At 70.4% G+C, this 57,105-nt stretch carries 52 protein-coding genes and 1 tRNA gene (2 of these 53 cut by a window edge); 39 read left to right on the top strand and 14 right to left on the bottom strand.

The window, feature by feature from the left end:
* Nucleotides 1-2,154, top strand: partial view of a phosphoketolase family protein gene (locus AAME72_RS17975; protein ID WP_348787896.1) — the 3' portion only. 291 nt of this gene lie to the left of the window's left edge; 2,154 of the gene's 2,445 nt are visible here — the last part of the coding sequence; its start codon lies off the left edge, out of view; its stop codon occupies nt 2,152-2,154.
* A gap of 22 nt (nt 2,155-2,176) precedes the next feature.
* Here the strand turns inward: AAME72_RS17975 and AAME72_RS17970 are convergent, their stop codons facing one another.
* Nucleotides 2,177-2,956, bottom strand: coding sequence for an SGNH/GDSL hydrolase family protein (locus AAME72_RS17970; RefSeq protein WP_348787895.1), 780 nt, complete (start codon nt 2,954-2,956; stop codon nt 2,177-2,179).
* 36 nt (nt 2,957-2,992) lie between these two features.
* Here AAME72_RS17970 and AAME72_RS17965 point away from each other — a divergent pair, with 36 nt between their 5' ends.
* Nucleotides 2,993-3,469, top strand: coding sequence for a VOC family protein (locus AAME72_RS17965; protein WP_348787894.1), 477 nt, complete (start codon nt 2,993-2,995; stop codon nt 3,467-3,469).
* A gap of 12 nt (nt 3,470-3,481) precedes the next feature.
* Here the strand turns inward: AAME72_RS17965 and AAME72_RS17960 are convergent, their stop codons facing one another.
* From AAME72_RS17960 to AAME72_RS17950, 3 genes are all read right to left on the bottom strand, one after another.
* Nucleotides 3,482-4,402: a hypothetical protein gene (locus tag AAME72_RS17960; protein ID WP_348787893.1), complete on the bottom strand. Its 921-nt coding sequence runs from the start codon at nt 4,400-4,402 to the stop codon at nt 3,482-3,484.
* A gap of 171 nt (nt 4,403-4,573) precedes the next feature.
* Nucleotides 4,574-5,593 carry an LLM class flavin-dependent oxidoreductase gene (locus AAME72_RS17955; RefSeq protein ID WP_348787892.1) on the bottom strand — a complete coding sequence of 340 codons (1,020 nt, stop codon included), beginning with the start codon at nt 5,591-5,593 and terminating at the stop codon, nt 4,574-4,576.
* Nucleotides 5,594-5,633: 40 nt separating this feature from the next.
* A complete protein-coding gene (locus tag AAME72_RS17950) occupies nt 5,634-6,434 on the bottom strand; it encodes an alpha/beta hydrolase (RefSeq protein ID WP_348787891.1) in 801 nt (266 codons plus the stop codon).
* Between the two features lie 47 nt (nt 6,435-6,481).
* Between AAME72_RS17950 and AAME72_RS17945 the strand changes: the two genes are divergently transcribed.
* Nucleotides 6,482-7,306, top strand: coding sequence for a hydrolase (locus tag AAME72_RS17945; protein ID WP_348787890.1), 825 nt, complete (start codon nt 6,482-6,484; stop codon nt 7,304-7,306).
* Nucleotides 7,307-7,324: 18 nt separating this feature from the next.
* Here AAME72_RS17945 and AAME72_RS17940 read toward each other — a convergent pair whose 3' ends face one another.
* Nucleotides 7,325-7,654: a thioredoxin domain-containing protein gene (locus AAME72_RS17940; protein WP_348787889.1), complete on the bottom strand. Its 330-nt coding sequence runs from the start codon at nt 7,652-7,654 to the stop codon at nt 7,325-7,327.
* A 73-nt stretch (nt 7,655-7,727) separates the two neighbouring features.
* On the opposite strand from AAME72_RS17940, the gene AAME72_RS17935 reads away from it, so the two are divergent.
* Genes AAME72_RS17935 through AAME72_RS17925 form a run of 3 tightly spaced genes read left to right on the top strand, consistent with a single transcriptional unit; the run spans nt 7,728 to nt 10,131 of the window.
* Nucleotides 7,728-8,228, top strand: coding sequence for an FBP domain-containing protein (locus AAME72_RS17935; protein ID WP_348787888.1), 501 nt, complete (start codon nt 7,728-7,730; stop codon nt 8,226-8,228).
* Nucleotides 8,229-8,239: 11 nt separating this feature from the next.
* A complete protein-coding gene (locus AAME72_RS17930) occupies nt 8,240-8,908 on the top strand; it encodes a response regulator transcription factor (RefSeq protein ID WP_348787887.1) in 669 nt (222 codons plus the stop codon).
* Nucleotides 8,905-10,131 carry an ATP-binding protein gene (locus AAME72_RS17925; protein ID WP_348787886.1) on the top strand — a complete coding sequence of 409 codons (1,227 nt, stop codon included), beginning with the start codon at nt 8,905-8,907 and terminating at the stop codon, nt 10,129-10,131. The genes AAME72_RS17930 and AAME72_RS17925 overlap by 4 nt, the downstream gene beginning before the upstream one ends.
* A gap of 35 nt (nt 10,132-10,166) precedes the next feature.
* Here the strand turns inward: AAME72_RS17925 and AAME72_RS17920 are convergent.
* Nucleotides 10,167-10,249, bottom strand: a tRNA-Leu gene (locus tag AAME72_RS17920).
* 38 nt (nt 10,250-10,287) lie between these two features.
* On the opposite strand from AAME72_RS17920, the gene AAME72_RS17915 reads away from it, so the two are divergent.
* Nucleotides 10,288-10,893, top strand: coding sequence for a response regulator (locus tag AAME72_RS17915; RefSeq protein ID WP_348787885.1), 606 nt, complete (start codon nt 10,288-10,290; stop codon nt 10,891-10,893).
* Between the two features lie 87 nt (nt 10,894-10,980).
* Here the strand turns inward: AAME72_RS17915 and AAME72_RS17910 are convergent, their stop codons facing one another.
* Nucleotides 10,981-11,385, bottom strand: a complete 405-nt coding sequence (locus tag AAME72_RS17910) for a hotdog fold thioesterase (protein ID WP_348787884.1) — start codon at nt 11,383-11,385, stop codon at nt 10,981-10,983.
* Nucleotides 11,386-11,451: 66 nt separating this feature from the next.
* On the opposite strand from AAME72_RS17910, the gene polA reads away from it, so the two are divergent.
* From polA to AAME72_RS17780, 26 genes are all read left to right on the top strand, one after another.
* On the top strand, nt 11,452-14,121 hold the full coding sequence (polA, locus tag AAME72_RS17905; protein WP_348787883.1) for a DNA polymerase I: 2,670 nt from the start codon (nt 11,452-11,454) through the stop codon (nt 14,119-14,121).
* Between the two features lie 118 nt (nt 14,122-14,239).
* Nucleotides 14,240-15,913: a DUF885 domain-containing protein gene (locus AAME72_RS17900; RefSeq protein ID WP_348787882.1), complete on the top strand. Its 1,674-nt coding sequence runs from the start codon at nt 14,240-14,242 to the stop codon at nt 15,911-15,913.
* A gap of 13 nt (nt 15,914-15,926) precedes the next feature.
* On the top strand, nt 15,927-16,544 hold the full coding sequence (locus tag AAME72_RS17895; protein ID WP_348787881.1) for a DUF4166 domain-containing protein: 618 nt from the start codon (nt 15,927-15,929) through the stop codon (nt 16,542-16,544).
* Entirely contained in the window at nt 16,545-17,528 is a 984-nt protein-coding gene (locus AAME72_RS17890) for a DUF1731 domain-containing protein (RefSeq protein WP_348787880.1), read from the top strand. It abuts the gene before it with no gap.
* A 107-nt stretch (nt 17,529-17,635) separates the two neighbouring features.
* A complete protein-coding gene (rpsA, locus tag AAME72_RS17885) occupies nt 17,636-19,078 on the top strand; it encodes a 30S ribosomal protein S1 (protein ID WP_314148901.1) in 1,443 nt (480 codons plus the stop codon).
* Between the two features lie 99 nt (nt 19,079-19,177).
* Nucleotides 19,178-19,780, top strand: a complete 603-nt coding sequence (gene coaE, locus AAME72_RS17880; protein ID WP_348787879.1) for a dephospho-CoA kinase — start codon at nt 19,178-19,180, stop codon at nt 19,778-19,780.
* Nucleotides 19,781-19,937: 157 nt separating this feature from the next.
* Nucleotides 19,938-22,004 (top strand): excinuclease ABC subunit UvrB, encoded by a 2,067-nt coding sequence (gene uvrB, locus AAME72_RS17875; protein ID WP_348787878.1) that lies wholly within the window; start codon nt 19,938-19,940, stop codon nt 22,002-22,004.
* Between the two features lie 65 nt (nt 22,005-22,069).
* Complete coding sequence (locus tag AAME72_RS17870; protein WP_348787877.1) at nt 22,070-22,816, top strand: DUF4129 domain-containing protein; 747 nt, start codon at nt 22,070-22,072, stop codon at nt 22,814-22,816.
* On the top strand, nt 22,813-23,352 hold the full coding sequence (locus AAME72_RS17865; protein WP_348787876.1) for a hypothetical protein: 540 nt from the start codon (nt 22,813-22,815) through the stop codon (nt 23,350-23,352). The genes AAME72_RS17870 and AAME72_RS17865 overlap by 4 nt, the downstream gene beginning before the upstream one ends.
* 26 nt (nt 23,353-23,378) lie before the next feature.
* The gene (locus AAME72_RS17860) at nt 23,379-24,464 is read left to right on the top strand and encodes a MoxR family ATPase (protein WP_348787875.1); all 1,086 of its coding nucleotides are present in this window, start codon (nt 23,379-23,381) and stop codon (nt 24,462-24,464) included.
* Nucleotides 24,461-25,765 (top strand): DUF58 domain-containing protein, encoded by a 1,305-nt coding sequence (locus AAME72_RS17855; RefSeq protein ID WP_348787874.1) that lies wholly within the window; start codon nt 24,461-24,463, stop codon nt 25,763-25,765. The genes AAME72_RS17860 and AAME72_RS17855 overlap by 4 nt, the downstream gene beginning before the upstream one ends.
* Nucleotides 25,762-26,298 carry a hypothetical protein gene (locus AAME72_RS17850; RefSeq protein ID WP_348787873.1) on the top strand — a complete coding sequence of 179 codons (537 nt, stop codon included), beginning with the start codon at nt 25,762-25,764 and terminating at the stop codon, nt 26,296-26,298. Before AAME72_RS17855 ends, AAME72_RS17850 begins: the two co-directional genes overlap by 4 nt.
* Before the next feature lie 190 nt (nt 26,299-26,488).
* Complete coding sequence (gene uvrA / locus AAME72_RS17845; protein ID WP_348790170.1) at nt 26,489-29,368, top strand: excinuclease ABC subunit UvrA; 2,880 nt, start codon at nt 26,489-26,491, stop codon at nt 29,366-29,368.
* A 9-nt stretch (nt 29,369-29,377) separates the two neighbouring features.
* Entirely contained in the window at nt 29,378-31,408 is a 2,031-nt protein-coding gene (gene uvrC / locus AAME72_RS17840; RefSeq protein WP_348787872.1) for an excinuclease ABC subunit UvrC, read from the top strand.
* Between the two features lie 81 nt (nt 31,409-31,489).
* Complete coding sequence (locus tag AAME72_RS17835) at nt 31,490-32,176, top strand: VTT domain-containing protein (RefSeq protein ID WP_348787871.1); 687 nt, start codon at nt 31,490-31,492, stop codon at nt 32,174-32,176.
* On the top strand, nt 32,173-33,396 hold the full coding sequence (locus tag AAME72_RS17830) for a sensor histidine kinase (RefSeq protein WP_348787870.1): 1,224 nt from the start codon (nt 32,173-32,175) through the stop codon (nt 33,394-33,396). Before AAME72_RS17835 ends, AAME72_RS17830 begins: the two co-directional genes overlap by 4 nt.
* A complete protein-coding gene (locus AAME72_RS17825; RefSeq protein WP_348787869.1) occupies nt 33,393-34,064 on the top strand; it encodes a response regulator transcription factor in 672 nt (223 codons plus the stop codon). The genes AAME72_RS17830 and AAME72_RS17825 overlap by 4 nt, the downstream gene beginning before the upstream one ends.
* 222 nt (nt 34,065-34,286) lie before the next feature.
* A complete protein-coding gene (locus tag AAME72_RS17820) occupies nt 34,287-35,636 on the top strand; it encodes an acyltransferase (RefSeq protein WP_348787868.1) in 1,350 nt (449 codons plus the stop codon).
* 11 nt (nt 35,637-35,647) lie between these two features.
* Nucleotides 35,648-36,478 carry an RNase adapter RapZ gene (rapZ, locus tag AAME72_RS17815; protein WP_348790169.1) on the top strand — a complete coding sequence of 277 codons (831 nt, stop codon included), beginning with the start codon at nt 35,648-35,650 and terminating at the stop codon, nt 36,476-36,478.
* A 58-nt stretch (nt 36,479-36,536) separates the two neighbouring features.
* On the top strand, nt 36,537-37,517 hold the full coding sequence (gene whiA, locus AAME72_RS17810) for a DNA-binding protein WhiA (protein WP_348787867.1): 981 nt from the start codon (nt 36,537-36,539) through the stop codon (nt 37,515-37,517).
* Between the two features lie 97 nt (nt 37,518-37,614).
* Complete coding sequence (locus AAME72_RS17805) at nt 37,615-38,241, top strand: superoxide dismutase (RefSeq protein ID WP_348787866.1); 627 nt, start codon at nt 37,615-37,617, stop codon at nt 38,239-38,241.
* Between the two features lie 103 nt (nt 38,242-38,344).
* Nucleotides 38,345-39,349: a type I glyceraldehyde-3-phosphate dehydrogenase gene (gap, locus tag AAME72_RS17800; RefSeq protein WP_348787865.1), complete on the top strand. Its 1,005-nt coding sequence runs from the start codon at nt 38,345-38,347 to the stop codon at nt 39,347-39,349.
* Between the two features lie 16 nt (nt 39,350-39,365).
* Nucleotides 39,366-40,583: a phosphoglycerate kinase gene (locus AAME72_RS17795; RefSeq protein WP_348787864.1), complete on the top strand. Its 1,218-nt coding sequence runs from the start codon at nt 39,366-39,368 to the stop codon at nt 40,581-40,583.
* Nucleotides 40,571-41,374, top strand: a complete 804-nt coding sequence (gene tpiA / locus AAME72_RS17790) for a triose-phosphate isomerase (RefSeq protein ID WP_348787863.1) — start codon at nt 40,571-40,573, stop codon at nt 41,372-41,374. The genes AAME72_RS17795 and tpiA overlap by 13 nt, the downstream gene beginning before the upstream one ends.
* A gap of 79 nt (nt 41,375-41,453) precedes the next feature.
* Nucleotides 41,454-41,699, top strand: a complete 246-nt coding sequence (secG, locus tag AAME72_RS17785; protein WP_314146954.1) for a preprotein translocase subunit SecG — start codon at nt 41,454-41,456, stop codon at nt 41,697-41,699.
* Between the two features lie 24 nt (nt 41,700-41,723).
* Nucleotides 41,724-42,089, top strand: coding sequence for an RNA polymerase-binding protein RbpA (locus AAME72_RS17780; protein WP_348787862.1), 366 nt, complete (start codon nt 41,724-41,726; stop codon nt 42,087-42,089).
* An 80-nt stretch (nt 42,090-42,169) separates the two neighbouring features.
* Here the strand turns inward: AAME72_RS17780 and pgl are convergent, their stop codons facing one another.
* Genes pgl through tkt form a run of 6 tightly spaced genes read right to left on the bottom strand, consistent with a single transcriptional unit; the run spans nt 42,170 to nt 50,313 of the window.
* Nucleotides 42,170-42,940: a 6-phosphogluconolactonase gene (gene pgl / locus AAME72_RS17775; protein ID WP_348787861.1), complete on the bottom strand. Its 771-nt coding sequence runs from the start codon at nt 42,938-42,940 to the stop codon at nt 42,170-42,172.
* Nucleotides 42,937-43,899 (bottom strand): glucose-6-phosphate dehydrogenase assembly protein OpcA, encoded by a 963-nt coding sequence (locus tag AAME72_RS17770; protein ID WP_348787860.1) that lies wholly within the window; start codon nt 43,897-43,899, stop codon nt 42,937-42,939. Before AAME72_RS17770 ends, pgl begins: the two co-directional genes overlap by 4 nt.
* Nucleotides 43,896-45,437 carry a glucose-6-phosphate dehydrogenase gene (gene zwf, locus AAME72_RS17765; RefSeq protein WP_348787859.1) on the bottom strand — a complete coding sequence of 514 codons (1,542 nt, stop codon included), beginning with the start codon at nt 45,435-45,437 and terminating at the stop codon, nt 43,896-43,898. Before zwf ends, AAME72_RS17770 begins: the two co-directional genes overlap by 4 nt.
* A gap of 12 nt (nt 45,438-45,449) precedes the next feature.
* Entirely contained in the window at nt 45,450-47,060 is a 1,611-nt protein-coding gene (locus AAME72_RS17760; protein ID WP_348787858.1) for a glucose-6-phosphate isomerase, read from the bottom strand.
* Entirely contained in the window at nt 47,057-48,184 is a 1,128-nt protein-coding gene (tal, locus tag AAME72_RS17755; protein ID WP_348787857.1) for a transaldolase, read from the bottom strand. Before tal ends, AAME72_RS17760 begins: the two co-directional genes overlap by 4 nt.
* Nucleotides 48,185-48,219: 35 nt before the next feature.
* The gene (gene tkt / locus AAME72_RS17750; protein WP_348787856.1) at nt 48,220-50,313 is read right to left on the bottom strand and encodes a transketolase; all 2,094 of its coding nucleotides are present in this window, start codon (nt 50,311-50,313) and stop codon (nt 48,220-48,222) included.
* Nucleotides 50,314-50,633: 320 nt separating this feature from the next.
* On the opposite strand from tkt, the gene AAME72_RS17745 reads away from it, so the two are divergent.
* A complete protein-coding gene (locus AAME72_RS17745; RefSeq protein ID WP_348787855.1) occupies nt 50,634-51,557 on the top strand; it encodes a heme o synthase in 924 nt (307 codons plus the stop codon).
* A 57-nt stretch (nt 51,558-51,614) separates the two neighbouring features.
* Nucleotides 51,615-52,157, top strand: coding sequence for a GNAT family N-acetyltransferase (locus tag AAME72_RS17740; protein WP_348787854.1), 543 nt, complete (start codon nt 51,615-51,617; stop codon nt 52,155-52,157).
* Here the strand turns inward: AAME72_RS17740 and AAME72_RS17735 are convergent.
* Nucleotides 52,131-53,072: a COX15/CtaA family protein gene (locus AAME72_RS17735; RefSeq protein ID WP_348787853.1), complete on the bottom strand. Its 942-nt coding sequence runs from the start codon at nt 53,070-53,072 to the stop codon at nt 52,131-52,133. The two genes, AAME72_RS17740 and AAME72_RS17735, sit on opposite strands and share 27 nt — an antisense overlap.
* 311 nt (nt 53,073-53,383) lie before the next feature.
* Here AAME72_RS17735 and sufB point away from each other — a divergent pair, with 311 nt between their 5' ends.
* The 4 genes in view from sufB to sufC are tightly spaced (at most 4 nt apart) and all read left to right on the top strand, a layout consistent with a single transcriptional unit that may run on beyond the window.
* Entirely contained in the window at nt 53,384-54,802 is a 1,419-nt protein-coding gene (gene sufB, locus AAME72_RS17730) for a Fe-S cluster assembly protein SufB (protein ID WP_348787852.1), read from the top strand.
* Nucleotide 54,803: 1 nt separating this feature from the next.
* Entirely contained in the window at nt 54,804-55,991 is a 1,188-nt protein-coding gene (sufD, locus tag AAME72_RS17725; RefSeq protein WP_348787851.1) for a Fe-S cluster assembly protein SufD, read from the top strand.
* A complete protein-coding gene (locus tag AAME72_RS17720; protein ID WP_348787850.1) occupies nt 55,991-56,320 on the top strand; it encodes a non-heme iron oxygenase ferredoxin subunit in 330 nt (109 codons plus the stop codon). The genes sufD and AAME72_RS17720 overlap by 1 nt, the downstream gene beginning before the upstream one ends.
* Nucleotides 56,321-56,324: 4 nt before the next feature.
* Nucleotides 56,325-57,105 carry the 5' portion of a Fe-S cluster assembly ATPase SufC gene (sufC, locus tag AAME72_RS17715; RefSeq protein WP_348787849.1) on the top strand. It continues 14 nt past the right edge of the window, so only the first 781 of its 795 coding nucleotides appear in the window; the start codon lies at nt 56,325-56,327; its stop codon lies off the right edge, out of view.

Raw genomic sequence — 57,105 nt, 5'->3', positions numbered from 1 at the left:
GTGGTCGCGGGTGCCTACCTGGACGGCACGTACAGCGAGATCTACAGCGGCATCGACCAGAGCGAGGAGGGGCTGCGCCGGCTGTTCCGGCAGTTCTCCTTCCCCGGCGGCATCCCCTCGCACGCTGCGCCCGAGACGCCCGGCAGCATCCACGAGGGCGGCGAGCTCGGCTACGCGCTTTCGCACGCCTACGGGGCGGCGTTCGACAACCCGGACCTGTTGGTCGCCGCGGTGGTCGGGGACGGCGAGGCCGAGACCGGTCCCCTCGCGACGGCGTGGCACTCGAACAAGTTCCTGAACCCGGTGACCGACGGCGTCGTGCTGCCGATCCTGCATCTGAACGGGTACAAGATCGCGAACCCGACGGTGCTGGCGCGCATCCCAGAGGAGGAGCTCTTCGAGCTGATGCGCGGCTACGGCTACACGCCGCACCTGGTCTCGGGCGGCTTCGACGGCGAGGATCCTCGCGCGGTGCACGAACGGATGGCCGCCGAGCTCGAGATCATCCTGGACGAGATCGCCGGCATCAAGAAGGCCGCGGCGGCGGGCGAGCTCACCGAGCGGCCGCGCTGGCCGATGCTGATCCTGAGGACACCGAAGGGCTGGACGTGCCCCGCGGAGATCGACGGTCATCCCGCCGAGGACAACTGGCGCTCGCACCAGGTGCCGCTCGCGGACGCCCGCGACACGGAGGCGCACACCCGGCTGCTGGAGAGCTGGCTGAGCTCGTACCGGCCGGAGGAGCTGTTCGACGAGGACGGTGCGCCGGTCGACCTCGTCCGCGGGCTCGCGCCGGCCGGTGAGCGCCGGATGAGTGCGAACCCGGTGGCGAACGGCGGCCTTCTGCGCAAGGACCTGCGGCTGCCCGACTTCCGCGACTACGCGGTCGACGTGCCCTCGCCCGGGGAGACGGTGGCCGAGGCGAGCAAGGTGCTGGGGGAGTGGCTGCGGGATGTGATGCGCGACAACCCCGACGACTTCCGGCTGTTCGCGCCGGATGAGACCGCATCCAATCGGCTGCAGGCGGTGTACGACGTGACCGGCAAGCAGTGGAACGCCGAGTACTGGCCGATCGACTCCGACAACCACCTGGTGCCGAGCGGCCGGGTGATGGAGATGCTGAGCGAGCACCAGTGCCAAGGGTGGCTGGAGGGCTACCTCCTGAGCGGGCGGCACGGCGTCATCACCTCGTACGAGGCGTTCATCCACATCGTCGACTCGATGTTCAACCAACACGCCAAGTGGCTGAAGACGTCCCGGCGGATCCCATGGCGTCGCCCGGTGGCCTCGCTGAACTACCTGCTGAGCTCGCACGTGTGGCGCCAGGACCACAACGGCGCCTCCCACCAGGACCCCGGCTTCATCGACCACGTCGTCAACAAGAAGGCCGACGTCGTCCGGGTCTACCTGCCGTTCGACGCCAACACCCTGCTCTCCACCTACGACCACTGCCTGCGGTCGGTGGACTACGTGAACGTCGTGGTCGCCGGGAAGCAGCCGGCGCCGAACTGGCTGACGATGGAGGAGGCGATCGCGCACTGCACGCGCGGCATCGGCATCTTCGACTGGGCGGGCACCGAGCGGGACGGCGAGGAGCCGGACGTCGTGCTCGCGTGCGCTGGCGACATCCCGACCCTCGAGGTGCTTGCGGCGGCGGGCATCCTGCGCGACCGGCTGCCGGACCTGAAGGTGCGGGTCGTCAACGTGGTGGACCTCATGCGGCTGCAGAGCGAGGGCGAGCACCCGCACGGGATGAACGACCGCGAGTACGACGCCCTGTTCACGGTAGACAAGCCGGTGATCTTCGCGTACCACGGCTACCCGTGGCTCATCCATCGGCTCACCTATCGCCGCGCCGGCCACGGCAACCTGCACGTGCGCGGCTACAAGGAGGAGGGTACGACGACGACGCCGTTCGACATGGTGATGCTGAACGACCTCGATCGGTACCACCTGGTGATGGACGTGCTCGACCGGGTCCCCGGGCTCGCCGCCCGCGAGGCGCGGTTCCGGCAGGAGATGCAGGATGCGCGGCTGCGCGCCCGGCAGTACACGCGCGAGCGCGGCGAGGACATCCCCGAGGTCGCCGAGTGGAAGTGGGGAGGCGGCGCCCGCACCACCCGCATCGACACCACCGGCGGCGACAACGACTGACGGCCGCGAGGCCGCGGGAGGGTCAGAGCGGGTGGGCCGAGGCGGGGTCGACCGGAGTGAGCTCGGCGATCTTGGCAGCGCGGCCGTCGCCGGAGGAGCGGCCGGTGAGACGGCGGCCGATCCACGGCAGCACGAAGCGGCGGTAGTAGTCCGCGGTCCGGCGGGTCGCCTCGCCCCGGGGCGCCGCGGCGACCTCCTCGACGCCCCACTCGGCGGGGACGGGCACGTCGAACGCGGTCAGGACGTTGCTCGCCACCCGCGCGTGGCCCAGCGCATTCAGGTGCAGCCGGTCCTCCGACCAGTAGCGGATGTCCTCGAGCGATTCGTCGGCCCAGTTGTCGACGAAGACCATCCCGTCGCGCGGCAGCATCGCACGGACGGCGACCGCCAGCTCGTTGCCGCGGCGCCGGATCAGCCCGCCCATCGGGAGGTGCCTGCTCGGATTGGCGCCGCTCAGCAGCAGCATGGTGCTCCCCGCGGCGGTCACCCGGTCGGCGGCGGCCACGAGCGCCTCGGCCACCCCCTCGATCGAGACGCGCGGGCGCATGATGTCGTTGCCGCCGCCGTTCAGGCTGACGAGCTCGGGATGCTGCGCGAGCGCCGGCTCCACCTGCTCCTGGATGATCGGACCGAGCTTGCGGCCGCGCACCGCGAGGTTCGCGTAGCGGACGGTCGACGGCGAGGCCTGCGCGAGTCCGAGGGCGACGAAGTCCGCCCAGCCGCGCACGCGGCCGTCCGGGAGGTCGTCGCCGACCCCCTCCGTGAAGCTGTCTCCGATGGCGATGTAGCTGCTGAACAACACCTCCCAACGCTACAACCGCCGCGTAGCATGTGCCGCATGCAGAAGGTGACGACATTCCTCTGGTACGACGACCAGGCCGAGCAGGCGGCGGAGCTGTACGTGTCGCTGCTCCCGAACTCCCGGATCGTGCACGTCGACCGGTTCGGCGCCGACGACGCGGATCCGTCCGCCGGGACCGTCGTGGTGACGTTCGAGCTGGACGGGATCGAGTACCAGGCGATGAACGCCGGACCGATGTTCTCGTTCACCGAGGCCGTCTCGATCTCGGTGCTCTGCGAGGATCAGGCGGAGGTGGACCGGCTGTGGGAGGCGCTCACGGCCGACGGCGGGGAGCCGAGCAGGTGCGGCTGGCTGAAGGACCGCTGGGGCCTCAGCTGGCAGATCGTGCCGAAGGCCCTGATCGAGCTCCAGAAGGACACCGACCCGGCCCGCGCCCGCCGCGTCAACGAGGCGATGATGATGATGGGCAAGATCGACGTCGCCGCGCTGTACGCGGCGGCCGACGCCGGCTGAAGGTCCGCCGGCTCAGCGCGCCACGAGCGCCTGCCACGACAGCAGGTGCTCGACCGTGACGCCGCGGTACCCGTTCAGGCCGGCGAGCCGGGAGCGGACGATGGCCGTCTCCGCTTCCAGCTCCGCTTCCGTGTCGTCGCCGAAGGTGGCGCCGGGGCCGCCTGCCACCTGCGGTGTGTCCGTCTCGACACCGATGCTGAACGGGACGCCGGCGGCGCTCGCCGCGGTCGCGGCGGGCCCGGCGAGTGCGACGATGCCGTCGTCCCCGCTCGCGTGATCGGAGAACGCGACGATCGCCACCGACGCGAGGTGCGGGAGCAGCGTCTCGAAGAGGGTGGTGGTCGTCCCGGGCTGCGTCTTCGCTTGCAGCCACCAGGGCAGATCGGCTCCGACCGGGACCGTGCCCGCCGCCTCTGCCGCGGTGTCGTACATCGTGCCGAGCTGGGCGACGATGCCGGGCAGCTGATCGTCGGTCGCGCCGACCCACGGCTCGACGTCGAACTGGACGGCGTCGAACGGCGCCGTCGCGAGCGCCGCCCGCGTCCAGGTCGCCGCGAGGTCGGGCTGGCTCGCCCACGCCGGGTCGCCGCCGAGCGCGGCCACGGTCGTGACGCCCGCGCCGTGCAGCGCGGAGACCGCGGCAGGGAGCCAGGTGCGGAACTCGCCCTGATCGGCTGCCCACGGCACCGAGAGGTAGACCGTCTGCAACCGGTGGGCGGCCGCGAACGCCGCCATCGCCTCCGGTTCGAACGCCGCCTCCCCGCGGCCGCGCGCGTCGACGGCCGGGTCGATCGGGTTGCCCCACGCCCACATCCCGGTCAGCGCCGACGGCGTCGACGCGTCGGTCAGCGTCACGGCCGTCGCCGGAGCGGCGGAGAGACCGGTCGTCGCGGTGAGAGCGGTGAGTCCGAGAGCGGTTGCGAGTGCGGCCATCGAAACCGCCGTCGTGCGTCGTCCAGTACGCAAGGCACACCCCTTCCATGGGACCGGACGCGATCGTCGCGGCCTGTGCTGCGGCCGATTCGGGTGTGCCGCGCGTCCATCATCCCAGGATCCCCGGAATCGGCCGACCCACCCGTTCGGGGGAGGCGGCGGCGCGTGCGGTCAGTCGCGCCAGCCCAGCTCGCGGCCGATCGCGACGATGTCCGAGAGCAGATGCGCGTTGAAGTCGACGCCGAGCTGGTTCGGCACCGTCACGAGCACGGTGTCCGCCATCCGCAGCGCCTCGTCCTCCGCGAGCTCTGCGACGAGCTTCTGCGGTTCGCCGATGTACGACCGGCCGAACCGGGCGAGACCGCCGTCCAGGTGCCCGACCTGGTCGCGTCCCTCCACCTGCGCGCGGGCGCCGAAGTACCGGTGCGACTGCTCGTCGGTGATCGGGATGATGCTGCGGCTCACGCTCACCCGCGGCTCCCGCTCCCAGCCCATCTCGGACCAGGTCTCGCGGAACCGGGTGATCTGCTCCGCCTGGAGCTGATCGAACGGCACCCCGGTGTCCTCGGTGAGGAGCGTCGACGACATCAGGTTCATGCCCTGCTCCGCCGTCCACTCCGCCGTGGCGCGTGTGCCTGCGCCCCACCAGATGCGGTCGGGGAGCGTGGTCGAGCGCGGCTCGATGGCGAAGCCGCCGGTGCTGCCCGTCATCTGAGGATTCGCGTTCGCCATCGCCTCGCCGGCGATCGCCGCGCGGAACAACGTCGTGTGCCTGCGGGCCATGTCCGCGTCGGTCTCGCCATCGCCCGGCACGTAGCCGAACGACTCGTAGCCCGCCAGCGCTGCCTCGGGTGACCCACGGCTCACGCCGAGCTGCAGGCGCTCGCCGCTGATCAGGTCGGCCGCGGCCGCCTCCTCCGCCATGTAGAGCGGGTTCTGGTAGCGCATGTCGATCACGCCGGTCCCGATCTCGATGCGCTTCGTGCGCGCGCCGATCGCGGCGAGCAGCGGGAACGGGGAGGCGAGCTGCGGTGCGAAGTGGTGGACGCGGACGAAGGCGCCGTCCGCGCCGACCTCCTCCGCCGCCTCCGCGAGCTCGATGGTCTGCAGGAGCGCGTCCGCCGCCGTGCGGACGACGGAGCCGGGGACGGCCTGGTAGTGGCCGAAGCTGAGGAAGCCGATGCGTTTCACGGTGAGGTGCAAGCCGCCGGGCCGGCCGGGTATTCCGGCATCAGTCGCGCAGGCCCTGCTGTTCGAGCCAGACCAGCACCTCGGTCGCGACCTCGCGCCAGCCGTGGTCGATCACGAGGGAGTGACCGCGGTCGCGGAAGGTGATCAGCTCGGTGACGGCGTTGGAGTCGCGGTACTGCTTGAGCGTCGCGTCCGTCGTCACCTCCGGCGCCGTGTTGTCCTCGCCGCCCGCGATGAGCAGCAGCGGGCCCCTGTCCTCGTTCTTCGTGTCGACCGCCGTCTCCGAGTGCATACGGAAATTCGCCGCGGCGGCCTGGAAGATCGGGCGGACGGTGGAGGGGATGGTCCAGCGTTCGTACAGCTCCGTCGCCTCCGCCTCCGGCAGCTGGTTCGCGAAGCCGTACGCGAACTGGTCACGGGTGAGCGAGATCGGCTTGTGGATGTTCGCCGGGTTGCTCAGCACGGGGAACGACGCGCGCAGCTGGCGGAACGGGAGCGGCAGCACGCCCTTGATCTGGGCCGGATCGATCGCGACGCCCGCGTTGCCGTAGCCCTCGCCGATCAGCTTCTCGGTGATGAGGCCGCCGAACGAGTGGCCGATGATGACGGGAGGCACCTCCATCGCCTCGATGATCGTCGCGAAGTGCTTGGTCACCTCGTCGATGCCCTTGTCGGCGACGTCGTCGGGGTTGTCGCGGGTGGCGGCGACCGTGTCGCGCTCGCCGGGCCACAGGGGTGCGACGGGAGCGTAGCCCTCCGCCGTGAAGAGCTCGATCCAGGGCTGCCAGCTGCTCGCGTGCAACCAGAGGCCGTGGATGAAGAGAACGGGTTGGTTCGCCATGCCGCAGAGGGTATTGGGTCGCGGGGTCGCACGGCTAGAGTCGCGGCATGGCGGATTGGCTGTGCGCGACCTGCGCTGTGGAGACGACACCGGTCGAGACCCCGAACGGCGAGGAGCCGCCGGCGTCCTGCCCGATCTGCGAGGACGAACGGCAGTACGTCCCGCCGACCGGGCAGGTGTGGACGACGCTGCAGCGGTTGCAGCGCGAGGGCGAGCACGTCGTCATCACCGAGCTGGAGCCCGACCTGTACGGTCTGAGCAGCGTCCCCAAGGTCGGCATCGGCCAGCGCGCGATGCTGCTGCGCACCCCGGAGGGCAACCTGCTCTGGGACCCGACCGGCTACGTGGACGAGGCGGCGGCGACCGCCGTGCAGGATCTCGGCGGCGTCGCCGTGATCGCCACGAGCCACCCGCACATGTTCGGCGCCCAGACCAGCTGGTCGCGCATGCTCGGCGACCCTCCGGTGCTTGTCAACGAGGCCGACCGGCACTGGGTGCAGCGCGAGAGCCCGGCGATCCGCACCTGGAGCGGCGAGGAGGAGGTGCTCCCCGGGGTGATGCTGCGGACCATCGGCGGTCACTTCCCCGGCAGCGCCGTCGTGCACTGGGACCGCGGCGTCGTGCTGAGCGGCGACACCGTCTTCCCCGGTCCGTCGCAGCGCTGGGTGACGTTCCAGCGCAGCTTCCCGAACGACATCCCGCTGTCGGCGGCGGTGGTCAGGCGGGTCGCCGACCGCGTCTGCGAGCATCCCTTCGAGCGGATGTACGGCAACCTCGGCAACGTGATCCCCGAGGACGCCCGCGGCGCCGTCCTCCGCTCGGCCGAGCGCTACATCGGCTGGGTGAGCGGGGCCTTCGACCACCTCACCTGACCGCGCCGCGCGCGGCGCTCACGGCTGAAGGTACGGCGCCAGCTCGAACTCCAGCGCCGGCTTCGGCTTGGCGCCGACGATGGTCTTCACGACCTCCCCGTCGCGGAACACCTTCATCACCGGCAGCGCCAGAGCCTTGTACTCGGCCGAGCTGCGCGGGTTTTCGTCGGCGTTGATCTTGACGATGCGGATGCAATCGGCGTGCTCACCTGCGATCGACTCCAGGATGGGGGAGAGGGCGCGGCACGGTCCGCACCAAGGCGCCCAGAACTCCACGAGGGTGGTGCCGGGGGCGGCGAGGACGTCGGTGGCGAAGCTGGCGTCGGTGACGCTGTCGAGAGTGTTCATGCCGGAACCGTAAGCCCTGACCCCGGAGGCAAGGTCAAGAACCTGTGCGAGCATGGGACGGGAGGAGGTGCACATGGAGAGCCTGACCCCGCAGCAGATTCGCGAGTCGTTCGTCAACTGCTCCCGCGCCGACGCGGAGGAGCTGCCGCTGCCGCCTGGGATGCACGAGGTGGACTGGTCGCGCCGCGAGTACCTCGGCTGGCGCGATCCGCGCCTTCCGCAGCGCGGCTACGTCGTCGTGCCGACCGCGGACGGACCCGTCGGGATCGTGCTGAAGGCGTCGGAGGCGTCGATGCGCTCGCACGCGCCGTCCATGTGCGGCTGGTGCCAGGACGTGCACTTCACCCGCGACGTCTACTTCTGGTCGGCGCGCAGGGCCGGCCAGGCCGGCCGCAACGGCGACACCGTCGGGACGCTGGTCTGCGGCGGCTTCGAGTGCAGCGAGAACGTGCGGCGCACCCCGCCGCCGCAGTACGTCGGCTTCGACCCGGACCGGGTGGTGGAGGACCGCATCGCCGGCCTCGCCGAGCGGGCCGGACGCTTCGCCGCGACCGTCGTCGGCGCCCGGATCTGAGCGGCCAGGGTGTGGAGTCGCGCCCGCGCATCCTGGTGGTCGAGGACGACCCGCGCCTCGCCGCGATGCTCGGCGAGCTGCTCGGCTCCGAGGGCTATGACGTCGTCACCGCGCACGACGGCCAGCGCGGGCTGCACCTCGGCCTGACCGAGGCGTTCGACGTCGCCGTGCTCGATCGCGGCCTCCCGGTGGTCGACGGGATGGGCGTGCTCTCGGGCTGGCGGGACGCCGGCGTGCTCACCCCGGTCCTGATCCTCTCCGCCCTCGGCACGGCGACCGACCGGGTCGAGGGGCTGGACGGCGGGGCGGAGGACTACCTGGTCAAGCCGTTCGACATCGACGAGCTGCTGGCTCGGCTGCGGGTGCTGCGCAGGCGGCTCAGCGCCACGGTGCCGGTCGTGCGCTTCCCCGGCGGGCGCCTCGACGCGGACGGGCGGACGGTCACGCTGGACGGCGGCGCCGACATCCCGCTGTCCGAGCGCGAGTCCGCGCTCCTCGAACGCCTCGCCCGGCGCCCCGAGCAGGTGTTCTCCCGCGACGACCTGCTGGCGACGGTGTTCGCCGCGGCGGACGACCCGGGCGTGGTCGACACGTACGTGCACCACCTGCGCCGGAAGCTCGGCAGGGGCGCGGTGGATACGGTGCGCGGAGTCGGCTACCGGCTGGGACGCGGGTCGTGAGCGCGCGAGGCGCGGACGGCCGTGGAGGCGACCGGGAGCTGCGCCGTGCCTCCACGCGGCTCGCCGTGCAGTTCGGTGTGCTCATCCTGGTGCTGTTCGCCGCGCTCGGCGGCGTCGTGTACGCGATCGTCGCCGGGTCGCAGGCCGAAGCGGCCCGGCGCGCTGTGGACGACACGTCCCGCATCGACTCCCCGCACGACGCACCGCCGGGGATGTTCGTCACCATCACCGGCGGCCGCGGCACCCTGTCCTCGCCGGACATCCCGGACGGGCTGCCGCTCGAGGCGGCGTTCGAGGCGGTCCGTGCGAGCGGGCAGCCGGACGAGCGGACCGTCACGGCGGACGGCCAGGACTACCTCGTCCGCACGACCCGGCAGGGCGACCACTGGATCCAGGTCGCCTACCCGCTGAGGGAGCAGCAGGAGGAGCTCGCCCGGCTCGCCACCGCGCTCATCGTCTCCGGAGTGATCGCGGCGCTCGCCGCGGCCGGGATCAGCGTGCTGATGGCGCGGAGGGCGATGCGGCCGCTCGCGGACGCGCTGCGGATGCAGCGCCGGTTCGTCGCCGACGCCGGTCACGAGCTGCGCACGCCGCTGACGCTGCTGAGCACGCGCGCGCAGCTCGTGCGGAGGCGGCTGACCGAGCACGACGACCCGGCGGTGGTCGCCGGGGTGGGCGAGATCGTGGACGACTCGCGCGCGCTGACGGAGATCGTCGCCGACCTGCTGCTCGCGGCGGATCCGGGCGAGACGGCCGCGCGCGAGCCGGTCGACCTCGCCGAGCTGGCGGCGGCGGCCGTGCGCTCGGTGGCGCCCAAATCGGAGGAGCGCGGTGTCGAGGTGCGCGTGGACGTGCCGGGACCGGTCGTCGTCTCCGGTGCGGCGGTGTCGCTGCGCAGGCTCGTGATCGCCCTGCTCGACAATGCGACAGACCATGCCGCGTCCCTGGTGACCGTCCAGGTGCGGCGCGCGGGGCGGTGCGCCCTGCTCGTCGTCGCGGACGACGGCGCCGGCTTCCCCCAGGACGACCCGGGCACCGCCTTCGAGCGGTTCGCCTCCACGCGGTCGGGTGAGGCGCCCGCAGCGGTGTCCCGGCATTACGGCCTCGGACTCGCCCTCGTCGCCGAAGTGGCGGCGAGGCACGGCGGCGCAGTGCACGCCGGCAACACGGGGCCGGGAGGCGGTGCGAGCGTCACCGTCGAGCTGCCCGTCGCCGATTCGTGAGCCGGGGACGGCTTAGACCGGCCGGATCGGGGTTGTGCCGCTGGTGGGACTCGAACCCACACGCCCTTTCGGACAAAGCATTTTGAGTGCTCCGCGTCTGCCATTCCGCCACAGCGGCGCACAACAACACTGGAACAATACCGTAGGCTTTTGTCCGTGACTGACCAGGAAACCACCCCCACCGCACCCCGCCGCGTCGTCGTCGCAGAGGATGAGTCGCTCATCCGTCTCGACATCGTCGAGATCCTGCGTGACAACGGTTTCGAGGTCGTCGGCGAGGCCGGCGACGGCGAGACCGCCGTCGCGCTCGCGACCGAGCTGCGCCCCGACCTGGTGATCATGGACGTCAAGATGCCGCAGCTGGATGGCATCTCCGCCGCCGAGCGGCTCTCCAAGAACCACATCGCTCCGGTCGTGCTGCTGACCGCCTTCAGCCAGAAGGAGCTCGTCGAGCGCGCGACCGAGGCCGGCGCCCTGGCCTACGTGGTCAAGCCGTTCACCCCGAACGACCTGCTGCCGGCGATCGAGATCGCCCTTGCCCGCTACCAGCAGATCATCGCCCTCGAGGCCGAGGTCGGCGACATGGTCCAGCGCTTCGAGACCCGCAAGCTGGTCGACCGCGCGAAGGGCCTCCTCAACGAGAAGATGGGCCTGTCCGAGCCGGAGGCGTTCCGCTGGATCCAGAAGGCGTCGATGGATCGCCGCCTCACCATGCACGACGTCGCTCAGGCGATCATCGAGCAGCTCGCGCCCAAGAAGTAGGCCCCACGGGCCCGCGATTCGTCGCGAACGGTCGCCGTTCGTGACGAATGCCGACCATCCGTGACGAATCACGGTTGGGGCAGCGCCTCACAGGTCCTTGATCAGGTTTGTGATGCGGATCGTGGAGCAGCGCCGGCCGCGGTCGTCCGTCACCGCGATCTCGTGCGTCGTCAGCGTACGGCCGAGGTGGATGGGCGTGCAGACGCCGGTCACGTAGCCGCTGGTCGCGGAGCGCGTGTGCGAGGCGTTGATCTCGATGCCGACCGCGAGGCGTCCCTCGCCCGCGTAGAGGTTCGCCGACATCGAGCCGAGCGACTCGCCGAGGACGACGTACGCGCCGCCGTGCAGGAGGTCGGCGGGCTGCGTGTTGCCCTCGACGGGCATCCGGGCGACCGCTCGTTCGACGGTGAACTCGACGATCTCGATGCCCATCTTCTCGGCCAGTGCGCCGAGCCCCCTCTGCTGCACGTACGCGAGCGCGTCCTCGGTCATCCGAACCCTTTCGTCACCGTCGTCGGTCCCGTCTGCAGTGTCACCGGCGGCTTGTAGGCTGTCCTGGTGTCAGACTCCGAAAAGCCTACCCTTCTGATCATCGACGGCCATTCGCTGGCTTTCCGGGCCTTCTACGCCCTCCCTGTCGACAGTTTCGTCAACCGCGAGGGCCAGCACACCAACGGCATCCACGGCTTCATCGCGATGCTCATCAACCTGCTGCAGCAGCAGAAGCCGACGCACATCGCCGTGGCGTTCGACATCTCCCGCTACTCCTTCCGCACCCGCGAGTACCCGGAGTACAAGGGCACCCGCGGCGAGACGCCTCCCGAGTTCGCCGGCCAGGTGCCGCTGCTCCAGGAGGCGCTGAAGGCGATGAACATCACCACCATCGCCAAGGAGGACTTCGAAGCGGATGACATCCTCGCGACGCTCGCCAGGCAGGGTGCAGAGCAGGGCTACCGCGTGCTGCTCGTCTCCGGCGACCGGGACACCATCCAGCTCGTCAACGACGACGTCACGCTGCTCTACCCGAACGTCCGCGGCGTCTCCGAGCTGAAGGTCTACGACCCCGCCGCGGTCCGGGAGCGCTACGGCATCGAGCCGCACCAGTACCCCGAGATCGCGGCGCTCGTCGGCGAGACCAGCGACAACCTGATCGGCATCGACAAGGTCGGCGAGAAGACCGCGGTCAAGTGGGTGCAGCAGTACGGCACCGTGGAGGAGATCGTCGCGCACGCCGACGAGATCAAGGGCGTGGTCGGCCAGAACCTGCGCGACCAGAAGGAGAACGCCCTCCGCAACCGCCGGCTCAACAAGCTGCTCGACGACGTGGAGCTGCCGGTCGGCCCCGCCGACCTCGAGCGCCGCGCGATCGACGAGAACGCGGTGCGCGACATCTTCGCGCGGCTGCAGTTCAAGACCCTGCTCGACCGGTTGCTCAAGACGGCGGCGGAGGACGGGATGCTCGACGGCGCCGCGTCCGTGGAAGCCGACCGCGTCGGCGCGGTCAGCGCTCCCGCCGTGCACACGCTCGTGGACGAGGAGCTTGCCAACTGGCTGACCAAGGCCTCCGCCGACGGCGCGGCCGTCGCCGTCCAGCTGGAGACGGGCCCGGCCGGCATCACGGGCTTCGGGCTGGCATCGGCGGACGAGTCTGTCTACGTGCCGTGGACGGCCGGACGCAAGGACTACGAGGCCCTCGAGGAGTGGCTGGCGAGCGCAGCGCCCAAGTACTTCTTCCACGCGAAGCCGCAGTTCAAGGCGCTGAGCCGCGCGGGCTTCGTCGTCGACGGACTCGCCTTCGACACCAGGATCGCCTCGTGGCTGGTGCGTCCGGGGGCGGCGCCGCAGTCGCTCGCCGAGCAGGTGTACGAGGTGCTCGGCGAGACGCTGCCGGTCTCGGACCCCAACCAGCTCGTCCCGATCAACGACGCCGTGAGCCCGGCGACCGAGGCCTGGTACATCCGCCGCGTCGCGGAGGGCCAGGCGATCGCCCTGGACGACGGCACCCGCGCCGTCCTGGACGACATCGAGCTCCCGCTCGTCGCCGTGCTCGCCGAGATGGAGCTGAACGGCGTCGCGATCGACGGCGAGGTGCTCGCGCGCCTGCGCAGTCAGCTCACCGACAAGGCCAACGACTTCGCCGCTCGCGCCTACGCCGAGATCGGCCACGAGATCAACCTCGGCTCGCCGAAGCAGCTGCAGCAGGTGCTCTTCGAGGAGCTGCAGATGCCGAAGACCCGCGCCACCAAGACGGGCTTCTCGACCGACGCCGCGTCGCTGGCGGACCTGCAGGAGAAGAGCCCGCACCCGTTCCTCGGCCTGCTGCTGCAGCACAGGGACGCGACCAAGCTCAAGCAGATCGTGGAGACGCTCGAGCGGTCGGTGAACGGCGACGGCCGCATCCACACCACGTACGACCAGACCGGCACCAGCACCGGCCGCATCTCGTCCAACGACCCGAACCTGCAGAACATCCCGATCCGCACCGAGGAGGGCCGCGAGATCCGCGCCTCCTTCGTCAGCGGCGAGGGCTACGAGACCCTGCTGACCGCCGACTACTCGCAGATCGAGATGCGGATCATGGCGCACCTCTCCGAGGACCCGGGGCTCATCGAGGCGTTCAACGCCGGCGAGGACCTGCACCGTTTTGTCGGCGCGCGCGTCTTCGGCGTGGAACCGGAGGACGTGACCCCGCTCATGCGCACCAAGGTCAAGGCGATGTCCTACGGTCTCGCCTACGGCCTCAGCGCGTTCGGCCTGTCCAAGCAGCTCCGCATCGAGACGTCGGAGGCGCGTGGGCTGATGACCGGCTACTTCGAGCGCTTCGGCGCGGTACGCGACTACCTGCGGAACGTCGTGGAGCAGGCGCGCGTCGACGGCTACACCGAGACGATCTTCGGGCGCCGTCGTCCGTTCGCGGACCTCACTTCGACCAACAGGGTGATGCGTGAGAACGCGGAGCGCCAGGCGTTGAACGCGCCCATCCAGGGTTCGGCGGCCGACATCATGAAGATCGCGATGCTCGGTATCGCGGGCGATCTGATCGACCAGAAGCTCAACTCGAGGATGCTGCTGCAGGTGCACGACGAACTCATCTTCGAGGTCGCGCCGGGGGAGTGGGACGCGCTGGAGGCGGTCGTCCGCACCCGGATGGCCGGCGCCGCCGAGCTGCGGGTCCCGCTCGACGTCCAGATCGGCCGCGGCCCCAACTGGGACGCCGCCGCCCACTGACCTCTTCCTGAACCACCGACCCACGCAGGCCGCCGAGCACAGGGAAAGTGTCGCGAATCGCGACGATTCCGCGCGTTTTCCCTGTGCTCGCGGGCCGGCGGCGAAATAGGGTCGAGGCATGACGAACGCAGAGAAGCGCGAACCGACTCCGATCGACACGATCGCTGAGGAGTGGGTCGACACACAACTCGAGCTGTACCCGGAGTTCCACGTCTGGCTCGGACGCCCCGGCCGCGAGGGCGAGTACGCCGACTATTCGCCCGCCGGCGCCGAGAACGCCGTCGCCAAGGTGAAGGAGACGCTGGCCAAGGTGCAGGCCGCTGAGCCCGTCGACGAGATCGATCGCGTCACCAAGATGGACCTGGCCCGCGACCTGCAGCTCACGGTCGAGAAGCACGAGGCCGGCTTCAACCAGCGCGACCTCAACGTGATCGCCTCGCCCGCTCAGGAGCTGCGCGACATCTTCGACCTCGTGCCCACCGACACGGAGGAGGACTGGTCGAACGTCGCGAAGCGCCTGCACAACCTGCCGGCCGCGATGGACGGCTACATCGAGACGCTCCGCAGCGGCATCGCCGCCGGCAACGTCCCGGCCATCCGCCAGGTGCACGAGGTCCTCGCCCAGGCGAACAAGCAGGTCGCAGACACCGGCTTCTTCTTCGAATTCACCGGCTCGGCGAAGGCCGGCGACGCCGAACTCCCCGATTCGCTGAAGAGCGACCTCGCCGCAGGGGCGACGGAGTCGGCCGCGGCCTACGCGAAGCTGGCGTCGTTCCTGAAGGACGAACTCGCGCAGCACGCTCCGCAGAAGGACGCGGTCGGCCGAGAGCTCTACGCCCTCGCCTCCCGGGACTTCCTCGGCGCGACCGTCGACCTCGACGAGACGTACGAGTGGGGCATCGAGGAGCTCGCCCGCATGGTCGCCGAGCAGGAGTCGATCGCGAACGAGATCAAGCCGGGCGCGTCCGTCCACGAGGCGATCGCGTTCCTCGACGGCGACGCCAGCCGCAAGCTGCACGGCACCGACGCACTGCAGCGCTGGATGCAGGAGACGAGCGACCGCGCGATCGAGGAGCTCGGGAAGTCGCACTTCGACATCCCCGCCGAGATCCGCCGCCTCGAGTGCATGATCGCGCCGACGCAGGAGGGCGGCATCTACTACACCGGCCCGAGCGACGACTTCGCGCGCGCCGGGCGGATGTGGTGGAGCGTGCCGGAGGGCGTGACCGAGTTCGACACCTGGCGCGAGCTCACCACCGTCTACCACGAGGGCGTTCCTGGCCACCACCTGCAGATCGCCCAGGCCACCTACAACAAGGCCCAGCTGAACTCGTGGCGCCGGATCGCCGGCACCTCCGGCCACGCGGAGGGCTGGGCGCTCTACGCGGAGCGCCTGATGGAGCAGCTCGGCTACCTCGACGACCCGGCCGACCGCCTCGGCATGCTCGACGGCCAGCGGATGCGCGCCGCACGCGTCGTGCTCGACATCGGCGTCCACCTGGAGAAGCAGCTGCCCGACGGTAGCGGCCCCTGGACCGGCGACTACGCGTTCGGGTTCCTCGCCGACAACGTCAACATGAACGAGGGCTTCGTCCGCTTCGAGGTGAACCGCTACCTCGGCTGGCCGGGCCAGGCGCCGTCGTACAAGATCGGTCAGCGGATCTGGGAGCAGCTGCGCGACGAGTACGCCCGCCGGGAGGGCGCATCCTTCGACATCAAGGCGTTCCACAAGAAGGCGCTCGACATCGGCGGCGTCGGCCTCGACACGCTGAAGGCCGCGCTTCTCGACTGAGCGAGGCCGCCGGATGACGTCCCCGTATCGCGTGGTGCTCGGCCCCGCCTTCGACCTGCTGCACCCGAGCCTGCGCGCGTACTTCGACGCCATCCCGTCCGGTTCCACCGGCCGGGGCCGGGGCGTGTTCGACACCGTCGGCACGCCCCGGCGCTGGCTGTGGCCGGTGCTCGCCCTGTTCGCCCGGCCGGGCGTCCTGTTCCCGGTCTGGCAGCACGAGGTGCCGTTCACCGTGCGGAACGCACCGGCGGTGGCGGCGGACGGCTCGCCCGCCGTGCGCGCGGAGCGGACCTTCGAGCTGCGCGGACGCCCGCGCATCATGCGCGACGAGATCGGCGTCGAGGACGGGATGCTCGTGGACAGGCTGGGCGCGCCGGTGCGGGCGGAGGCGGTGTTCGCCGCGCGCGTGCTCGACGGCGCGCTGCGGCTCACCTCGACGAGCGTGGCGATCCGCATCGGCCGGCTGCGCATCCCTGTGCCGCGCGTCCTCGCGCCCGTGATCGTGCTCACCGAGCGCTGGGACGAGGCGCGGGACTGCCAGCGCATCTCGATCGCGGTGGGCCATCGGCTGCTCGGTAGGCTCTACCAGTACGCGGGGACGTTCCGCTACGACATCGCACTGGGGGAGTGAGTGAGCGAGCGCATCGTCATCGCGGGCGCGTCCGGGTTCATCGGACGCTACCTGGCCGAGCACTACCGGGCGCAGGGCGCGACCGTCCTGCTGATCGGCCGGTCCGGCGGGGATGCCCGCTGGGGCGACCCCGACGGGATCCGCTCCGTCGTCACCGGCGCCGACCTCGTCATCAATCTCGCAGGCAAGAGCGTGAACTGCCGCTACGGCGACGCGAACCGGGCCGAGATCTTCCGTTCGCGCCTGGAGACCACCCGCGTGCTCCGCGAGGCGATCGCCGGCTCCGACACGCCGCCTCCGCTCTGGTTCAACGCTTCGACGGCGACCATCTACCGGCACGCCGAGGACCGGCCGATGACCGAGTCCACCGGGGAGCTCGGCATCGGCTTCTCCGTGAACGTGGCGAAGGCGTGGGAACGGGAGTTCTTCGCGGGCTCGCTGCCGGGCACGCGGCGCGTCGCCCTGCGGATGGCCATCGTCCTCGGCGACGGGTCCGCCCTGCTGCCGCTGATCGCGCTCGCCCGCTTCGGGCTGGGCGGACCGCAGCGGGACGGCCGTTGGTTCGCCACGACCGCGCGCCGCAACGCCGGCACCTTCCACGAGTTCCGGGCGCGCGGCGGACGCCAGAAGTTCAGCTGGATCCACATCCGCGACGTGCTCGGCTCCATCGAGTTCCTGCGCGCGCAGCCCGGGATCGACGGGCCGGTGAACCTCGCCGCGCCGAATCCCAGCGACAACCGCACGATGATGGCGACGCTGAGGCGGGTGCTCGGGGTTCCGGTCGGCCTTCCCGCCTTCCGCTGGATGCTCGAGGCCGGCTCCGCCGTCATCCGCACCGAGACCGAGCTGGTGCTGAAGAGCCGCTGGGTGCTGCCGGAGCGCCTGCTCGACGCGGGCTACGTTTTCGCCTTCCCCGAGCTGGAGCCGGCGCTGCGCGACATCGTCTCCTCGCGCGAGTTGCTGGACGCGGCGGCCAGTCGGTAGACTAGAACGTCACTTGTGTGACATCCCTATCCGCCTGCCGTGCGCGGAACACATCGAGAACTGATCGCGTCCGGCCTGATTTCTGTCCATTACGGAGCATCTACTACATGACAACCGCAACGACCGACAAGGCGCCGAAGCAGGTCGCCGTCAACGACATCGGGTCCGCTGAGGACTTTCTTGCCGCGGTCGAAAAGACGCTGAAGTTCTTCAACGACGGAGACCTCATCGAGGGCACCGTCGTCAAGATCGACCGAGACGAGGTCCTCCTCGACGTTGGTTACAAGACCGAGGGTGTCATCCCCTCCCGCGAGCTTTCCATCAAGCACGACGTCGACCCCACCGAGGTCGTCGAGGTCGGCGACACCGTCGAGGCGCTCGTTCTCCAGAAGGAGGACAAGGAAGGCCGCCTCATCCTGTCCAAGAAGCGTGCGCAGTACGAGCGCGCGTGGGGCGACGTGGAGAAGATCAAGGAAGCCGACGGCGTCGTCACCGGTACGGTGATCGAGGTCGTCAAGGGCGGCCTGATCGTCGACATCGGCCTCCGCGGCTTCCTCCCGGCCTCGCTCATCGAGCTGCGCCGCGTCCGCGACCTGACCCCGTACCTGGGTCAGGAGATCGAGGCGAAGATCCTCGAGCTCGACAAGAACCGCAACAACGTGGTCCTGTCGCGCCGCGCGCTGCTGGAGCAGACCCAGTCGGAGTCCCGCACCACGTTCCTCAACAACCTGCACAAGGGCCAGGTCCGCAAGGGCGTCGTGTCCTCGATCGTCAACTTCGGCGCGTTCGTCGACCTGGGCGGCGTGGACGGCCTCGTGCACGTCTCCGAGCTGTCCTGGAAGCACATCGAGCACGCCTCCGAGGTCGTCGAGGTCGGCCAGGAGGTCACCGTCGAGATCCTCGAGGTCGACCTGGACCGCGAGCGCGTCTCGCTGTCGCTCAAGGCGACCCAGGAGGACCCGTGGCAGGTCTTCGCCCGCACCCACGCGATCGGTCAGGTCGCTCCGGGCAAGGTCACGAAGCTGGTTCCGTTCGGTGCCTTCGTCCGCGTCGCGGACGGCATCGAGGGTCTGGTGCACATCTCCGAGCTCTCCGGCAAGCACGTCGAGCTCGCGGAGCAGGTCGTGTCGGTCGGCGACGAGGTCTTCGTCAAGGTCATCGACATCGACCTCGAGCGTCGCCGCATCTCGCTCAGCCTCAAGCAGGCCAACGAGGGCGTCGACCCCGAGGGCACCGAGTTCGACCCGGCCCTCTACGGCATGGTCACCGAGTACGACGAGCAGGGGAACTACAAGTACCCCGAGGGCTTCGACCCGGAGACCAACGAGTGGAAGGAAGGGTTCGAGACCCAGCGCGACGAGTGGGAGCAGCAGTACGCTGCCGCGCAGGCTCGCTGGGAGGCCCACAAGCGCCAGGTCGCGAAGGGTCTCGAGGAGGCTGCTGCCGACAGCGGCACCTCGTCGTACTCCTCCGACTCCGGCTCGGGTGGAACCCTCGCCGACGACGAGTCGCTCGCGGCTCTGCGCGAGAAGCTCAGCTCCAACAACTGAGTTCCGTCTCACGGAACGGCCGGTCCTTCGGGGCCGGCCGTTCCGGCGTTAACGCCCGCTCTCGCATTCCGCCTCGGTGCGGGTGGATAGGGTGGACGGGTGCAGCTGATCGGACTCACCGGCGGGATCGCCTCCGGAAAATCGACCATCGCCTCCCGGCTCGCCTCGCACGGGGCCGTCGTCGTCGACGCGGACAGGATCGCCCGCGAGGTGGTGGAGCCCGGCACCCCCGCTCTCGCCGAGATCGCCCGCGCGTTCGGCGACGGCGTGATCGCGGCCGACGGGACGCTGGATCGGCCGGCGCTCGGTGCGATCGTCTTCGGCGACGCCGAGAAGCTGCGCGTCCTCAACGGCATCACCCATCCCGCCGTGCTGCGCGAGTCGACGGCACGCTTCCGGGCGGCGGCCGACGCCGACTCGGAGGCGATCGTGGTCTACGACGTGCCGCTTCTGGTCGAGTCCGCCAACGAGTACCCGTTCGACCTCGTCGTCGTCGCGCACGCCGACGCGGCGACGCGCGTGGCCCGGTTGGTCGAACTGCGCGGGATGGACGAAGCCGAGGCCGAGCGCCGCATCCTCTCGCAGGCCTCCGACGACGAGCGGCTGGCCGTCGCCGACGTGGTGATCGACACCGACGGCTCCCTCGAGCACACGCTCCAGCAGGTGGACGCCCTCTGGGACCGCCTGCGCGCGAGCGCGTAGCGCGCGCCGCCCCGCGACTGTGCCTGTTCGGTACGTTACGGGGATGCTCGAGCAGGGCCGATCGTCCCGAACGGGGTCACTCGCTCGCGGCTGCGGCCGCATTCCGCTCTGAGCGAGAGCCGACCGGTATGTCGGTGGTGCTTCCTAGACTGGAGTCATGGAACCAACCCGTCTCGTCCGCCCGTTCGAGGTCGTCAGCGAGTACGAGCCGAGCGGCGACCAGCCCAAGGCGATCGCCGAGCTCGCGTCCCGCATCAACGCGGGGGAGACCGACGTCGTGCTGCTGGGTGCGACGGGTACCGGCAAGTCGGCGACCACCGCCTGGCTCGTCGAGCAGGTGCAGCGGCCGACGCTCGTGCTCGCGCACAACAAGACGCTCGCCGCCCAGCTGGCGAACGAGTTCCGGGAACTGCTGCCGAACAACGCCGTTGAGTACTTCGTCTCCTACTACGACTACTACCAGCCCGAGGCCTACGTCCCGCAGACGGACACCTTCATCGAGAAGGACTCCTCCATCAACGCCGAGGTGGAGCGGCTGCGGCACTCGACCACCAACTCGCTGCTGAGCCGCCGCGACGTGATCGTCGTCTCCACGGTGTCCTGCATCTACGGACTCGGCGCCGCGGAGGAGTACCTGGAGGCGATGGTCGCCCTGCAGGTGGGGGAGACCATCGGGAGGGATGCGCTCATCCGCCGATTCGTCGGCATGCAGTACGAGCGCAACGACGTCGACTTCTCGCGCGGCAAGTTCCGTGTGCGCGGCGACACGATCGAGATCATCCCGATGTACGAGGAGCACGCCGTCCGCATCGAGCTGTTCGGCGACGAGATCGAGGCGCTGTACTCGCTGCACCCGCTGACCGGTGAGGTGCTGGCGAAGATGGACGCGGTCTCCGTGTTCCCCGCGACGCACTACGCGGCGAGCCCGGCGACGATGCAGCGCGCGATCGGCACGATCCAGACCGAGTTGCACGACCGGCTCGTCGAGCTGGAGCGCGAGGGCAAGCTGCTCGAGGCCCAGCGCCTGCGGATGCGCACCCAGTTCGACATCGAGATGATGGAGCAGATCGGGTTCTGCTCCGGCATCGAGAACTACTCGCGCCACATCGACGGCCGCCAGCCGGGGGAGGCGCCGCATTGCCTCCTCGACTACTTCCCCGACGACTTCCTCGTCGTCATCGACGAGTCGCACGTGACCGTTCCGCAGATCGGCGCGATGTACGAGGGCGACGCGTCCCGCAAGCGGACCCTCGTCGAGCACGGCTTCCGCCTGCCGAGCGCCATGGACAACCGGCCGCTCAAGTGGAACGAGTTCAAGGAGCGCGTCGGGCAGACCGTGTACCTGTCAGCGACACCGGGACAATACGAGCTGGGGATCGCCGACGGCATCGTCGAGCAGATCATCCGCCCGACCGGTCTGGTGGACCCGCAGATCGTCGTCAAGCCGACCAAGGGCCAGATCGACGACCTGCTCGAGGAGATCCGGCTGCGCGTCGAGCGGGACGAGCGCGTGCTCGTCACCACGCTCACGAAGAAGATGGCGGAGGAACTGACGGACTTCCTCGCGGAGGCGGGCGTGCGCGTGCGCTACCTGCACTCGGACGTCGACACCCTGCGCCGCGTCGAACTGCTCACCGAACTCCGGTCGGGCCTCTACGACGTGCTCGTCGGCATCAACCTGCTGCGTGAGGGCCTCGACCTCCCCGAAGTGTCGCTCGTCGCGATCCTCGACGCCGACAAGGAGGGGTTCCTGCGATCGTCCACCTCGCTCATCCAGACCATCGGCCGTGCCGCGCGAAACGTGTCCGGAGAGGTGCACATGTACGCGGATGTGCTGACCGACTCGATGAAGAACGCGATCGAGGAGACCGACCGCCGCCGCGAGTTGCAGCTCGAGTACAACCGCGCCAACGGGATCGACCCGCAGCCTCTGCGCAAGCGCATCGCGGACATCACCGACGTGCTCGCCCGGGAGGAGGCGGACACGGCACGGATGCTGGCCGGGCGCGAGCAGAAGCGCAAGAGCCCGACGCCGAACCTGCGGAATGGCGGCATCGCCGCGCAGGGCGCCGCGGAACTGGAGGGCCTGATCGCGGACCTGAACCAGCAGATGCTGGCCGCGGCAGGCGAGCTCAAGTTCGAGCTGGCCGCGCGCTTGCGCGACGAGCTGTCCGACCTGAAGCGCGATCTGCGGCAGATGGAGAAGGCCGGGCACCTGGGCTGACCGCGGGCGACGCATGGTCGCCCGCGCAGGGTCGCCCGTGCGGGCGCGCTGCGCGCTACGGTGGCATGGTGGGCTCGAAGGCGGCACGGACGCGTCAGCGGTGGGGGATGATCGCCGCCGCGGCGGTGCTGCTCGCGGCAGCGGCAGTCGCGCTCGCGTTTCAGGGACCGCCCGCCTTCACCGGGATGCGGATCGCCGTCCCGAACGCCGACCTCGGTCCGCGGTCCGGGGCGGACGAGGTCACCGGGACGCCCGCGCCGCGGGAGCAGTTCCACGAGACGCGCATCGACCTGACCTGGCTGGTCTTCGCGCTGACGGTGATCGCCGCGATCGTCGTGGCAGCGCTGATCTGGCGCTCCCTGCGCCGGCGCCTCCACCGCCCGGAGCCCGCGGCGCCCGTCGCCCTCGCGGGGACGACAGACGGCCTGGTCCCGCCGGAACCAGGCGAACTGCCGCGACCGGAGCGGGTCCGCCGCGGGCTCGAGCGCGCCCTCGACCTGCTGGGCGACGGCCGGGAACCACGGGACGCGATCGAGCGTGCCTGGCTGGGCCTGGAGGAGGGTGCGGCCGACTCGGGCGTGCGCCGGATGCTCGCCGAGACGCCGGGGGAGTTCGTCGCCCGGGCCGTCACCCGGGTCTCCGCCGATCGCGGCGCCGCCGACCGGCTGCTCGACCTCTACCTGCGCGCGCGGTTCAGCGATGCGCCCGTGACCGGAGCGGACGTGGTCGCCGCGCGCGAGGCGATCGAGGTGCTCCGCGCTTCCTGGTCCGGTGCGGCGACGGGCGCGGCGACCGGCGGGGCTCCGCGATGAGCCGCCGGCAGCTCGTCATCCGTGCCGTCGGATGCGTGCTCGCCGCGCTCGTGATCGGCCTCGCAGCGTGGTTCTTCGGCATGGACGCCCCGCACGCCGTCGGGCTCGGCGCCGTCATCTTCGCCCTCGGCGCGCTGCTGTCCCTGGTCGGGGAGCGTGCGGACGTCACCTGGCCGGTGCCCGCCCCTGCCGCGCGGCCCGGCGCGCGGCGCGACGTCGTCCAGCTCGGCTGGTCGCTCGGCGCGCGCGGCGGCCGCGTGTCGCCGGAGGCGGTGCGGCGGCTTCGTGGGCTCGCCGCGCGCGTGCTCGAACAGCGCGGCGTCGACATGGACGACCCGCGCGCGGCCACGACGGTCGCCGAGCTGCTCGGCGAGAACGCGGTGGCGATGCTCCGGAAGGGCAGTGCCGCCGCGCCGCGTCCGGCCGAGGTGGCCGCCGTGCTGAGCACCCTGGAGGCGCTCGCCCGGGATGCGTCCGGCGGCCGCAGCACGATCGGTCCCGCGGCCGCAGATCCCGTCCGGTCCGCCCACCGGTGACCAGACCCGCCAACGACAGGAGTCCCATGCCCGACGACACCACCGGCACCGGCGAGAGCACGCGCGCGACGGCCGGCACGACCACCGACGCGATCCCCGACGCGATCACCGGCTCTGCGGAGGGGCTGGCGCTCCCCGTCGCCGAGGTCGCCCGGCTCGGCGCGGAGATCCTCGCCAGGGTCGGCAGCGTCGTGGTCGGAATGCGGGAGCCGCTCCAGATCGCGCTCGCCACGGTGCTGGCGGGCGGGCACGTGCTGTTCGAGGACGTTCCGGGCCTCGGCAAGACGCTCGCGGCGCGCAGCATCGCGAGCGCCGTGGGACTCGACTTCCGCCGGCTGCAGTGCACGCCGGACCTGCTGCCGTCCGACATCACCGGGTCCTTCGTCTACGTGCCGTCCACCGCGGAGTTCGAGTTCCGTCCCGGCCCGGTGTTCACCGGGCTGTTCCTGGCCGACGAGATCAACCGCACGTCGCCGAAGACGCAGTCGGCGCTGCTGGAGGCGATGGCGGAGGGGCAGGTGTCCGTCGAGGGGCAGAGCTTCCCGTTGCCGCGGCCGTTCCACGTGGTGGCCACCGCGAACCCGATCGAGTCGGAGGGCACGTATGCCTTGCCCGAGGCGCAGCTCGACCGCTTCATGGTCCGGCTCGGGGTCGGCTACCCGGACACCGACGGCGAGACCCGGGTGCTGCTCGCGCGGGTCGCCCGCCGGCGCGAGGTGGCCGGCGTCGAACCGGTCACCGACGCAGCGACCCTGCTCGCCATGCAGGCGGGAGTCGAGCAGGTGGACGTCGACCCGGACATCGCCGCGTACTGCGTCGCCCTCGCCGCTGCGACCCGGCGGCATCGCTCCGTGGAGGTCGGCGCCTCGCCACGCGGATCGCAGGGCCTCCTGCTCGTCGCGCGCGCTCTGGCCGTGCTCGCCGGCCGCGACTTCGTCATCCCGGACGACGTGAAGCGCGTCGCCGTCCCGGTGCTCGCGCACCGGCTCACGCTCACGGTGCAGGCGTGGACGAGCGGTGTCAGCCCGTCCCAGGTGGTGATGGATGTGCTCGGCAGCGTGCCGGGGCCGCCCGCTGTCGGCACCCGCCGCCGGGAGGCCGCTCAGGGATGACCGAACGCGAACCCGGCGAGACGAAGCCCTCGGGAGGCTCGGCCTGGTCGCTCAGCCCGGGCGTGACCGCGGTGGCGATCGTGGCCGGCGTCTGCCTGGTCGGTGCGTTCGTGATGTCCCGCATCGAGCTGGTGCTGGTCGCCGCCCCGCTGCTGATCGCTGCGCTCTGGGGCTGGGGATCGCGGCCGGCCGGTGCGACGGCGACGGCGTCGGCGACGATCGCCGGCGACGACCCGGACGGGCGGGTCGCCGTGGAAGCCACGGCTTCGGCCGCCGGCGGCCCCGACGCCGTGCACGTGCGGGTCTCGCGCGCCGACCGGGCCCCGGAGGACGCAGTGCTGACCCCGTACGCGGCCTCCCGGCTGCGTTTCCGCGTAGCGGTGTCGCATTCCGGTCCGCAGCGCATCCTGTCGCTGGCGGCACGGGCGATCGGTCCGGACGCCGCGTGGACGGGCGAGCCGAGCGTCCCCGCCGTGACCGAGCGCGTGGTCCGGCCGCGCGCGGTCGCGCTGCGCTCCACTCCGCTGCCGCACCGGCTGCTCGGCCTGACCGGCGCACACACGTCCGCGCGGCCGGGGGATGGCGGCGAGTTCCGCGACGTCGACCGGTTCCGGCCCGGGGACCGGCTGCGGCGGATCGATTGGAAGGCCACCGCCCGGCGCGGTCAGCGGCCCGGCGAGCTGTACGCGCGGCGCACGACGGCGACCTCCGACGTCGCGGTGCAGCTCGTGCTCGACGCGCGGGACGACGTCCCCGGCGCCGTCGCGGACTGGGCTGCTCCGTATCCGCGGCCGGGCCTCACCTCGCTCGATCTTGCCCGCGAGGCCGCGGTGTCGCTCGCCCGCGCCTACGCGGCACAGGCCGACCGGGTCGGCTTCGACGACCTGTCGGACGCGGGCCGGGCTCTGCCGCCGCGGGCGGGCGCGCGGCACCTGCACCGGGTGCTCCGGGCGGTCGAGCTGACCAGCGCGCACGGATCGGCGACCGAGCGGGCACGGGCGCCGCGGTTGGCTCAGGGCGCCATCGTGTTCGTGCTGTCGACGTTCCTCGACGATCAGGCGACACGGCTCGCGCTCACCTGGCGGGCGGCGGGGCACCGGGTCGTCGCGGTGGACGTGCTGCCCGGCCGTCGCGCGGAGGACCTGCCGTCGCGGGAGCTGCTCGCGCTGCGGTTCGTGGACCTGGAGCGCGGTCTGCGCCTGGACCGGCTCCGCGCGTCCGGCGCCGACGTCCTGGTGTGGGCGGCGCAGGACAGGGATGCGGTGCTGCGGCGGCTGAGCGCCCCGGCGAGGCGGCGATGAGCGCGATGGACGGGGGGATGCGCGAGCGCACCGACGCCCCCGAGCTTGGTCGCACGGTCCCCGCCTGGTCGTTGCGGGTGGCGTTCGGTCTCGTCGCGATCCCGATCGCGGTGACGACCCCGCCGAGCGGGCCGTGGCCCGCGATCGCCGTGGCACTTACCGCCCTCGCCGTCGCGGTGCCGCGCTGGCGCGTCGCCTGGGTGCTGATCGCTGTGCTGGCGTTCTCGACACTCCTGGAGCCCGGCAGCGTGACGCCGCGGCTGCTCGCCGTCATCGCGGCGGTGCACGTGCTGCACGTCCTCGCATCGTGGACGCTCGTCGTCCCGCCGCTGGCGCGTCTGCAGCCGGCCGTGCTGCTGCCGTCGCTGCGGCGGCTGATCGCCATCCAGGTGCCCGTCCAGCTGCTGGCGGTCGTGCTGCTGTCGATCGCCCGGCCGCCGCTGGCGCCGTGGCTGGCGATCGTCTCCGGGGTCGCGATCGCGGCCCTGGTCGCGGTGCTCTCCGCGGTGCTTCTGGTTCGACGCGACGACTGACTCAGGGGAATGTCGGTGGCCGGTCGTATGCTCACGCGTGCAGGCCTCATGCTGCCCACGACACGCTAGACTCGAACAAAGCTTCGAGTCGACGCGTGCTCCGGAACGGGTGCGCGGTGGGCGAACACTTCTGGGCGCGGCGGAGAAATAGCGGAGAATGGAACGAGTGAGCAGCAATCGTCAGGGGAACATGGGCAAGGTCGTGGGATCGCATCTCAGCGTGCGCGGGGCGCGCGTCCACAACCTCCACAACGTCGACCTGGAGATCCCGCGCGACTCGCTCGTGGTCTTCACCGGACTCTCAGGCTCCGGCAAGTCGTCGCTGGCGTTCGACACCATCTTCGCCGAGGGCCAGCGCCGCTACGTGGAGTCGCTCTCGGCGTACGCGCGGCAGTTCCTCGGCCAGGTGGACCGCCCGGACGTCGACTTCATCGAGGGCCTGAGCCCGGCGGTCTCCATCGACCAGAAGTCGACGAACCGCAACCCGCGGTCGACGGTCGGCACCATCACCGAGATCTACGACTACATGCGTCTGCTCTGGGCGCGCATCGGCGTCCCGCACTGCCCGGTCTGCGGTGAGAAGATCCAGCGCCAGACCGTCCAGCAGATCGCCGACCAGCTGATGGAGCTGGAGGCGGGCACCCGCTACATGGTGGTCAGCCCGGTGGTCTCGCAGAAGAAGGGCGAGTTCGTCGACCTCTTCAAGGAGCTCGCGGCGAGCGGCTACTCGCGCGCGCTCGTCGACGGCGAGCAGATCCAGCTGAGCGACCCGCCCACGCTGAAGAAGCAGTACAAGCACGACATCTCGGTCGTCGTCGACCGGCTCGTCGCCGGCCCGGACATCCTCGGCCGGCTCACCGACTCGCTGGAGACGGCGCTGCGGCTGACGGACGGCCTCGTCCAGGTCAACTACGTGGACCGCGAGGGCGCCGCCGCGTGGCAGTCGTTCAGCGAGAAGCTGTCCTGCCCGAACGGCCACCCGATCCAGCTCACCGAGATCGAGCCGCGCACGTTCTCGTTCAACGCCCCGTTCGGCGCGTGCCCGGAGTGCTCCGGCCTCGGCACCCGGATGTCGGTGGACGACGACCTGCTGCTCGGCGACGACGAGCTGAGCATCGCCGAGGGCGTCATCGTGCCCTGGACGACGCAGGGCAAGGGCCTCTTCAACTACTACGAGAAGCTGCTCGACGGCCTGGCGCGCGACCTGAAGTTCTCGCTCAAGACGCCGTGGAAGAAGCTGCCGCAGAACGTGCAGGACGCGGTGCTGCACGGCGACAACTTCGAGGTCAAGGTGCGCTGGAAGAACCGCTACGGCCGCGAGATGTCGTACACCTCCGGATTCGAGGGCGTCGTCCCGTACATCGAGCGCCAGTACCTGCAGGCGGAGACGGACACGCAGCGCGCCCGCTGGGCGGAGTACCTGCGCGAGGTGCCGTGCCCGGTCTGCAACGGCAAGCGCCTCAAGCCCGAGGTGCTGTCGGTGCTCATCCACGGCACGTCCATCGCCGACGCCTCGCTGCTCAGCCTGAGCGACGCCCGCGCGTTCATGGAGAAGCTGCACCTCACCGAGCGCGAGCAGAAGATCGGCGCGCAGGTGCTGCGCGAGATCAAGATCCGCCTCGACTTCCTCATCCAGGTGGGGCTGAGCTACCTCGACCTCGCCCGTGCCGCCGCCACCCTGTCCGGTGGCGAAGCGCAGCGCATCCGGCTGGCGACGCAGATCGGCTCGGGTCTGACCGGCGTGCTGTACGTGCTCGACGAGCCCAGCATCGGCCTGCACCAGCGCGACAACCGCCGCCTGATCGACACCCTCGTCGCGCTGCGCGACCTCGGCAACACGCTGATCGTGGTCGAGCACGACGAGGACACCATCCGCACCGCCGACTGGATCGTCGACATCGGCCCGGGCGCCGGTGTGAACGGCGGCCACGTCGTGCACTCCGGGTCGTACGACGAGCTGCTCGCGAACACCGACTCGCTCACCGGCGACTACCTGGCCGGACGGCGCGAGATCGCGGTGCCGCCGAAGCGCCGCAAGATCGACAAGAAGCGCGTGCTCAAGGTGGTGGATGCGGAGGCCAACAACCTGAAGAAGGTCACGGTCGACTTCCCGCTCGGCGCCTTCGTGGCGGTGACCGGCGTGTCCGGCTCCGGCAAGTCGTCGCTGGTCAACGACATCCTGTACCGGGTGCTCGCCAACAAGCTCAACGGCGCCCGCAAGCTCCCCGGCAAGCACCGCACGGTGACGGGCCTGGAGAACCTGGACAAGGTCGTGCACGTCGACCAGGCGCCGATCGGTCGCACGCCGCGCTCGAACCCGGCGACGTACACGGGCGTCTTCGACCGCATCCGCAACCTGTTCGCCGAGACGCCGGAGGCGAAGGCCCGCGGCTACCTGCCCGGCCGGTTCAGCTTCAACGTCAAGGGCGGTCGTTGCGAGGCGTGCTCGGGCGACGGCACGATCAAGATCGAGATGAACTTCCTGCCCGACGTCTACGTCGCGTGCGAGGTCTGCGGGGGAGCGCGGTACAACCGCGACACCCTGACCGTGCACTACAAGGGCAAGAACATCGCCGAGGTGCTCGACATGCCGATCAGCGAGGCGGCCGAGTTCTTCAAGCCGATCTCGGCCATCCACCGCTACCTGCAGACCCTCGTCGACGTCGGCCTCGGCTACGTGCGTCTCGGGCAGAGCGCCACCACGCTCTCCGGCGGCGAGGCGCAGCGCGTCAAGCTGGCGACGGAGCTGCAGCGCCGCTCCAACGGCCGCAGCGTGTACGTGCTCGACGAGCCGACCACCGGTCTGCACTTCGAGGACGTCCGCAAGCTGCTGCTCGTGCTGAACGGCCTGCTCGACAAGGGCAACACGGTCATCGTCATCGAGCACAACCTCGACGTCATCAAGTCGGCCGACTGGATCATCGACATGGGTCCTGAGGGCGGAGCGGGCGGCGGAACGGTCATCGCGACCGGCACGCCGGAGCAGGTCGCGGACGCGGAGGGAAGCCACACGGGCTTCTTCCTCAAGGAGATCCTGCAGGGCGAGGCCGCCGCGCGCGGCGCCGCTTAGGATCGCAGGGTGGCAGACACCGTCAGCTACCGGCCGAAGGCCGGCGAGATCCCGACCCAGCCCGGCGTCTACCGGTTCCGTGACAAGAACCGGCGCGTGCTCTACGTCGGCAAGGCCAAGAACCTGCGGGCGCGGCTCAGCAACTACTTCCAGCCGCTGCGGAGCCTGCACGAGCGCACCCGCCGGATGGTCACCACCGCCGCGAGCGTCGAGTGGACGGTCGTCGGCAGCGAGTTCGAGGCGCTCCAGCTCGAGTACACCTGGATCAAGGAGTTCAACCCGCCGTTCAACGTGCAGTTCCGGGACGACAAGTCGTACCCGTACCTGGCGGTGACCCTCGGCGACCGCATCCCGCGAGTGATGGTGACGCGCAACCGCAACATCAAGGACGCGCGCTACTTCGGCCCGTACACGAAGGTCTGGGCCATCCGGGACACGGTCGACCTGATGCTGAAGGCGTTCCCGGTGCGCAGCTGCTCGGACGGCGTGTACCGGCGCGCCGAGCTCACCGGCCGCCCCTGCCTGCTCGGCGACATCGGCAAGTGCGCGGCCCCGTGCGTCGGGCGGGTGACCCCCGAGGAGCACCGCGAGCTCGCCGAGGACTTCGTCTCGTTCATGGCGGGTAACGACACCAAGTACATCCGCGCCCTGACCGAGCAGATGAAGCAGGCCGCGAGCACGATGGACTACGAGGCGGCCGCGCGGCACCGGGATGCCATCCAGGCGCTCGAGGCCGCGATGGGCAAGAGTGCCGTCGTGCTGCAGGAGAACGTGGACCTCGACGCGTTCGGGATCGCCCACGACGAGCTGGCCGCCGCCGTGCAGCAGTTCATCGTGCGCGGCGGCCGCATCCGCGGTGTGCGCAGCTGGGTCGTCGACAAGGAGCTCGACATGGACCTCGGCGAGCTCATCGAGACCGTGATGCAGAACGCGTACGAGGGCGTCGACGTGCCGCCGCGCGAGATCATCGTGCCGGAGCTGCCCGAGGACGCCGCGGAGCTCGAGCAGTGGCTGACTGCCCGCAGGCACGAGAACAGCGGGGGAGCGGTGAGCGACCCGACGGCGACGCGCGGCCGGCTGAGCGGTCGCGTCGAGCTGAAGGTGGCCCAGCGCGGCGACAAAGCAGCGCTCGCGCAGACCGCCGAGATGAACGCCAAGAACGCCCTCGTGCTCTACAAGACCCGCCGCAGCTCGGACTTCGTCGCCCGCTCCAAGGCCCTGAACGACATCCAGGACGCACTCGGGATGGACGACGCGCCGCTCCGGATGGAGTGCTACGACGTCTCGCACCTGAGCGGGACGAACATCGTGGCGTCGATGGTGGTGTTCGAGGACGGCCTGCCCCGCAAGGACCAGTACCGCCGCTTCAGCATCCCGGAGTCCACCGACGACACCGAGTCGATCTACCAGGTGATCTCCCGCCGCCTCGCCTATCTGCGCGATGACGCACCGGTGGACGCCGCGACGGATGCCGCCGCGGTGACGCCCGCTGCGGGTGAGTCCGGCGACGACCCCTCCATCGACGTGGATGCGGAGATCGCGGAGGCCGCCGAGAAGCGCCGCCGTAAGTTCTCGTATCCGCCGAACCTGCTGATCGTCGACGGTGGCCAGCCCCAGGTCGCCGCGGCGAAGCGCGCGCTGGACGAGTCCGGCGTGACGGGCATCCAGCTCGCCGGCATCGCGAAGCGCCTGGAGGAGGTGTGGCTGCCCGACTCGGACTTCCCGGTCATCCTGCCGCGGAACAGCGACGCGCTGTTCCTCATCCAGCGGATCCGCGACGAGGCGCACCGGTTCGCGATCACGTACCAGCGCGCCCGCCGCAAGCGCGACATCTCGACCGTTCTCGGCGAGATCCCCGGGCTCGGCCCGTCGCGGGTGAAGGAGCTGCTCAAGCACTTCGGTTCCGTGGCGCAGCTGCGCAAGGCGACCCCCGAGCAGATCGCCGAGGTGCGCGGCGTCGGCCGGCGCCTCGCGGCGGCCGTGCACGAGCGCCTCACCGACACCGCGTCGGACTCCGCATCGGACACCGCGTCCGTGTGACGCGATATCCCTCCGCGGTACGGGGTGGTCGATACTCGTGGGTGACGCGCCGCGGGCGCCCCGCTCCGTAGCGTCGGGGTCATGGATGTCGTCAACGAGTTCATCGCCCAGGCCGCGGCCTCGCCGTGGGTCTACCTTGTGGTCTTCGCCGTCGTCCTCGTGGACGCGTTCTTCCCGCCCGTCCCGAGCGAGTCGGTCGTCATCGCGGCAGCCGCGGCGGCGGTCGCCACGGGCAACCCGAACTTGCCGCTGCTGCTCGCCTGCGCCGCGGCGGGCGCCGTCGCCGGGGACAACCTGACGTTCGCCGTCGGGCGCGCCGTCGGGCTCGACCGGTTCCGCTTCGAGAGGCGTCCGCGGTTGCGCGCGGCTCTCGAGCGCGCGAGGAGCGGCATCCACGCGCGTGCCGGTGTGCTCGTGCTGTCGGCCCGCTACGTTCCGATCGGCCGCGTCGCGGTGAACCTCGTCGCCGGAGCCGCCGGGCTGTCCCGCCGGCGCTTCCTGCTGCTGTCCGCTCTGGCGGGGGTCTCCTGGGCGCTCTACTCCGTTACTGTGGGAGTGCTCGCGGCGCACTGGCTGCACGGCAACGCCGTCCTGGCGATGCTGATCGGGATCGCCGTGGGCGTGGCCGTCGGGTTCATCGTGGACGCGACCATCCGGCTGACGTCCCGGCGGCGGCCGGCCGCGGGTGAGGCGGCCAACGGAACGGGCACGGACGAGGCGACCGCCGAGCGGGCGGGCGCGACGATCAGCGAGGGGGTCGTGCGATGAGCGCAACGGGAGCCGTCTCCGGGCCGGCGCTGCGCCTCGACCGTTCGCTCGCGCTGCTGTGGGGTGCAGCGTGCACGGCGGCGGTCGTCGTCCTCGTGCTCACCGCATCCCTCGGGTCGGCGCTGTACGGCATCCCGGTCGTGGTGTCCCTGCTGCTCGGACTGATCCTCGCCGGCTCGCTCGTGCTCGCGCTGGTGCTCCCGCTCGTCGCGGCTGCGACGTCCACCGCCTCCGTGCTGGTGCTCGCGATCGTCGGATCGCCGGAGACCGGCAGCCCGTGGCCGGTCTCGGTTCCCACCATGGTCGGGTTCGCACTCACTCTCGCGCTCGTGGTGCTCCGGTCGAACTGGCGGGCGGGCTTCATCGCGTGGGTGGTCGCGGTCGCGGGCGCCTCCGTCGTCGGCATCCTCGGGCATCGGCCGCCGGTCTCGGCGGAGGCGGCCACCGCCGACCTCATCGTCTTCGCGGCGGTCTCCGGCGTCGTGCTCGGCGCCGCCGTGCTCGTCGGCCGCTGGGAGGCGGTGCGCCGCCAGCTCGTGCGCGAGCAGCAGGTGTCCGCCTCCGAGCATGCACGGCGCGAGGTCGCGGAGGAGCGCACCCGCATCGCGAGGGAGCTGCACGACGTCGTCGCGCACGGCATGTCCGCCATCCAGGTGCAGGCCTCCAGCGCCCGCTACCGCATCCCGGACCTCCCGGAGGATGCGGTGCGCGAGTTCGACGAGCTGGCCGCCACCGCGCGGCAGTCGATGGGGGAGATGCGCCGGCTGCTCGGCGTGCTCCGGCACGACGGCGCGGCCGACACCGCACCGCAGCCGGGTTTCGCCGACATCCCCGCGCTCGTCGCCGACGCCGCGCGCCGCGGCGACGCGACCCTGGAGGCCGACCTGCCCGCCGATGACCCCGTCCGCTCCGACCCGGTCGTCGGGCTGGCCGCCTACCGCATCGTGCAGGAGTCGCTGAGCAATGTCGCCCGGCACGCCACCGGCGCCGCCTGCACCGTCGCGCTGCGGCGCGGCGAGGACGCCGTGCGCATCGAGGTCCGCAACGGGAAGGCGCCGGGTCGCCCGGCCTCCGCGCCTGCCCCGATCGGTGGCGGCCACGGCCTGCGCGGGATGCGCGAGCGCGCCGAGCTGCTCGGCGGCTCCCTCCGCGCGGAGCCGGACGGCGACGGGTTCTCCGTCGTCGCCCTGCTGCCGGTCGCCGCGGGGGTGAGCGGGTGAGCATCACCGTCGTCGTCGCGGACGATCAGGCGATGGTCCGTGCGGGCTTCGCCGCCATCCTCGCCGCCCAGGACGGCATCGAGGTGCTCGGCCAGGCCGCCGACGGTGCGGAGGCGGTGGAGCTCGCCCGGCGGCTGCGACCGGATGTGGTGCTGATGGACGTGCGGATGCCGGTGATGAACGGCATCGACGCCACCCGCGAGCTCGTGCGTCCCAGCCGCGGCGACCCGCACCGGCCCCTCGTGCTGGTGCTGACCACCTTCGACGCGGACGAGTACGTGTACGACGCGCTGCAGGCGGGGGCGAGCGGATTCCTGCTGAAGGACGCGCCTCCCGCCGACCTCGTGCAGGCCGTCCGCGTCGTCGCGGCGGGGGAGGCCCTGCTCGCGCCGCGGGTGACCAAGCGGCTGCTGGAGCGGTTCGCCCAGCAGCGCCCGACGGGCGGGGGGAAGGCGCTGCGGCTGGCCGACCTGACGGAGCGCGAGCGCGAGATCCTGGTCCTGGTCGGCCGTGGCTGCTCCAACGCCGAGATCGCCGGCGAGCTCTTCATCGCCGAGCAGACCGTCAAGACGCACGTGAGCCGGGTGTTCGCGAAGCTCGGCCTGCGCGACCGCGTGCAGGCGGTCATCCTCGCGTTCGACGCGGGGCTCGTCGAGCCCGCCCCCTGACGCGCGCCGCCGCCAGCCGATCCGCCACCGACCCTGTTCGGGACGTGTGCCCCTGCTCGCGCAGGCTGCAGACGTCCCGAACGGGGTCAGTCGCGTTCGCACGCCGGTCGCCGCACCCGTACCGGGGTACGGGGCTCGGTTGGCTCCACCGGGTGACGCCCTGCCCGTCGCCCGGTTGACACGCTCTCCCCGTCGGTCCACCGGACCGCGGAAGGAGTCCCGATGTCCACCGTCGCCGAACGCCCGGCCCGCATCGCCCCACCCGCTCCCGCGCGGGTCAGGGACGGCTCCGTCGACCTCGTCCGTGCAGCCTGCCTCGGCGTGGTCGTCGTCCTGCACGCCCTGATGGTGGGCGTCAGCATCGGCCCGCACGGCCTCGTGCTCGAGAACGCGCTGGAGGGGTGGGCCGGTTTCCCCGCGCTCACCTGGGTCGCCCAGGTGATGCCCTTGTTCTTCGTCCTCGGCGGCTTCTCGGCCTACGGGCAGTGGACCAGGATGCGCGAAGCGGGCGGCGGGTACGGCGACTATCTGGCGAAACGGGTCCGGCGCCTGCTGCTCCCCGCCTCGGGAGCGCTCGTCGCCACGGCGGTCCTGCTGGCCGGGCTCACCCTCACGGGGCTTCCCGCCTCCGTCGTCGCGACCGCCGGCTTCCGGCTCGGCCAGCCGCTCTGGTTCCTCGGCGTCTACGTGCTGTGCACCGCCGCCGTCCCGTTCCTGGCCGAGGCGCACCGGCGCCGTCCCGTGGCCGCGATCGGGGCGCTCGCGACGCTGGCGCTGACCGTGGATGCGGTGCGCGCGATCACCGGGCTGACGGCCATCGGCTTCGCGAACCTTCTCTTCGTGTGGCTGCTCGTGCAGCAGCTGGGGTTCTGGCTCGCCTCCGGCCGCTTCGAGGGGATGCGCCGCCCCGCCCTGCTCGCGCTGGCCGCGGCCGGCGTCGCCGTCGTGGTCGTCGGCGCGTCCTGCGGGCTGTGGTCCCTGGACCTGTACGCCGACCTCAACCCTCCCGCCACGGCGCTCGCGGCCTTCGGAGTCGCCCAGCTCGCCGCGTTCCGGCTGCTGCGCGGCCGGCTGCGCGCCGCCGCGGAGCGCCCCGCGATCGCCAGCGTCGTCGGAGCGGTGAACGCACGGGCGATGACGATCTATTCGTGGCACATGCTCGCACTGATCGCCCTCGCCGGGCTCCTACTGCTGGCGGGCGTCGCGCTGCCGGTGCCGCTGTCGGGCGCCTGGTGGGCGACCCGGCCGCTCTGGATCGTCGCGGCGGTTGCGGCCGTCGGCGGGCTCGTCATGGTCGCCTCCCGCACCGAGCGCCGTCCGGACGCGGCGGGCGCCTCCGTCGGCCCGGCACGGGCCATTGCGGCCGCGGCGTGCGGTGCGGGAGGCGTGCTGACGGCACTCATCGCCGGCTCGTCGCCGTCCGGCTGGGTGATCGCCTCGGTGCTCGTTCTCGCGGCGCTGCGGATTGCGCGCAGAAGCCGGGACCGCGCGCCCTCAGTCGCTAGGCTGGGAGCACCCCGGCCAGAGAAGGAGCAGACGTGGCGACCGACACCGAGCAGCAGGAAGTGCTGATCGTCACAGGGATGTCGGGGGCGGGCCGCTCGACGGTCGCCAACGCGCTCGAGGACCTCGACTGGTACGTGGTCGACAACCTCCCTCCGCAGATGCTCCGGCCCCTCATCGAGCTGGCCAATCGCGCCGAATCCGGGCTGCCCCGCATCGCCGCGGTCGTGGACGTGCGCGGGCGGAACTTCTTCGCCGACCTGCGGGAGATGATCCAGAGCCTGCGCGAGGGGACGAAGGTCCGGGTGCTGTTCCTCGAGGCCTCGGACGCGGTGCTCGTTCGCCGGTTCGAGCAGGTCAGGCGCCCGCACCCGCTGCAGGGCAACGGCACCATCCTGGACGGGATCAGCGCGGAGCGGATGCGGCTGCGCGAGATCCGCGAGTCCAGCGACATCATCGTGGACACCTCCGACCTGAACATCCACCAGCTCGCCACCAACATCACCGACACGTTCGCGTCCGAGAACACCGCGGGCGTGCAGCTGACCGTGATGAGCTTCGGCTTCAAGTACGGGCTGCCCGCCGACGCCGACATGGTCGCGGACGCGCGCTTCCTGCCGAACCCGTTCTGGATCCCGGAGCTGCGCCCGCACACCGGCCTCGACGAGGTGGTCAAGGACTACGTGTTGGCGCAGAACGGCGCGGCCGAGTTCATCGACGCCTACGTCGCGGCCCTCCGGCCGATCTTCGAGGGATACCAGCGTGAGAACAAGCGGCACGCCACGATCGCGATAGGCTGCACGGGAGGAAAGCACCGGTCCGTCGCGATTGCGGAAGAGCTCGCGGCGAGGGTGAGGAGCTTTCCCGGCGTCGCGGTGAACACGAAGCACCGCGACCTGGGCCGTGAATGATGCCGGCCGCCCACTTCACGGCGTGACCCGCGCCGTCCGTCACAGAAAAGGAATCCGATTGGCTCTCACCGCCGACGTCAAAGACGAGCTCACGAAGGTAGAGGTCAGCAAGACGACCGTCCGGGCCGCCGAGCTTGCCACCATCCTGCGGTTCTCGGGAGGGCTGCACCTGATCGGCGGCCGCATCGCGGTCGAGAGCGAGCTGGACACTCCGGAGCTCGCGACCCGGGTGCGCAAGGACCTCGCCGAGCTCTACGGCGTCCGCAGCGAGGGCTCGGTGATCTCGGCCTCCGGCATCCGCCGCACGAGCCAGTACCTCGTCCGCGTTCTCGAGGGCGGCGAGACGCTCGCCCGCCAGACCGGCCTGCTCGACGCCCGCCGCCGCCCCATCCGCGGCCTCCCGAACCGTCTCACCACCGGCTCCCGCGAGGAGCTCGCCGCCGTCTGGCGCGGGGCGTTCCTCGCCCACGGCTCGCTGACCGACCCCGGGCGCTCCGCCGCCCTCGAGGTGACTTGCCCCGGCAACGAGGCCGCGATGGCACTGGTCGGCGCGGCCGGCCGGCTCGGCATCGCCGCGAAGGCACGGGAGGTGCGCGGCGTTCACCGCGTCGTCATCCGCGACGGCGAGGCGATCAGCGCCATGCTCGTCGCGATGGGCGCCACCCAGACCGTCGCCAACTGGGAGGAGCTGCGTCAGCGCCGCGAGGTCCGCGCCACGGCGAACCGGCTGGTCAACTTCGACGACGCGAACCTGCGCCGCTCCGCCCAGGCCGCCGTCGCCGCCTGCGCCCGCGTCGAGCGCGCGCTCGAGATCCTCGGCGACGAGGTGCCGGAGCACCTGCGCTACGCCGGCGAGCTGCGCCTCTCGCACCGCGACGCGAGCCTCGACGAGCTCGGCCACCACGCCGACCCTCCGATGACCAAGGACGCGGTCGCCGGCCGCATCCGCCGCCTCCTCGCGATGGCGGACAAGAAGGCCTCGGACCTCGGCATCCCCGGCACGGAGGCGAGCCTCCCCGCCGATCTCGACGAGGTGTAGTTTCGTCTCGCGGATCCCGGGTGGGGAAGCATCCTCTGGCCGCCTCGGTTGCCCTCACTAGACTGGAAAAGTCGCTCGAATCAATTGGAGATGAGTAATGGCTGACTACACGCTCGCCGACCTTCCGTACGACTACTCGGCACTCGAGCCGAACATCAGCGGCCGGATCATGGAGCTGCACCACGACAAGCACCACAAGGCCTACGTCGACGGCGCGAACACCGCCCTCGCCAAGCTGGCCGAGGCGCGCGACGCGGACGACCTGACCTACGTCAACAAGCTCCAGAAGGACCTCGCGTTCAACCTGGCCGGTCACGTGAACCACACCGTGTTCTGGAACAACCTCTCCCCGGACGGCGGTGACAAGCCGACCGGCGAGCTCGCCGCGGCCATCGACGAGTTCTTCGGCTCGTTCGACAAGTTCCGCGCCCACTTCACGGCGTCGGCGCTCGGCATCCAGGGCTCCGGCTGGTCGATCCTCGCCTGGGACTCGCTGGGCCAGAAGCTCATCATCGAGCAGCTCTACGACCACCAGGGCAACCTGGCCGCCGCCACCATCCCGCTCCTCCTGCTCGACATGTGGGAGCACGCCTTCTACCTCGACTACGTCAACGTGAAGGCGGACTACGTCAAGGCGTTCTGGAACATCACCAACTGGTCGGATGTCAACGACCGCTTCACCAAGGCGCGCGAGAAGACCTCGGGTCTGCTGCTACTGTCGTAGCGGAAAGGCGTCCCGGGAGGGAGCCCTTCCGGGACGCCGTCGTCCGCCCCATTCCACGAAACAACAGCGCCTCGGCGCACCCATCTAGCAACGGGAGACATCTGTGTCCGTAAAGATCGGAATCAACGGGTTCGGTCGCATTGGTCGCAACTACCTGCGCGCGGCCCTCGCGAAGGGCAGCGACCTCGAGATCGTCGCGGTGAACGACCTCACCGACAACAAGACGCTCGCGCACCTTCTGAAGTACGACTCCATCACGGGCCGTCTCGACGCGACGGTGGAGCTGGAGGGCGACAACATCGTCGTCAACGGCAAGCCGATCAAGGTCCTCGCGGAGCGCGACCCCGCGAACCTCGGCTGGGGCGAGCTGGGCGTCGACATCGTCATCGAGTCGACCGGCCGCTTCACCAAGGCCGCCGACGCCAAGAAGCACATCGAGGCCGGCGCCAAGAAGGTCATCATCTCCGCTCCGGCGACCGACGAGGACGCGACCTTCGTCATCGGCGTGAACGAGCACCTGTACGACCCGGAGAAGCACAACATCATCTCCAACGCGTCGTGCACCACGAACTGCCTTGCGCCGCTCGCGAAGGTCTTCAACGACGAGTTCGGCATCGAGCGCGGTCTGATGACCACCGTCCACGCCTACACCGCCGACCAGAACCTCCAGGACGGCCCGCACAGCGACCTGCGCCGCGCCCGCGCCGCCGCGATCAACATCGTCCCGACCTCCACTGGCGCCGCCAAGGCCATCGGCCTGGTCCTGCCGGAGCTGAAGGGCAAGCTGGACGGCTTCGCGCTGCGCGTCCCCGTCCCCACCGGCTCGATCACCGACCTGACCGTGACCGCCTCGCGCCCCGTCACCATCGACGAGGTCAAGGCCGCGTACAAGAAGGCCGCCGAGGGCCCCCTCAAGGGCATCCTCAAGTACACCGAGGACGAGATCGTCTCCAGCGACATCGTCTCCGACCCGCACTCGTCGATCTTCGACTCCGGCCTGCTGCGCGTCATCGGCGACCAGGTGAAGCTCTCGAGCTGGTACGACAACGAGTGGGGCTACTCCAACCGTCTCGTCGACCTGACCGAGTACGTCGCCGAGCGTCTCTGAAGCACAGGGAACCCGCGTGACGCTCCGTACTCTCGACTCACTCGGTCCGCTCGCGGGAAAGCGCGTCGTCGTCCGCTGTGATCTGAACGTCCCCCTCAAGGACGGGAAGATCACGGACGACGGACGCGTGCGAGCCTCCGTCCCGACCATCGACGCCCTGGTCAACCAGGGCGCGAAGGTGGTCGTCATCTCGCACCTGGGCCGCCCCGAGGGCGCCCCGGACGCGAAGTACAGCCTGGCGCCGGTCGCCCAGCGGCTCTGCGAGCTGCTGGGCAAGCCGGTGACCTTCGCCAAGGACACCGTAGGATCCGGCGCCGAGGAGGCCGTCGCCGGTCTCCAGGACGGCGACGTCGCCCTGCTCGAGAACCTCCGGTTCAACCCGGGGGAGACCAGCAAGGACGAGGCGGAGCGCGAGGCCTTCGCGGCCAAGCTCGCCGCGTTCGGCGACGCCTTCGTCTCCGACGGCTTCGGTGTCGTTCACCGCAAGCAGGCGAGCGTGTACGAGCTGGCCAAGGCGCTCCCGAGCGCCGCAGGCACCCTCATCGCCGCCGAACTCGACGTGCTCGACCGCCTCACCGAGAACCCCGAGCGACCCTATGTCGTCGTCCTCGGCGGTTCGAAGGTCTCCGACAAGCTCGGCGTGATCGGCCACCTGCTGCCGCGGGTGAACGCGCTGCTGATCGGCGGCGGGATGCTGTTCACCTTCCTCGCCGCGCTCGGCCACAAGGTGGGCTCCAGCCTGCTCGAGGCCGACCAGATCGACACCGTGAAGGGCTACCTGGCGAAGGCCGAGGAGCTGGGCGTCGAGATCGTCCTGCCGCGGGACGTCGTCGTCGCGTCGAAGTTCGGCGCGGACGCGGAGCACGTGGTGCGCCCGGTGGACGCGATCGAGGACACCGACTGGGGCTCCTCCGGTCTCGGGCTCGACATCGGACCGGAGACGGCCGAGGTGTTCGCGGAGTACATCCGCGGCGCCCGCACCGTTTTCTGGAACGGCCCGATGGGCGTATTCGAGCTCGCGCCGTTCGCGGCGGGCACCAAGGCGATCGCCCAGGCGCTGACCGAGGTCGACGGCCTCGGCGTCGTCGGCGGCGGCGACTCGGCCGCCGCAGTGCGCGCGCTCGGCTTCACCGACGATCAGTTCGGTCACATTTCTACCGGTGGCGGTGCGAGCCTCGAGTTCCTCGAGGGGAAGCACCTGCCGGGTCTGGAGGTCCTCGGATGGCAGCAGTGAGCCCCTCGGTGCGGCGCGTGCCGCTCATCGCAGGCAACTGGAAGATGAACCTGGACCACCTCCAGGCGATCGCGGTCGTGCAGAAGCTCGCGTGGACGCTCAAGGACGCCGGTCACGACTTCGGCGCCGTCGAGGTCGCGGTTTTCCCGCCGTTCACCGACCTGCGCAGCGTTCAGACGCTTGTCGCGGCGGACAAGCTGCCGATCGCGTTCGGCGGCCAGGACGTGTCCGAGCACGAGTCCGGCGCGTACACCGGCGAGGTGGCGGCGTCGTTCCTCGCCGCGCTGGAGTCGCGCTACGTGATCATCGGCCACTCGGAGCGGCGCACGCTGCACAACGAGACCGACGAGCAGGTCGCCGCGAAGGTCGCCCAGGCGCTGAAGCACAACATCGCGCCGATCATCTGCGTCGGCGAGACCGCGGAGGACCTGGAGACGCACGGCGCGAGCGCGGTGCCGGTGGCGCAGCTGCGCGCTGCCCTCGCGAACGTGGACTCGGCGGCCGACTTCGTCGTCGCGTACGAGCCCGTGTGGGCGATCGGCTCCGGCCAGGCGGCGACGCCCGAGCAGGCCGAGCAGGTCGCGGCTGCGCTGCGCGCGGTCATCGTCGAGAAGCTCGGCGAGGACGTCGCGGCCAAGACGCGCATCCTCTACGGCGGTTCGGTGAAGTCGGGCAATATCGCCGGCTTCATGCGCGAGCCGAACGTGGATGGTGCGCTCGTCGGCGGCGCCAGCCTCGACGTCGCGGAGTTCTCGGCCATCATCCGCTACCAGAAGCACGTCGGACTGTAAGGTCCGCGTCGGACCGCGGCCGGTTATACTGGTCGTTGGTTTGGCCGGGCGCCGCCCGGTACGCATCGAAAGGTCAAACGTGCAGATTCTCCAGGTCGTCCTGCAGGTCCTGCTGGGTATCACCAGCCTCCTGCTGACGCTGCTCATCCTCTTGCACAAGGGGCGCGGTGGCGGTCTCTCCGACATGTTCGGTGGAGGCGTCACCTCCAACCTGGGCGCATCCGGGGTCGCCGAGCGCAACCTGAACCGGATCACCGTCGTGCTCGGGCTCATCTGGATCGTGTGCATCGTCGTGCTCGGTCTCATCACCAAGTTCAGCGCCTAACGCGCCTTTCACCAGAGGAGAACCATGGCATCCGGAGGAAGTGCAATTCGGGGTTCGCGCGTCGGCGCAGGCCCGATGGGCGAGCAGGACCGCGGTTTCCACGCGGAGCGCATCGCGATCTCGTACTGGGACGCGCTCGGCAACGAGACGGTCCGCTACTTCGCGGCGAACCTGCCCGACGAGGAGATCCCCGAGGTCATCGACTCGCCCTCGACCGGTCTCCCGGCCGGCCGCGACAAGGAGAACCCGCCGTCGGTCGCCAAGACCGAGCCGTACAAGACGCACCTCGCCTACGTGAAGGAGCGCCGCTCAGAGGAGGAGGCGGAGCAGCTGCTCGAGGACGCCCTCAACCAGCTCCGCGCCCGCCGCGGCAAGCCGACGAGCAACTGACGCTCGCCTCGCACGCACGAAGAAGCCCCGCCGGTCGGTGACCGGCGGGGCTTTCTCGTGCGTCGTGCGGTGTCGGCCGCTCAGTAGCTCGGGGCGATGAGGTTCTCCGGAACATCGACCGCCGCGTCCTTGTCTACGAAGAACACGGTGCGCTTGCGGCCTTTGGCGCCCGCGACCGGGACCTCGGTGTAGCTGGCCCCCGCGAGCGCCAGCCCGAGCGCGCTGGCCTTGTCGGTGCCGGAGAGCACCAGCCAGATGCGGTCGGACGCGTTCAGCACCGGCCGGGTGAGGCTGAGCCGCGCGGGAGGCGGCTTCGGCGACTCGCGCTCGGCGATCACCGTCGCCTCCGTCTCGCGGATGCCCGCGCGGTCGGGGAACAGCGAGGCGATGTGACCGTCCGGGCCGACGCCGAGGAACGTGATGTCGAACCGCGGGAACAGCTGGCCCTCCGGCGCGAACGCCTCGAGCTCCGCGGCATACACGCGCGCGGCCTCGTCGATGTCCGGGATGTCGTCCGACGCGGGGAACGGGTGGATGTTCTCCGGCGGCACCGCGATGTGGTCGAGCAGGGCCTCGCGCGCCTGACGCTCGTTCCTGTCCTCGCTGCTACGCTCGACGAAGCGCTCGTCACCCCACCAGAAGTGCACCTTCGACCAGTCGATGGTGTCGCGGGCGGGGGAGGAGTTGACCGCCTCCAGCACCGCGATGCCCATCGTCCCGCCGGTCAACGCGATGTTCGCGCCACCCAGGTCGTCGAGGATGTCGATCGTCTTGGTGAGGAAGCGCGCGGCCACCGAGGCGGCGAGTGCTTCCTTGTCGGGGTGGACGAGCACCCGCCGTTCGTTCGTCATGCTGTCGCGTCCGCTCCCTCGTCGGCGGTCTCGAGCAGTCCGAGACCCTTCGTGATGACCTCTCCGTACAGGTCGTCCGGGTCCAGCCTACGCAACTCCTCTGCCAGGCAGTCCCGGAGGTTGCGCCGGGGGAGCGACAGATCGTGGCTCGGCTGGCCGGGCTGCGAGAGCCGGGCGACGTTCGGGATCTCGCGCTCGAGCTCGATCGTGCCGGAGGAGCGGTGCATCTGCACGCCGTGGATGCCGCCGGAGCCGACCGCGCGCGAGGCGAGGTCGTACTGCACCGGCACCTGCAGCTGGAGGCGCAGCCACGCGGCGAGCAGCAGCGTGGAGGGGGAGTCGGCGGCGCCGGCCACCTCCACGGCCGTGATCGGCTCGTACGGCGGCTGGTCGAGCACCGCGGCGAGCTGGGCGCGCCACAGGGTGAGCCTCGTCCAGGCGAAGTCGGTGTCGCCGGGGGCGTAAGTCTCCGACAGGCGGAACAGCGCCTCCTGCGGGTTCGGCTGCGCCGAGGCGTCCGTGATGCGACGGGTCGCGATCCGCCCGAGGGGGGAGTGCGACGCCTTGGCCGGGGCGATGCCCGGCCACCAGACGACGACGGGCGCGTCGGGCAGCAGGAGGCCTGTGACCAGCCCCTCCTCGTCGCTCGCCGTCTCGCCGTAGGCGCGGAGCACGATGACCTCGCTCGCACCGGCGTCGCCGCCGACGCGGATCTGCGCGTCCAGCCGGCCATCGCCCTTGGTGCTGCGCTCCTCCTCGGTGGAGACCACGATGACGCGCATCGGGTGCTCGCGGGAGGCGTCGTTGGCGGCCTCGATGGCCTCCTCCTCCTGGCCGAGGTGGGTGGCGATGATGAGCGTGAGCACACGACCGAGGGCGACGGCGCCGCCCTCCTCGCGGATCTTGACCAGCGCCTTCGAGATGTTGCTGACCGTGGTATCGGGCAGATCGACGATCATGGACGCCTCCAAACGCGGCCGTCGCGAGCGAGCAGCTCGTCGGCCGACTCCGGGCCCCAGGTTCCGGGGCGGTACTGCTCGGGCTGGCCCTGCGTGGCCCAGAACTCCTCGATCGGGTCGAGGATCTTCCAGGACAGCTCGACCTCCTCATGGCGGGGGAACAGCGGCGGGTCGCCGAGCAGCACATCCAAGATGAGCCGCTCGTAGGCCTCGGGGCTGGCCTCCGTGAAGGCGTGGCCGTAGCCGAAGTCCATGCTGACGTCGCGCACCTGCATCCCCGCGCCCGGCACCTTGGAGCCGAAGCGGATCGTGACGCCCTCGTCGGGCTGCACGCGGATGACGAGGGCGTTCTGACCGAGCGCGCTGGTCTGCGACTCGGCGAACAGCTGCTGCGGCGCGCGCTTGAACACGACCGCGATCTCGGTGACGCGGCGGCCGAGGCGCTTGCCGGCGCGCAGGTAGAACGGCACGCCCGCCCAGCGGCGGGTGCCGATCCCGAGCTTGATGGCCGCGTAGGTCTCCGTGGTGGACTGGGGGTTCATCCCGTCCTCCTCCAGGAAACCGACGACCTTCTCGCCGCCCTGCCAGCCGCTGGAGTACTGGCCGCGCGCGGTGGACTTCGCCAGGTCCTTCGGCAGCCGGACGGCCGCGAGCACCTTCTCCTTCTCGGCGCGCAGGTCGGCGGCGTCGAACGAGATCGGCTCCTCCATCGCGGTCAGCGCCAGCAGCTGGAGCAGGTGGTTCTGGATGACGTCGCGGGCCGCGCCGATGCCGTCGTAGTAGCCGGCACGACCGCCGACGCCGATGTCCTCGGCCATGGTGATCTGCACGTGGTCGACGTAGTTGGCGTTCCAGATCGGCTCGTACAGCTCGTTCGCGAAGCGCAGCGCCAGGATGTTCTGGACCGTCTCCTTGCCGAGGTAGTGGTCGATACGGAACACCGAGTCGGCGGGGAACACCGACTCGACGACGGAGTTCAGCTCGCGTGCCGTCTTCAGGTCGGACCCGAACGGCTTCTCGATCACCACTCGGCGCCAGCCCTCTCCGGACTGGTCGGCCAGTCCGGAGCGGCGCAGCTGCTCGGTGACGATCGGGAACGCCTTCGGCGGGATCGACAGGTAGAACGCGTGGTTGCCCATCGTACCGCGCTCCTTGTCGAGCGACTCCACCGTCTCCTTGAGGCGGCGGAACGCGGCGTCGTCGTCGAACTCGCCGGGCACGAAGCGGATGCCCTGCGCCAGCTGCTTCCAGACGTCGTCCTCGAACGGGGTGCGCGCGTACTGCTTGACCGCGTCGTAGACGACCTTCTCGAAGTCCTGGTCCTCCCAGTCACGCCGGGCGAAGCCGACGAGGGAGAACCCGGGCGGGAGCAGGCCGCGGTTGGCGAGGTCGTACACGGCCGGCATCAGCTTCTTGCGCGACAGGTCGCCCGTCACGCCGAAGATGATGAGGCTGCTCGGCCCCGCGATGCGGTTCAGCCGACGGTCGGAGGGCAACCTGAGCGGGTTGAACTCCGGGGTGATGTCCACCGGTGACAAGTGATGTTCTCCTCAGTTGACGGCTTCGAACAGCGAGACGACATCCGCCTCGGGGTTCGTGAGGGTCAGGGTCAGCACGGGACGGCCGTGCTCGCCGAGAACGCTGGCGTCGCCCGCGGCCTGGGCCTGGATGAGCTGGCCGAATGTGAACGGGCGGTCAGGGATCTCGAGGTCCTCCGGGGCGGTCGCGGTGATCTGCAAGAACACGCCGACGGCGGGGCCGCCCTTGTGGAACTGACCGGTGGAGTGCAGGAACCGCGGTCCCCAGCCGAACGTGACCGGGCGCTTGGCCTTCGCGGCGAGCAGGTCGCGCACGCCCGCCAGCTGCGGGAGGGCGAGCCGGTCGACGTAGGCCTGCACCGCGACGTAGCCGTCGGGTCCGAGCTGCGCGAGGAGCGCATCCACGGCGGCGTCGAGGGTGGAGGCGCCGCCGAGGAAGTCTCCGGTGGTGCGCACCTCGATGCCACCCGCGGTGAACGCCGGGGCGGCGGGCTCTGGGCGGTTGTCGAGCAGCGCGCGTGCCGCGACCTTGGCGGCCTCGACGTCCGGCTGGTCGAACGGGTTGATGCCGAGCAGGCGTCCCGCGACGGCGACCGCGTACTCCCAGACGATGAGCTGGGCGCCGAGGCTGCCGGAGACGAGGATCTCGCCCTCGTGGCGGTCCGCCGGGAACAGGTGGTGCGCCTCCGCGTTCGCGACGAGGCGGACGATCTGCAGGTCGGCGGGCTTCAGCTCCAGCTCGGGTGCCAGCTTGTCGAGCACGACCGGGAGGAGGCCGGTGCCCTGCTTGCCGGTCGACTCGGCTATCAGCTGCTCGGCCCAGTCGGCGAAGCCGACGATGTGGGTGCCGTCCGCGACGATGCCCACCTTGTCCTTGAGCGGCACGGTGCCGGCGATCGCGGCGCCGAGCACGAGGCCCGGGTTCGCGTCGTTGTCGACGGCGAGCTCGATGAGCGTCGCCTCCGCCTCGTCCAGCAGCTCGGAGATGTCCACACCGGCGAGGCCGGACGGCACGAGGCCGAACGCGGTCAGCGCCGAGTAGCGGCCGCCCACGTTCGGGTCGGCGTTGAACACCCGGTAGCCGGCCTCGCGGGCCGACTGGTCGAGCGGCGAACCCGGGTCGGTGACGACCACGATGCGCTCGGCCGGGTCGATGCCGGCGTCACGGAACCACTTCTCGTAGATGCGGCGCTGGCTGTCGGTCTCCAGCGTCGAACCCGACTTCGAGGAGATCACGACGGCCGTGGCCTCGAGGCGGTCGCGCAGTGCGGCGAGCACCTGGCCCGGGTCGGTGGAGTCGAGCACGGTGAGCTCGGCCTCCGCCGTCCGCGTGATCACCTCGGGGGCGAGCGAAGAGCCGCCCATCCCGCCGAGGACGATGTGGTCGACGCCCTTGGCGTGCAGCTCCTCGCGGAGCGCGACGATCTCGGCGACCAGCGGCCGGGAGATCGCGACCGCCTCGGTCCAGCCGAGGCGCTTCGACGCCTCGGCCTCGGCGTCCGGGCCCCAGAGGGCCGGGTCGAGCGCGGTGATCCCGGAGGCCACGCGGTCCGCGACCAGCTGCGGGACGACGGTCGCGACCGCGTCCGCCGCCGCCCCGGTGACGTGGATGCGGAAGGTCACTTGGCCGCCTCCAGAGCGTTCTTGACCGTCTCGACGAGCTCGCCCCACGACACGTTGAACTTGTCGACGCCCTCGCGCTCGAGGGTGGCGGTCACGTCGTCGTAGTCGACGCCGAGCGCGGCCAGCTTGTTCAGCACCTCGTCGGCGTCTGCGTAGTTGCCGGTCACCGTGTCGCCGGTGATGACACCGTGGTCGAACGTGGCGTCGAGCGTCTTCTCCGGCATCGTGTTCACGGTGTTCGGGGCGACCAGCTCGGTCACGTACAGGGTGTCGGGCAGGCTCGGGTCCTTGACGCCGGTGGACGCCCAGAGCGGGCGCTGCTCGTTGGCGCCGGCCGCGACCAGGCTCTTGGCACGCTCGGAGGCGAACGCCTCCTCGTAGACCTGGTAGGCGAGGCGGGCGTTCGCGATGCCTGCCTTGCTCTTGAGGGCGAGCGCCTCGTCGGTGCCGATCGCGGTGAGGCGCTTGTCCACCTCGGTGTCGACGCGGGAGACGAAGAACGACGCGACCGACTGGATGCCGGAGAGGTCGATGCCCGCCGCCTTGGCCTTCTCGAGGCCGGTGAGGTAGGCGTTGATGACCGCGCGGTAGCGCTCGAGGCTGAAGATCAGGGTCACGTTGACGCTGATCCCGGCCGCGATGGTCTCGGTGATGGCCTCGAGGCCCTCGAGCGTCGCGGGGATCTTGATGAGCACGTTCTGCTTGTCGACCTTGGCGGCCAGCTTCTTGGCCTGCTCGATCGTCGCAGCGGCGTCGTGCGCGAGGCCGGGCTCGACCTCGATCGAGACGCGGCCATCCACGCCGTTCGTGCGCTCGTAGATCTCGTGGAAGATGTCGCTGGCGTCGGCGACGTCGTCGGTCGTGATCTCGAAGATCGCGTCCTCGACGCTGGCGCCGGCGGCGGCCAGTTGCTTGACCTGCTCGTCGTAGGCCTCGCCCTTGGAGAGCGCGGTGGCGAAGATCGTCGGGTTCGTGGTCACGCCGACCACGTTCTTCTCGGCGATGAGCTTCTGGAGACCGCCGGTGGCGATCCGCTCGCGGGACAGGTCGTCCAGCCAGATGCTGACGCCCGCGGCGGACAGGGCGGCCGTGGGGGAGGCGGTGGTGGAGGTGGTGTCTGTCATTGTCGTGTTCTTCTTCTCTTCCTCAGTGCCCGCGCTCAGAGCGACGCGAGCGATTCCTTCGCGGCGGCAACGGCGTGCTCGGTGGTCATACCGAACTCGCGGAACAGCGTCTTGTAGTCGGCCGACGCGCCGAAGTGCTCGATCGACACGCTGCGACCGTGGTCGCCGACGATCCTGTTCCAGGCCAGGGCGAGGCCGGCCTCGATGGAGACGCGGGCCTTGACGTCCGCGGGTAGCACCTTCTCCTGGTAGGCGGCGTCCTGCTCGTGGAACCACTCAAGGCAGGGGGCCGAGACGACGCGGGCGTTGATGCCCTCGCCCTTCAGCACCTCGCGCGCCTCGAGCGCGATCTGCACCTCGGAGCCGGTGGCGATGAACAGCACGTCCGGCGTTCCGCCCGGCGCCTCGGCCAGGATGTACGCGCCCTTGGCGACGTTCGCCGCCGAGGCGAGCGTGTCGCCGGTGGCCTCGCCGTCGCCGCGCTCGAACACCGGGATGTTCTGGCGGGTCAGCGCGATGCCGGCCGGGCCCTCGCGGCGCTCCAGGATGGTCTTCCAGGCGTAGGCGACCTCGTTGGCGTCACCCGGGCGGACGACGTCGAGGTTCGGGATGGCGCGCAGCGTCGAGAGCTGCTCGATCGGCTGGTGCGTCGGGCCGTCCTCGCCGAGCGCGACGGAGTCGTGCGTCCAGACGAAGATCGACGGGACCTTCATCAGCGCGGCCAGACGCACCGCGGGGCGCATGTAGTCGCTGAAGATGAGGAACGTGCCGCCGAACGGGCGGGTCGGGCCGTGCAGCACGATGCCGTTCAGGATCGCCGCCATCGCGTGCTCGCGGATGCCGAAGTGCAGCACGCGGCCGTACGGGTTGCCGGTCCACTCGTGGGTGGAGTGCACGTCGGGGACGAAGGACGCCGCACCCTCGATCGTGGTGTTGTTCGACTCGGCGAGGTCGGCGGAGCCGCCCCACAGCTCGGGCATGACCGACGCGATGGCGTTGATCACCTTGCCGCTCGCGGCGCGGGTGGAGACGTCCTTGCCCGGCTCGAAGACCGGGAGGACGCCCTCGAGCTCCGCCGGCGCGCTACCTGCGAGCAGGCGGTCGAGGAGCTCCTTGCGCTCGGGGTTCGCCGCGGCCCAGGCGTCGAAGCCCTTCTGCCACTCGGCGCGCTCCTCTGCGCCGCGCTCGATCGCCTTGCGGGTGTGCTCGATGACCTCGTCCGCGACCTCGAAGGTCTTCTCCGGGTCGAAGCCGAGGACCTCCTTGACGGCCTTCAGCTCGTCGGCGCCCAGGGCGGAGCCGTGGATCTTGCCGGTGTTCTGCTTCTTCGGCGACGGCCAGCCGATGATGGTCTTCAGGATGATGAGCGACGGCTTGTCGGTCACCTCCTGGGCGTTGACGATGGCCTGGTGCAGCTCCTGCACGTCCTCCTCGTAGACGCCGGTCTTCTTCCAGTCGACGACCTGCACGTGCCAGTGGTAGGCCTCGTAGCGCTTCTGGACGTCCTCGGTGAAGGCGATGTTGGTGTCGTCCTCGATCGAGATCTGGTTGGAGTCGTAGATCGCGATCAGGTTGCCGAGCTGCTGGTGGCCGGCGAGGCTGGACGCCTCGGAGCTGATGCCCTCCTCCAGGTCGCCGTCGGAGGCGATCACGTACACGTGGTGGTCGAACGGGCTGGTGCCGGGAGCGGCGTCCGGGTCGAACAGGCCGCGCTCGAAGCGCTGGGCGTATGCGAAGCCGACCGAGGAGGAGATGCCCTGCCCGAGCGGGCCAGTGGTGATCTCCACGCCGTCGGTGTGGCCGTACTCCGGGTGGCCAGGGGTGAGCGATCCCCACGTGCGCAGCGCCTTCAGGTCGTCGAGCTCCAGGCCGTAGCCGCCCAGGTAGAGCTGGACGTACTGCGTGAGCGAGCTGTGGCCCGCGGAGAGGATGAAGCGGTCCCGACCGAGCCAGTGCTGGTCGCGCGGGTCGCGGCGCATCACCTTCTGGAACAGCAGGTACGCAGCGGGGGCCAGGCTCATCGCGGTGCCGGGATGACCGTTGCCCACCTTCTCCACCGCATCGGCCGCGAGGATTCGCGCCGTGTCTACTGCCTTGTTGTCAATGGGATCCCACTGCAGAGCTGCCACGTGAAAACTGACCCTTCGTAGATATGGTGAGGGTCGTCGTGTACCCGCACCGGTTGAGGTAGTGCGCGCCGTGGACGTCATCGGCGCCGACCCCCTTCTACCGTCACACTCCTACAAAGGAGGCAGGAAGGACAGGGGTGCCGGCTGGCGAGCATCTCCAAGTATAGGTAACACGCACGAAACACGGAGTGTTCCCTCGGCAACGTGTGGCAGTGCCCCGTTCGCGGGGACCGGGGCGACCGGGATGCGGCGTGACGTAGACTGGGCGGGGCCTGCGTCATCCGCAGGCTTTCACCGCGCACACACCTTCTAGAGGAGCAATGGACGTCGCCGTAGAGAGCCGTGTCGAACCGGTCGGACGCATCGGCGTCGCCCGCAAGGCGAAGGCGTACATCGCCCTCACCAAGCCGCGGGTGGTCGAACTGCTTCTGGTGACGACGGTCCCCACGATGATCCTCGCGGCGAACGGGATCCCGAACCTGTGGCTCGTGCTCGCCACGGTCATCGGCGGCTACATGTCCGCGGGCTCCGCGGGCGCGTTCAACTGCTACATCGACCGCGACATCGACCGCGTGATGCGCCGCACCAAGAACCGGCCGCTCGTCACCGGCGAGCTGAGCGACCGCGAGGCACTCGTCTTCGCGTGGGCGCTCGGCGTGGCCTCTGTGCTGGTGCTCGGAATCTTCACCAACTGGCTCGCCGCCGGTCTCTCGGTCGCCGCGATCCTGCTCTACGTGGTCTTCTACACGCTCATCCTCAAGCGCCGCACCCCGCAGAACATCGTCTGGGGCGGTGTCGCCGGCTGCATGCCGGTTCTGATCGGCTGGGCCGCCGTCACCGGGTCGCTCGACTGGGCGCCGGTCATCCTGTTCGGCATCATCTTCCTCTGGACGCCGCCGCACTACTGGCCGCTGTCGATGAAGTACCGCACGGACTACAAGGACGCGGGCGTTCCGATGCTCGCCGTGGTGCGCGGCCGCGCCGTCGTCGGCCTCCAGGTCATCCTCTACGCGTGGGCGATGGTCGCCTGCTCGCTGCTGCTGATCCCGGTCGGCCACATGGGGCTGCTCTACACGGCCGTCTCGCTCGTCGCGGGCGGCTGGTTCCTCTTCGAGTCGCACCGCCTCTACAACCTGGCGATCCGGCACGAGTCGGTGTCGCCGATGCGCGTCTTCCACGGCTCGATCGCCTACCTGACGCTGATCTTCCTCGCCGTCGCGGTCGACCCGCTGCTCCCGTTCTGATCCCGGGGGCGTTCCTCACGACTGCGCGGGGCCGAAACCGCTGCTAGCGTTTCGCGCGTGTTGGAGCTGCGGACGGCCAGGCTGATCCTCGATGCGCCGCGAGAAGCGGACATCGACGCGGTGCTCGCCGCCTGCGAGGACCCGGAGACGCAGCGCTGGATCCCGCTGCCGGCGCCGTACACGCGCGAGAGCGCCGAGTACTTCGTCCGCAGCTACTGCCCGCACGGGCTCGCCTCCGGCCGCTACACCGTCTGGGCGCTGCGCGAGAGCAGGACCGCGCCCCTGGCCGGGGTGATCGAGGTGCGGGCGGACGAGACGCCGGGCTCCGCGTCCCTCGGCTGCTGGTCGGTCCCCGCCGCGCGCGGTCGCGGGCTCGTCCGGGAGGGGCTGATCGCCGTGACGCGGTACGCGCTTGACCCGCATGGTCTCGGCTTCACGCGGCTGCGCTGGGAGCACCTGCTCGGGAACGCGGCAAGCGGCAGGCTCGCCGCGGCGGCCGGCTTCGTGTTCGACGCAGGAACGGCGCACACGGTGGAGTTCCACGGCGAGCGGCGGGCCGCCGTGCTCGGGCTGCTAGGCCGAGACGGCGTCCGCGGCTGAGACGGTCGCGTCGGCGGAGGCGGCGGCCGGCGCCTTGAGCGCGAGGATGACCGCGGTCATCGCGGCCGCGAGCATCGCGGCCAGCATCATGTGGATGCCGACGAGGATGCCGGGGAGCCCGGTGTTCGCCTGGATCAGGCCGACCGCGATCTGCAGCACCTCCACCGCCAGCAGGTACATCGCGTAGCGGTGGACGCGCGTCGTCCGGATCCGCAGCGAGCCGATCACGAGCACCAGCGTGAGGGCGAACGTCACATACGCCGGGATCGCGTGCACGTGCTGCAGGATCTCGGGGTTCAGCCCGTTCCTGGGCGCGTCCGCGTCGCCGGCGTGCGGACCGGAGCCGGTGGTGGCGATGCCGACGAGGATCGTGATCGCGACCACGAAGCTGGTCAGGTGGGCGACACCGGCGAACCAGCCGGGAACAGCGCGGACCCGCGGGCCGGGCACGGTGTACAGCCGCATCAGGAAGGCGGTGCAGAGCGCAACGAGCACGATCGAGACGACGAAGTGCAGGCCGACGACGTAGGGGTTCAGCTGCGTGAGCACGCTCAGGCCGCCGATGACCGCCTGCGCCGGGATGCCGAGGCCCGCCAGCAGGGTCAGCCAGAACAGGTCGGGACGCTGCTTGCGGAGCTTCAGGATCGCGAGGAACGCGACGATGGCGATGATGCCGAGCAGGACGCCCAGGAGGCGGTTGCCGAACTCGATGATGCCGTGGATGCCCATCTCCGGCGTGTTCACGAGCGAGTCCGCCGTGCACTTCGGCCAGGTCGGGCAGCCCAGCCCGCTCGAGGTGAGCCGGACCAGTCCGCCGGTACCGACCAGGACGATCTGGCCGACCAGGTAGATCCAGGCGATGACCTTCAGCCGGACGTCGACTCGGTCGGGCAACCACGCGATGATGCGCTTCATAACTTCCTGGATTCCTCGGATCTCTCGTGATACTCGGCCAACGTGCAGGCGCGCCTCTACTATTACCGTCCCGCACCTGTAGAATTGATGGGTTCGAGAAGCGCGCGAGAAGTGCGCGTGGTCCGCAGGTGTTTCCATCCTGCGACCGGGGCACTGCCGCCCATGTCCTCGATCAGTTTAGGTACGCATCGTGCTTGTACGCACCACAGCCACCCGCACAATCAGGACGCCCTCGTCGTGGGCAGACACGCGCCGGGGGAGGAATGAGCCGGACTGATATCCGGTTACGGGTGGAAGGAAACGAGGTAGAAATGTCAGACATCCTGATCGACCGGCCGGAACTCGCAAGCCTTGGGCAGTACGAGTTCGGCTGGGCCGACTCCGACGCCGCGGGAGCCTCCGCGCGTCGTGGGCTCTCTCCCGAGGTGGTGAAAGACATCTCCGCCCTGAAGAACGAGCCCGAGTGGATGCTGCAGCGCCGGCTCAAGGCCCTCCAGCTCTTCGAGCGCAAGCCGATGCCCACGTGGGGTGCCGACCTGTCGGACATCGACTTCGACAACATCAAGTACTTCGTGCGCTCCACCGAGAAGCAGGCCCAGAGCTGGGAGGACCTGCCCGAGGACATCCGCAACACCTACGAGAAGCTCGGCATCCCGGAGGCGGAGCGCCAGCGCCTGGTCGCCGGCGTCGCCGCGCAGTACGAGTCCGAGGTCGTCTACCACCAGATCCGCGAGGACCTGGAGGAGCAGGGCGTCATCTTCATGGACACCGACACCGCGCTCCGCGAGCACCCCGAGTTCTTCGAGGAGTACTTCGGCACGGTCATCCCGTCCGGCGACAACAAGTTCGCCGCGCTGAACACGGCCGTCTGGTCCGGAGGCTCCTTCGTCTACGTCCCGAAGGGCGTCCACGTCGAGATCCCGCTCCAAGCCTACTTCCGCATCAACACGGAGAACATGGGCCAGTTCGAGCGCACGCTGATCATCGCCGACGAGGACAGCTACGTCCATTACATCGAGGGCTGCACGGCTCCGATCTACAAGTCAGACTCGCTGCACTCCGCGGTCGTCGAGATCATCGTGAAGAAGAACGCCCGCGTCCGCTACACGACGATCCAGAACTGGTCGAACAACGTCTACAACCTCGTGACCAAGCGGGCGACCGCGGCCGAGGGCGCGACCATGGAGTGGGTGGACGGCAACATCGGCTCCAAGGTGACGATGAAGTACCCGTCGATCTACCTGATGGGCGAGCACGCCAAGGGCGAGACGCTCTCCGTCGCCTTCGCCGGCCCGGGGCAGCACCAGGACGCCGGCGCCAAGATGATCCACATGGCGCCGTACACGCAGTCGTCGATCGTCTCCAAGTCGATCGCCCGCGGCGGCGGCCGCGCGGGCTACCGCGGCGAGGTCCGCGTTGACGCGAACGCGCACCACGCCGCGAACACCGTGCGCTGCGACGCGCTGCTCGTCGACACGATCTCGCGCTCCGACACCTACCCGGCGATCGACATCCGGGTGGACGACGTGCAGCTCGGCCACGAGGCGACCGTCTCGCGGGTGAGCGAGGAGCAGCTCTTCTACCTGATGTCCAGGGGCCTCCCGGAGGACGAGGCGATGGCCATGATCGTCCGCGGCTTCATCGAGCCGATCGCCCGCGAGCTCCCCATGGAATACGCACTCGAACTCAACAAGCTCATCGAGATGGGCATGGAAGGCTCTGTCGGCTGATATGACGACCCCCAGCACACCGACGCAGACCCAGGAGACGGCGCCGGCGCCGACGCACATGCGCGCGCCCGTCCCCGTCCAGACCCGCTCGGAGCGGTTCGCCTCCACCGACGTCTCCGCCTTCCCGGAGGTCACCGGCCGCGAGGTCATGTGGAAGCACACGCCCGTCGCCCGGCTCACCGAACTCCTCTCCGGCGAGCTCGACGGCTCGCCCTACGTGTTCGACGTCACCTCCGCCCCCGGCGTGCAGGTGTCGTGGATCGGGCGCGACGACGCCCGCATCGGCTCCGCAGGCACGCCGGAGGACCGCGCGTCCGCCAACGCCTGGACGAACTTCGAGCAGGCGCTGCTCGTGTCCATCACCGGAGACGACGTCAAGGAGGCGACGCTGACGCGCTCGTCGCTCGGCGACTCCGGCCGTGCAGCGCACACGGTGGTGGAGGTCGCCCCCGGCGCCCGAGCCACGCTCATCCTGCAGAACCGCGGCCCCGCGCACCTGAGCGAGAACGTCGAGTTCCTGCTCGGCGCCGGCTCGGACCTCACGGTCGTCTCCGTGCAGGAGTGGGACGACGAGGCGCTGCACGTCGCCGCGCACTTCGCGGAGATCGCGGAGAACGCCCGGCTCAAGCACGTGGCCGTCACCCTCGGTGGCGGCGTCGTGCGGCTGAACCCGTCCGCGCACCTCGCGGGCGCGCGTTCGGACGCGGAGCTCCTCGGCGCGTACTTCGCCGACGCGACCCAGCACCTCGAGCAGCAGGTGTACGTCCACCACGACGGACCCGAGACCCGCAGCCGTGTCACCTACAAGGGTGCGCTGCAGGGCGAGGGTGCTCGCACCGTCTGGATCGGCGACGTGCTGATCGGCCCGAAGGCCGTCGGCACCGACACCTACGAGCAGAACCGCAACCTCGTGCTCACCGACGGCGCCCGCGCCGACTCGGTGCCGAACCTCGAGATCGAGACGGGCGACATCGTCGGCGCCGGCCACGCCAGCGCGACCGGACGCTTCGACGACGAGCAGCTGTTCTACCTGCAGTCGCGCGGCATCCCGGAGGAGGAGGCGCGCCGCCTCGTCGTGCGCGGGTTCCTCTTCGAGATCGTGCAGCAGATCGGATCGCCCGAGCTGCAGGAACGGCTGCAGGCCGCCATCGAGGCGGAGCTCGCTGTGTCCGTCACGGCGGCGAGCTGATGGCGGCGACCCGCGTCACCGCCGTCGGCGACCTGGTGGAGAACCAGGCCAGCCGCGTCGTCGTGGACGGCGTGCCGATCGCCCTCGTGAAGGACTCGGCCGGCGACATCCACGCGATCGGCGACACCTGCACGCACGGCGAGATCTCGCTGTCCGAGGGCTTCGTCGAGGGCGAGAGCCTGGAGTGCTGGGCGCACGGCTCCCAGTTCTCGCTCGTCACCGGCAAGCCGCTGAACCTCCCGGCCTACGAGCCGGTCCCCGTCTTCCAGGTCGAGGTCATCGACGGAGACGTCTACATCGACCCGACCGTCACGAAAGAAATCCAGTAAAGACATGTCAACGCTTGAAATCCGCGACCTGCACGTCACCGTCGAGACCGACCAGGGCACCAAGCCCATCCTGAACGGTGTCGACCTCACCATCCGCGAGGGCGAGATCCACGCGATCATGGGCCCGAACGGCTCGGGCAAGTCCACGCTCGCGTACACGATCGCCGGGCACCCGAAGTACACCGTCACCGGCGGCACGATCACGCTCGACGGCGAGGACGTCCTCGCCATGACCGTGGACGAGCGCGCCCGCGCCGGCCTCTTCCTCGCGATGCAGTACCCGGTCGAGATCCCCGGTGTCACCAACACCAACTTCCTGCGGACCGCCAAGACCGCGATCGACGGCCAGGCGCCGGCGATCCGAACCTGGGTCAAGGACGTCCGCGAGTCGATGTCCGCCCTGCGGATGGACTCGTCCTTCGCCGAGCGCAACGTCAACGAGGGCTTCTCGGGCGGCGAGAAGAAGCGCAACGAGATCCTCCAGCTGGAGCTGCTGAAGCCGAAGTTCGCCGTGCTCGACGAGACCGATTCCGGCCTCGACGTCGACGCGCTGAAGATCGTCTCCGAGGGCGTCAACCGGGCCAAGGCCAACACCGGGCTCGGCATCCTGCTCATCACGCACTACACGCGCATCCTCCGCTACATCAAGCCGGACTTCGTGCACGTCTTCGTCGCAGGCAAGGTGGCGGAGCAGGGCGGCCCCGAGCTCGCCGAGCGCCTGGAGGAGGAGGGCTACGACCGCTTCGTCGACGCCCCCGAGTCCGCGTCGGCCGCCGCCGGCGAGC

The organism is Leifsonia sp. NPDC080035 (assembly GCF_040050925.1).
GTDB lineage: Bacteria > Actinomycetota > Actinomycetes > Actinomycetales > Microbacteriaceae > Leifsonia.
This window is presented reverse-complemented; position numbering and strand designations above follow the sequence as displayed.

What these genes read in the sequence shown, in the direction of transcription:
- AAME72_RS17965 (WP_348787894.1), top strand. Translation starts at nt 2,993, where the DNA reads ATGCAGAAGGTGACGACATTCCTCTGGTACGACGACCAGGCCGAGCAG.
- AAME72_RS17960 (WP_348787893.1), bottom strand. Translation starts at nt 4,402, where the DNA reads ATGGCCGCACTCGCAACCGCTCTCGGACTCACCGCTCTCACCGCGACG.
- AAME72_RS17950 (WP_348787891.1), bottom strand. Translation starts at nt 6,434, where the DNA reads ATGGCGAACCAACCCGTTCTCTTCATCCACGGCCTCTGGTTGCACGCG.
- AAME72_RS17945 (WP_348787890.1), top strand. Translation starts at nt 6,482, where the DNA reads ATGGCGGATTGGCTGTGCGCGACCTGCGCTGTGGAGACGACACCGGTC.
- AAME72_RS17940 (WP_348787889.1), bottom strand. Translation starts at nt 7,654, where the DNA reads ATGAACACTCTCGACAGCGTCACCGACGCCAGCTTCGCCACCGACGTC.
- AAME72_RS17935 (WP_348787888.1), top strand. Translation starts at nt 7,728, where the DNA reads ATGGAGAGCCTGACCCCGCAGCAGATTCGCGAGTCGTTCGTCAACTGC.
- AAME72_RS17910 (WP_348787884.1), bottom strand. Translation starts at nt 11,385, where the DNA reads ATGACCGAGGACGCGCTCGCGTACGTGCAGCAGAGGGGGCTCGGCGCA.
- AAME72_RS17900 (WP_348787882.1), top strand. Translation starts at nt 14,240, where the DNA reads ATGACGAACGCAGAGAAGCGCGAACCGACTCCGATCGACACGATCGCT.
- AAME72_RS17895 (WP_348787881.1), top strand. Translation starts at nt 15,927, where the DNA reads ATGACGTCCCCGTATCGCGTGGTGCTCGGCCCCGCCTTCGACCTGCTG.
- rpsA (WP_314148901.1), top strand. Translation starts at nt 17,636, where the DNA reads ATGACAACCGCAACGACCGACAAGGCGCCGAAGCAGGTCGCCGTCAAC.
- uvrB (WP_348787878.1), top strand. Translation starts at nt 19,938, where the DNA reads ATGGAACCAACCCGTCTCGTCCGCCCGTTCGAGGTCGTCAGCGAGTAC.
- AAME72_RS17870 (WP_348787877.1), top strand. Translation starts at nt 22,070, where the DNA reads ATGGTGGGCTCGAAGGCGGCACGGACGCGTCAGCGGTGGGGGATGATC.
- AAME72_RS17865 (WP_348787876.1), top strand. Translation starts at nt 22,813, where the DNA reads ATGAGCCGCCGGCAGCTCGTCATCCGTGCCGTCGGATGCGTGCTCGCC.
- AAME72_RS17860 (WP_348787875.1), top strand. Translation starts at nt 23,379, where the DNA reads ATGCCCGACGACACCACCGGCACCGGCGAGAGCACGCGCGCGACGGCC.
- AAME72_RS17855 (WP_348787874.1), top strand. Translation starts at nt 24,461, where the DNA reads ATGACCGAACGCGAACCCGGCGAGACGAAGCCCTCGGGAGGCTCGGCC.
- AAME72_RS17850 (WP_348787873.1), top strand. Translation starts at nt 25,762, where the DNA reads ATGAGCGCGATGGACGGGGGGATGCGCGAGCGCACCGACGCCCCCGAG.
- uvrA (WP_348790170.1), top strand. Translation starts at nt 26,489, where the DNA reads ATGGGCAAGGTCGTGGGATCGCATCTCAGCGTGCGCGGGGCGCGCGTC.
- AAME72_RS17835 (WP_348787871.1), top strand. Translation starts at nt 31,490, where the DNA reads ATGGATGTCGTCAACGAGTTCATCGCCCAGGCCGCGGCCTCGCCGTGG.
- AAME72_RS17830 (WP_348787870.1), top strand. Translation starts at nt 32,173, where the DNA reads ATGAGCGCAACGGGAGCCGTCTCCGGGCCGGCGCTGCGCCTCGACCGT.
- AAME72_RS17820 (WP_348787868.1), top strand. Translation starts at nt 34,287, where the DNA reads ATGTCCACCGTCGCCGAACGCCCGGCCCGCATCGCCCCACCCGCTCCC.
- rapZ (WP_348790169.1), top strand. Translation starts at nt 35,648, where the DNA reads ATGTCGGGGGCGGGCCGCTCGACGGTCGCCAACGCGCTCGAGGACCTC.
- AAME72_RS17805 (WP_348787866.1), top strand. Translation starts at nt 37,615, where the DNA reads ATGGCTGACTACACGCTCGCCGACCTTCCGTACGACTACTCGGCACTC.
- tpiA (WP_348787863.1), top strand. Translation starts at nt 40,571, where the DNA reads ATGGCAGCAGTGAGCCCCTCGGTGCGGCGCGTGCCGCTCATCGCAGGC.
- AAME72_RS17780 (WP_348787862.1), top strand. Translation starts at nt 41,724, where the DNA reads ATGGCATCCGGAGGAAGTGCAATTCGGGGTTCGCGCGTCGGCGCAGGC.
- pgl (WP_348787861.1), bottom strand. Translation starts at nt 42,940, where the DNA reads ATGACGAACGAACGGCGGGTGCTCGTCCACCCCGACAAGGAAGCACTC.
- AAME72_RS17770 (WP_348787860.1), bottom strand. Translation starts at nt 43,899, where the DNA reads ATGATCGTCGATCTGCCCGATACCACGGTCAGCAACATCTCGAAGGCG.
- tal (WP_348787857.1), bottom strand. Translation starts at nt 48,184, where the DNA reads ATGACAGACACCACCTCCACCACCGCCTCCCCCACGGCCGCCCTGTCC.
- AAME72_RS17745 (WP_348787855.1), top strand. Translation starts at nt 50,634, where the DNA reads ATGGACGTCGCCGTAGAGAGCCGTGTCGAACCGGTCGGACGCATCGGC.
- AAME72_RS17735 (WP_348787853.1), bottom strand. Translation starts at nt 53,072, where the DNA reads ATGAAGCGCATCATCGCGTGGTTGCCCGACCGAGTCGACGTCCGGCTG.
- sufB (WP_348787852.1), top strand. Translation starts at nt 53,384, where the DNA reads ATGTCAGACATCCTGATCGACCGGCCGGAACTCGCAAGCCTTGGGCAG.
- sufD (WP_348787851.1), top strand. Translation starts at nt 54,804, where the DNA reads ATGACGACCCCCAGCACACCGACGCAGACCCAGGAGACGGCGCCGGCG.
- AAME72_RS17720 (WP_348787850.1), top strand. Translation starts at nt 55,991, where the DNA reads ATGGCGGCGACCCGCGTCACCGCCGTCGGCGACCTGGTGGAGAACCAG.